This is a genomic window from Streptomyces sp. NPDC046712 (assembly GCF_040645695.1).
In the GTDB taxonomy this organism is placed as follows: domain Bacteria; phylum Actinomycetota; class Actinomycetes; order Streptomycetales; family Streptomycetaceae; genus Streptomyces.
In genome coordinates this window covers 1-57,402 of sequence record NZ_JBEYYW010000026.1, presented here as the reverse complement: position 1 = coordinate 57,402, position 57,402 = coordinate 1, and the positions used below count along the sequence as shown (strand labels likewise).

Genomic DNA, 57,402 nt, shown 5'->3' with positions numbered 1-57,402 from the left:
CCGCCGCTTTTCGGCAACGGCGACATCGGGAAGATCGCCGTCTGCGGCACGGTCAACGACCTCGCCGTGGTCGGTGCGAAGCCCGAGTACCTGACGCTGGCGATGATCCTGGAGACCGGTCTGCCGATCTCCACCCTGCACCGCGTCCTGGAGTCGATCCGGGACACCGCCAAGGAGGCCGGCGTCAAGATCGTCGCCGGTGACACCAAGGTCGTCGGCGTGGGCGAGGCGGACCAGATCTTCCTCAACACCACCGGCGTCGGTGTCTTCCACCGGGAGCCGCTGCGCATGACCTCGGTCCGCCCCGGCGACCGGATCATCCTCAGCGGCCCGATCGGCAACCACACCGTCCACCTGCTCTCCGTCCGCGAGGGCCTGGGCTTCGAGACCAACGTCCTGAGCGACTGCGCGCCGCTGAACGGGATGATCGCCGGCCTCGACGACCTGATCGAGCGCGGTGCGGTGCACTCCATGCGCGACGTCACGCGCGGCGGTCTCAACGCCGTCCTGCACGAGTACTCCTCGGCCGTCGGCCGGGTCGTCTCGGTCCAGGAGGAGGCGCTTCCGATCGAGTTCGCCACCCGCATGGCCTCGGACATGCTCGGCATCAACCCGATCAACGCGGCCAACGAGGGCTGCCTCGCCCTCTTCGTCGCCCCCGAGGCGGTGGACGAAGTCCTCGCCACGCTGCACGCCCACCCCTACGGCAAGCACGCCGTGGTCATCGGCGAGATCACCGACCGGGCCGAGCAGAGCGTCGAGATGACGGGCGCCGACGGCAAGGTCACCACGATCGAGGAACTGCAGGGCGCGGAACTCCCGCGTCTCTGCTGAGCGGAGCGGTCCAGTGCAGCAGATCACCGACACCGGGTCCGTGGAGAGCGTCCACGACTCCCGTCCGAGCCAGTGGCTGATCCGGGTCAACGGCGTGGTGCAGGGCGTGGGCTACCGGCCCTTCGTCCACACGCTCGCCCACCGACTCGGACTGACCGGCTGGGTGCTCAACGACAACCACGGTGTGCAGACTCTGGTGTGCGGACCGTCCGATGTGCTCGGCGCCTTTCACGAGGCGCTGAGCACCCAGGCCCCGCCCCTGGCGCGGGTCAACGAGGTGCGGATCGAGAGCCGCGACGACCTGGCACCGGCCGACGCGTACAGCGGCTTCGAGATCCGCGAGAGCGTACGCGACGGCCGGGCCGGCACCATCGTGGCGCCCGACTCGCACGTGTGCGACGCGTGCCTGGCGGAGGTACGGGACCCGGCGGACCGCCGGTACCGCTACCCCTTCACCAACTGCACGCACTGCGGCCCCCGTTACTCGCTGATCCAGCACCTGCCGTACGACCGCGAGCAGACCACCATGGCGGTCTTCCGGATGTGCGAGCGGTGCCGGACCGAGTACGAGGACCCCGCCGACCGGCGCTACCACGCCCAGCCGAACGCCTGCCCCGCCTGCGGGCCCCGGCTGACCCTGTCCTCGCCCGAGGGCGAGGTCGCCCAGGAGGACGAGGCGCTGACGGCGACGACGGAGGCGCTGGCCGCGGGCCGGATCGTGGCCGTCAAGAGCGTCGGCGGCTTCCACCTGGTCGCGGACGCCCGCAACGCGGAGGCCGTCGCCCTGCTGCGCCGCCGCAAGCGGCGCGACTCCAAGCCCTTCGCGCTGATGGTGGAGGACATCGCCTCGGCCGCCCGCTTCGTGGAGCTCGACGAGGGAGACGGCGAGCTGCTCGGCTCCCCGGCCCGCCCCGTCGTGCTGCTGCGCAAGGCCGCCGGGCTCGCGCTGCCGGAGTCGATCGCCCCGCGCAACCCCAACCTCGGGGTGATGCTGCCGTCCGCGCCGCTGCACCATCTGCTCCTCGAACGGCCCGGACTCGACGTCCTGGTGATGACGAGCGGCAACATCTCCGGCAGCCCCATCGCCTACCGCAACGAGGAGGCGCTGCGCGACCTCTTCGAGGTGGCCGACCTGGTCCTGCACCACGACCGGGACATCCACATCCGGGTCGACGACTCGGTGGTGCGCCGCTCGGTCCACCCCGAGCTCGCCGAGCCGCTCGTCAGCTTCGTCCGGCGGGCCCGCGGCTACGCCCCGTACCCCGTGCCCGTCGACGGCGAGCTGCCCCAGATCCTGGCGTACGGCGCGGAGCTCAAGACCACCGTGGCGCTCGGCTCGGGCCAGGAGGTCTACGTCAGCCAGCACATCGGCGACCTGAAGAACGACGAGACCTTCGCCTCGCACCGACAGACCGCCGCACACCTGGCCGAGCTGTACGAGTTGGAGCCGGCCGTCGTCGCGGTCGACATGCACCCCTCTTTCCGCTCCCGTGTCCTCGCCGACAGCGAAGCCTCGGGCGAGGTGTTCCCCGTCCAGCACCACCACGCCCACATGGCGTCCTGCATGGCGGAGAACCGGCTCGACGGCGCCACCCTCGGGGTCGTCTTCGACGGCACCGGCTACGGCGAGGACGGCACCATCTGGGGCGGCGAGTTCCTGCACGGCTCCTTCGCCTCCGTGGACCGCGCCGCCCATCTGCGGCCGATCCCGCTGCTCGGCGGGGACAAGGCCGTCACGGAGCCGATCCGTACCGGCTTCGCCCTCGCCCTCGACGCCTTCGACGACGACCCGGACGCCGCCCACGCGGCCTTCCCCGCCCTCGACGTCCTCGACGAGCAGGCCCGGCACGTCTACACCACGATGGTGCGGCGCTCCATCAACGCCCCGCTCGCCTCCAGCATGGGGCGCCTCTTCGACGGCGTCGCCGCACTGGCCGGCATCTGCTCCCACGCCGAGTACGAGGCACAGGGGCCGATCGAGCTGGAGGGCCTGCTGGGCCGGGACCTCACCCTGGCCGAGCCGTACGCCTTCGGCCGTACCGAACGGGACGGCGTGGTGGAGATCGACCCGCGCCCGGTGATCCGCGAGATCGCGGCGGACCTGGCGCGCGGCACGGCCGTGGAGACCGTCAGCCGCCGGTTCCACTCCTCCGTGGTCGCCATGGTGACCGAGCGGTGCGAGGAGATCCGCCGGACGCTCGGCACCAACCGGATCGTGCTCTCCGGCGGCGTGTTCCTCAATGAGTTCCTGCTGGTCAACTGCCTGGTCGAGCTGCGCAGAGCGGGATTCGACGCGTACGTCCACCAGCAGGTCCCGACAAACGACGGCGGTATCGCGCTCGGCCAGGTGATGGTCGCCGGCGCCCGCCTGCACGAGAGGACGACCCACCCGTGACCACCGATGGAAAGGACACGTCCGTGCCGTTCGAGAGCCCGACCCTCGGCGACGTCATGCGGCTGCTGGTGCGCAACGAGGAGCACGCGAACCGCACCCTCAGCATGGTCCCCTCCGAGACGGCCATGTCCGGCATAGCCAAGCTGCCGATGATGCTCGACGCGTACCACCGCTACTTCTTCAACGAGAGCGACAGGCCGGACGGCTGGCACTTCCGCGGCGCCCAGCACCTGCGCGACCTTGAGATGGGCCTCACCGTCCCGCTCCTGGAGGAGCTCGGCCGCGCCGACTACGTCACCGTCCGCCCGCTCAGCGGTCTGAACGCCATGACGCTGGCCCTGGCCACCCTCGGCGGCGAGCCCGGCTCCACCGTCGTCACCATCAGCCCGGACCTCGGCGGACACTACGCGACCCCGCAGGTCGCCGAACGGCTCGGCCTGCGTGTCGAGTTCCTGACCGGCGACGACCCGCACGCGCTCGACCTGGACCACGCCGCCGAACTCCTCGGCCGGGTCCGCCCGACGCTGCTCTACGTCGACCAGTCGCACTGCCTCTTCCCGCTGGACGTGGCGAGCCTGGTGGCCACCGTCCGCCGGGTGAGCCCCGAGACGCTGGTGCACGTCGACGCCAGCCACTGGCTCGGCCTGGTCCTCGCCGGTGTGTTCCGCAACCCGCTGGACGAGGGCGCGGACAGCTTCGGCGGCTCCACCCACAAGACGTTCCCCGGCCCGCAGAAGGCCGTGCTGCTGACGCGGAGCAAGGAGGTCGAGCGGCGCATCCGCGAGACCCAGGACTTCATGATCAGCAACCACCACTTCGCGGCGACCATCAGCCTCGGCATCTCCCTGCTCGAGTTCCGCGACTTCGGCGGCTTCGACTACGCCCGCGCCGTCGTCGCGAACACCCGCCGCTTCGGCGAACTGCTCACCGCACGCGGACTGACCGTGGTGGCCGCCGACCGCGGCTACTCGGCCGGCCACCAGCTGTGGCTCGACCCCGAGGCGGACGGCGTCCCCGCGAAGGTGGCCAGCGACCGGCTCTTCGCCGCCGGGCTGCGCGTCAACTTCATGGCCGGCCTGCCCGGCTTCACCGGACAGGGTGTCCGCATCGGTCTCAACGAGGCCACCTACCAGGGCCTTTCCGGCGACGACTTCACCGAACTGGCCGACGTCTTCGTGGCCGCCGTGCTCGACACGGCCCCGGCGGAGGAGCTCGCCCGGCGCGTTGCCGCGCTGCGCACCCGTACCCCGTACGGCGCCCCGCTCGCCGGAGACTCCCCGCTGCTCCAGGACGCCCTGGCGCTGTGCGCCTCGTCGCTGCGCACCCTCGCGCCGGACGCCGTGCCGGCCCCGGCCGCCGTCCCGGCCGGTGTCGGAGGCGGTACGCGATGAGCCGTCCCGTCATCGGCATCGCCGCGTACCAGGACAGGGCCCGCTGGGACATCTGGGACACGCAGGCCACCATGATCCAGCAGACCTATGTGCGGGGAATCAGCGCCAACGGCGGCCGCGCCGTCGTGCTGCCCCCCGACGACCTCGACGACGCCGTCCTCGACCGGCTCGACGGGCTGATGCTGCCCGGCGGCGCCGACATCGACCCCGAGCGCTACGGACAGCCCCGGCACCCCCGCACCGACCCGCCGGCGCTCGGCCGGGACGCCGGAGAGCTGCTCCTGCTGCGCGGCGCGCTGGAACGGGACCTGCCCGTCCTCGGCATCTGCCGGGGCCTGCAGCTGCTGACGCTGGTGTACGGCGGCACGCTCCACCAGCACCTGCCCGACGTGCTCGGCCACACCGGGCACCTCCCTGAGCCCGGTGTGTTCGGCGAGCACCCGGTGCGCTTCACCGAGGGCTCCCTCGCCGCCTCCGTCTACGGCGCCGAGGCCGTCGTCAACTCCCACCACCACCAGGGCGTCGCCGACCCCGGCACCCTGCGGGTCACCGGACTCAGCGACGACGGCATCGCCGAGGCGGTCGAGGACCCGGCCAAGCGGTTCGTCCTGGGCGTGCAGTGGCACCCCGAAGTCGCCCACGAGGACCACCTGTTCAGCAGGTTCGTGACGGCCTGCGCCGCCCCGGCCCTGCTGTGAACCCGGCCTGAGCCGCTCCGGCCCGATCCGCCCCTTTCCGACCGGCCCGCTGTCACGGCGTACGGCCGCAGCTACCCCAGGAGCACCACCGTGCACTCAGCGCTCCGTCCCCGCGGCGGGACATTCGTCGACATCCTGCGCGACCGCGCGGACGGGACACCGGACCGCACGGCCTTCGAGTTCCTCGCCGACACCGGCGAACTCGTCCTGAGCTACGCGGACATCGACCGCAGGGCCCGGACCGTGGCCGCCGCGCTCGCCGAGCGCGGACTCGCCGGTGAGCGCGCGCTGCTGCTGTACCCGCCGGGCGTCGACTACGTCGTGGGCTTCCTCGGCTGCCTGTACGCCGGCGTGGTCGCCGTCCCCGTCCACCTGCCCACCGGCCGCCACGGCGTGCCGATGGTCCTCGCCGCCGCCACCGACGCCGGGGCGGTCCTCGCGCTCAGCGACCGCGCCACGGCGACCGCGCTCGACACGCAGTACCCGGAGCTCTCCGCCACCGCCTTCCCCGCCTGGCTGATCACGGACGAGCTGCCCGCCGGCCTGGCCGACACCTGGGACGGGCGGGGTCCCCGACCGGAGGCGCTCGCGTTCCTCCAGTACACCTCCGGCTCGACCGGCCGCCCCAAGGGCGTGATGGTCCGCCACGACAACCTGGTGCACAACTCGGCCACCATCTCGCAGGCCGTCGACTCCGGCCCGGACAGCCGGGGCGTGAGCTGGCTGCCGCCGTACCACGACATGGGTCTGATCGGCGGCATCCTGCAGCCGCTGTACGCCGGTTTCCCCAGCGTTCTGATGGCCCCGATGACCTTCCTGCGCAAGCCACTGCTCTGGCTCGACGCGATCAGCCGCACCCGGGGCACCGTCTCCGCCGCCCCCGACTTCGCGTACCTCGAGTGCGTCCGGCGCATCGGTGAGGAGGACAGGGCAGCCCTCGACCTGTCCAGCTGGCGCCACGCGATGATGGGCGCCGAACCTGTACGGCCCTCCACCATGGAGAAGTTCGCCGCCGCCTTCGAGGTGTCCGGCTTCTCCGCCCGCGCCTTCCACCCCTGCTACGGCCTGGCCGAGACGACACTGTTCGCCACCGGCGGCCCGACCCGCGGCGGCGCCCCCCGCGTCCTCGAACTCGACCGCGCCGCCCTCGAACACGGCACCGCCGAACCCGCGGGCCCCGAGTCCGGACCCCGTCTCGCGCTGACCGGCTGCGGCACCCCGCAGGGCGAGGACCTGGTGCTCGTCGTCGCCGACGGCCGCGTCTGCCCGGACGGCGGGGTGGGCGAGGTGTGGATCAGCGGCCCGTCCGTCGCCGCCGGGTACTGGGAGCGTACGGAGGAGACCGCCCGTACCTTCCACGCGACGCTCGACAGCCACCCGGGGCGCACTTTCCTGCGCACCGGAGACCTCGCCTTCACGTCCGAGGGCGAGCTGTTCATCACCGGCCGCATCAAGGACCTGATGGTGGTCCGCGGCCGGAACCACTATCCGCAGGACGTCGAGCAGACCGCCGAGCGCGCCCACCCGATGCTCCAGCCGACCCGCTCCGCCGCCTTCTCCGTCGACGACGGCGGCGAGGAACAGGTCGTCCTGGTCCACGAGGTGGCGCGCGGATTCACCCCCGACGACGCCCCAGGCGTGCTGGCCGCCGTACGCGAGGCCGTGGCCGCCGAGCACGGCCTGGCGCCGCGCGACATCGCGCTCGTGCGCCTGGGCACCATCCCCCGCACCACCAGCGGCAAGATCCGCCGCTCCACCTGCCGGGAGCTATGGGCCTCGGACGGGCTCAAGCGGGTCGCCGCCCCCACGGCCCCGCAGCAGTCGGCCCCCCTCGCTCCTCCTTCGGCCGTCGCCGAAGCCGTCGCCGCCGTGCTGGGCACGCCCGCGGCGGAGCTCGACCGGGCGACCCCGCTCATCGCCCTCGGCCTGGACTCGCTGCGCGCGGTCCGGCTGGCCGCCGCCCTGCACCAGACGGCAGGCGCCGAGGTGCCCGTGGAGCGCCTGCTCGACGGCATCACCACCGCCGAACTGGAGGACCGCCTCGACGGATGGCGGGTGGCGCCCGCGCCGGAGACGGCCGGCGGTGCGCCCGACGGCGACGTGTCGGCCGACGGCGGTCTGCTGGTCGACGGCGGCGCCCCCGTGCGGGCCGGCCGCGCCCAGGAGTGGATGTGGCTGCTCGCCGAGATGGGCGCAGGCAGCGCGTACCACATCGCCGGTGGCGTCCGGCTGCGCGGACCGGTCTCGACCGACCTGCTCACCGGCTGCCTGAGCGCCCTCGTCGCCCGCCACCCCACCCTGCGGGCCGCCTTCCACACCACGCGGGACGGCACCCTGATGGTCTCGGCCCGCGCCGCGGAGCCGCTGGACGTCCCGGTCGTCGACGTGTCCGCGGAGGCCGGTCCGGCCGCCCGCGAGGCCGCCTGCCGGGCGGCGCTCGACGCCCTCGGCGAGGCCCCCTTCGACCTGGCCTCCGGCTCCCTGCTGCGCGGCGTCCTGGTGCGGCTCGCCGAGGACGAATGGTGCCTCGGCATCGTCGCGCACCACATCGCGGTCGACGGCTGGTCGCTCGGCGTGCTCCTGCGGGAGCTCGGCGCCGCCTACAAGGAGGCACTGGCCGGCCGCCCGCTGCCCGCGCCCGTCCCGTCCGTACGCCCCCACGTCCATGAGGAGTCGGAGCGCGCCGCGGCGGAGGCGTTCTGGTCCGGGGTCCTGGACGGCGCCGCCGCGCTGGAACTCCCGCTCGACGTTCCCCAGCCCAGCACCCAGTCCTGGCGGGGCGCCTCCCTGCCGTTCGAGGTCGGGGCCGAGCAGGCCGAGCGTCTGAGGACGTACGGCGCCGCCCGCAACGCGACCCCGTACATGGTGCTGCTCTCCGCCTTCGCGACCGTCCTGTCCCGCTGGACCGGCCAGCACGACGTGGTGGTGGGCACCCCGGCGGCCTGCCGCAACCGCCCCGGCACCGCCGACGCGCTCGGCCTCTTCGTCAACACCCTGCCCCTGCGCGTCGACCTGTCCGGCACCCCCACCTTCGGTGAACTGGTCGGGCGGGTACGGGAGCTGTGCCTGGCGGCCTATCCCCACCAGGACTTCCCCTACGACGAGATGGTGCGGATCGCCGGAGCCGAGCGGTCCGGCGGCCGGCCGCCGCTGGTGCGCGCCGCGCTCGCCCTCCAGAACACCCCGCTGACCGCCTGGCAGGCGGGCGAGGTCCACGCGGAGCCCTTCGAACTCCCCGCGCCCGGCGCGCAGTTCGAGATCTCTCTGCATCTGACCGAGCAGCCCGACGGACGGCTCACCGGACATGCCGTCTACGCCGCCGACCTGTTCGCCGAGGACACGGTCCGCCGGCTCCTCGACGGCTTCACCACGGTCCTCGACACCGCTCCCCGCAGGCCCGGCGCGGTCGCCGCCGACCTGCCGGTCCTGCCCGAGGCGGACCACCGGTGGATCGTGGACGAGCTGAGCGGTGCCGGCAGCCCTGAGGCGCCCGCAGCGCTGCTGCACCAGGCGTTCGAGCGGCAGGCCGACCGGGACCCCGCCGCGCTCGCCCTCGTCGCCGACGACGCCCGGCTCACCTACGGCGAACTGGAAGAGCGCGCCAACAGGATCGCCTGGCTGCTGCGCGACCTCGGCACCCGGCCGGACCAGGCCGTGGCCGTCTGCCTGCCGCGCGGTACGGAGCTGGTCGCCGCCCTGCTCGGCGTCCTGAAGTCCGGCGGCGGCTACCTGCCCCTGGACCCCGGCTACCCCGCCGCACGGCTCGCCGCCCAGCTGGAAGACGTACGGCCCGCCGTCCTGCTCACCACCGCCGAACTGGCCGCCGGTCCGCTCGCCGACGCGGTCGCGGCCGCGGCCCAGGGCGGTCCGGCCGTGATCCGGCTCGACGAGGGGGCGGCCGACGACCGCCCGACGATCCGCCCCGAGGCCGTGTCCGTACCCCGGAACATGGCGTACGTCCTGCACACCTCCGGCTCGACCGGCCGCCCCAAGGGCGTGGTGAACGAACACGCCGGCGTCGTCAACCGGATGGACTGGATGCAGCGCGCCCACCGGCTCGCACCGGGGGAGACCGTCCTGCAGAAGACCCCCGTGGGCTTCGACGTCTCCGGCTGGGAGCTGTGGTGGCCGCTCAGCGCCGGCGGCACGATGGTCCTCGCCCGCCCCGGCGGCCACCAGGACCCCACGTACCTCGCCGAACTGATCCAGCGGGAGTCCATCGCCACCTGCCACTTCGTGCCCTCCATGCTCCGCACCTTCCTGGAGGAGCCGGCCGCGCGGGAGTGCGCGGGTGTGCTGCGCCGGGTCGTCTGCAGCGGCGAGGAACTGCCGCCCGCCGTCGCCGCGCGCTTCCACGCCCTGCTCCCCGGGGTGGAGCTGCACAACCTGTACGGGCCGACCGAGGCCGCGATCGAGGTCACCGCGTACGCGGTGGAGCCCGGCGACACGGACCGGGTACGGCTGCCGATCGGCGGACCGGCGCCCGGGGTCCGGCTGTACGTGCTCGACGAGCGCGGCGCGCCGCTGCCCGTCGGCGTACCCGGCGAACTGCACATCGGCGGCGTCCAGGTGGCCCGCGGCTACCTCGGCCGGCCGGGACTGACCGCCGAGCGGTTCGTGCCGGACCCGTTCGCCACCGGCGGGCGGCTCTACCGGACCGGGGACCGCGCGCGCTGGTCCGCCGACGGCACCATCGACTTCCTGGGCCGCCTCGACGGGCAGGTGAAGATCCGGGGCCACCGGGTCGAGCCGGCCGAGGTGGAGGCCGTCCTCGGCGGCCATCCGGCGCTCGCCGAAGTCGCCGTGGTGGTACGGACGGTGGCGGACGAACCCGCCCTCGTCGGCTACCTCGTGGCCGCCGGCGACGAGGTCCCGACGGCCGAGCTGCGCGGGTACCTGGCGCAGCGGCTGCCCGCGGCGATGATCCCCTCTGCCTTCGTCTGGCTCGCCGAACTGCCCACCGGGGCCAACGGGAAGCTGGACCGCGGCCGGCTTCCCGAGCCCGGCGTCCACCGCGCGAGCGCGGCCGTCGCACCGAGGGACGCCTTCGAGCGCGAGGTGGCCCGGATCTGGTGCGAGGTGCTGGGGGTGCCCGAGGTGTCGGTGACCGACGACCTGTTCACGCTCGGCGGCCACTCGCTGCAGGCCACCCGGATCGTCGTGCGCGTCCGCGCCGCCTTCGGTCTGGAGCTGCCGCTGGCCGGACTCATCAGCGGTGAGCTGACCGTCGAGCGCATCGCCGACGAGGCGCGCACCGGCCGGATCGAGACGGCCGACGACGAGGAGATCGAGCGGGCGCTGGCGGAGCTGGCCTCGCTGACCGACGCGGAAGTCGCCGCGCTGCTGGCCGAGGGCTGATCCGTACGGCCGGGCGCCCTGCCGCGCCCGGCCTCCCGCCCCCTTCGCCCCCGCCTCCGTACCTTCGAGATCGAGAGAGAGAACCATGTCGTCCGTCCTCACCTACGACCTGTCCACCGCCGAGACCGACCAGCTGGAAGCGGTCGTCGCCCGGCTCCTGGAGACCGGTCTCGACCCCGCGGAGCCGTCCTTCAGCGACGAGCTGTGGCGGTTCGTGCCGGACGTGCCCGCCGGGCTGCGGGGCTTCCTCCACGGCTTCCGTACGCAGGAGCCCGCCGCCGCGTGCATGGTGCGGGGTCTCCCGGTGGACGACCGGGGTGTCGGCCCCACCCCGCTGCACTGGACCAAGGCCGCGGAGAGCACGTCGACCCGGCGCGAGGAGGCGTACCTCGCCCTGCTGACGGCCTGCCTCGGCGACGTCTTCGGCTGGTCGACGCTGCAGCGCGGCCGGCTCGTCCAGAACGTGCTGCCGATCCCCGGCGAGGAGGGGGAGCAGAGCGGGCACGGCAGCGACGTGCTCCTCGAGTGGCACACCGAGGACGGGTTCCACCCGTACCGCTGCGACTACCTGGGCCTGTTCGGTGTGCGGAACATCGACGAGGTGCCGACGACGCTGGCGTCCGTGCGGGACATCGAGCTGAGCGAGGAGCACCGGGCCGTGCTCCAGCAGAAGCGGTACTTCATCCTCCCGGACGACGAGCACCTGCGGCAGCTGCGGGCGATCGACCCGGACGCCCCGTCGCTCGCGAAGCTCCAGCAGATGCGTGACGAGCCCGAGGCGGTGGCCGTGCTGTTCGGCGCGCCGGAGGACCCGTACCTGCGCATCGACCCGTTCTTCATGCGCCACACGCCCGGCGACGAGGAGGGGCGGGCCGCGCTGGACGCGCTCGTCGACGCGCTGGACAAGGTGATGCAGGACGTCGTGGTCGGCGCGGGCTCGCTGCTCTTCGTGGACAACTACCTCGCGGTGCACGGCCGGCGTGCGTTCACCTCGCGCTACGACGGCACGGACCGCTGGCTGAAGAAGACGGTCTCCACCCGCGACCTCCGCAAGTCCCGCGACCTGCGAGGCAACGCCCAGGACCGCGTCTTCGCCTGACGCGGGAGCCGGGGCCCTGGGCGGTACGCCGCCCGGCCCGCCGCCGGGGCGCCCCCCCGGCGGCCCCCTGGCAGGACCCGGCCCCGCCCGGCGGTTCGGCCCGTCAAGGCCGAAGGGGCACGATCGGCCGCGGGGCCGGCCCGCGGGCCGTCGTCAGACGGTGTCCGCGGGGAGCCAGCCGCGGTGGGCCGCCAGGAGGCCCGCCTGGAAGCGGCTCTTGGCGCCCAGGAGTTCCATGACGTCGGCGGCGATCCGGCGCGCGGTGCGCGGTGAGACGCCGAGGCGCTTGGCGATGGCCTCGTCCGTGAGGCCCTGGCCGAGCAGGCGCAGCGCCTCGCGCTCCTGGGCGGTCAGCCCCCTGGCGTCCCGCGTCTTCGCCTTGCCCAGCGGCTCGCCCGACTCCCACACCCGGTCGAACAGCGCGCACAGCGCCGCCAGCGTGCCGTGGCCGCGCAGCACGACGGCGCTCGCGCCGGCGTCCTCACCGTCCACCGGGATGATGGCGATCGACCGGTCGATGATGATCATCCGGATGGGCAGGGAGGGAACGGTCCTGATCTGGCCGCCCGCCTCCGCGAGCCAGTCGGCGTAGGCGACGCTGGGCGGATTGTTGCGTATGGAGTCCAGATACAGCGTGCGCATCCGGACACCCCGGCCGAGCACCTCCTCGTCCAGCGGTTTGGACGCCTCCAGGGTGTCCGCGTCCTGCGCGCCGTCCGGGGCGAAGGACATCACCTCGGTGCTGATGTTCCGTGTCAGCCGGGCGATCTCCGCGCGTATATCGTCGATTCCGACGAGGAGTTGCTCTCCTGGCCGGGAGGCGATCGGCCGGTTCGCGTACTCGACGATCATCTTCTGCGCGAACGCCCTGGACTCGGCGATCCGCTGCTGCTGCGCGGCCAACTCCGCCTGCTGCCGGGCGAGCAGCGCCTCGAAGCTCACCTCGGGGCTGACGACCTGAAGGGCCGACGGGTCGTCGGACGGCGCCCGCAGCAATCCCAGTGCGCTCAGCTGGTCCAGCTTCGCGCGAAACTCATCGGCCGTCAGGCCGACACCCGATGCGATATCGGCGATCTCCCCCTGTGGGCGGAGCAGGAGTGTCCGGTACACCCGTTCCGCGATTTCATCGAGTCCGAACGTGGTCAGCATTCTGGAACCCCCCGCGTGGTTCTGCTCGAAATTCGCGTCACGATAGCACCCCCCTCTTTGAGCCCGGTGAACACCGACGGCGATCGGAACATGGCGCTCAAATGGGGCGCATCGGGCATCCGGAATGCGGCGCAGAGGTGCGTGCCCCGTGCATCTACGCGCCGCATTCCGGCCAATGCTGTCCGGATAACGGTTCTTCGAGTGGCCACGCCGGGACGCTTTCTGCCATGGCAGAAAGCGTCCCGGCCATTTCCATGGAGAGATGGTCCGCGCCTCTGCACAGTCGGAGGATGTACCTGATTCACGCCCACCTCGAACCACCACCGGGGGCGGCTCTACCCGCGGACGCCGACGTCCGCGTTCGCGCGCTCGCAAGGCCCGAGGAACGTGTGCGCCACGGCTCCCTGCACGCCGACGCCCGGCCCCATCCCGTCCTCGGCCTCTTCGTGGCGGCCTCCTCGCTCGAAGCCGCCGAGTCCGTCGCCCGGCGGGTGTGCGAGCGGGCCCTCGACCTCGACCCGGCGCTCCGCGGCGTCCGCCTGCTGCGCTGCGAAGCGCCTCTGGTCGCCCCCTACTACGAGGGTCTGATCGCGCCGCCCGCCCCTGGTTAGCCCGGAGGTGGACGCATTATGCAAAGGCCGCTTCGTGCCGCCTCAGACCGCTGACAAGGCCGCCGGGAGGCGGACAGGATGGTGATCACCGGCCGGGACGACGCCCGGTACGAGCCCACCCGGGCCGTGCCGGAGCCCCTGACCGGAACAGGCCACTTCCGTCCGCCCTCCCCAAGGAGCCACGCCATGTCGAAGAACCTCGCCGCCCGCCTCGCCGCCGTCGTCCTCACCGTGCTCGTCGCCTCCCCCGCGCTCACCGCCGCGGCCCAGGAGCCCACCGCCGCCGCGACCGCCGTCGTCGCCACCGAGGCCCCGGCCACCGCCACCACCGCCACCGCCACCGCCGAGGAGCGCACCCTCGGCTGGCAGTAGGAGAAAGGCACGGGAATTCGGACGGCCCGCGCCGGGGAATTCGGGATCGGCATCCAGAGCCATGCAAGAGACCGAAAGGCGCCCGCCTTGTCCGACGACGTCCGTGCCCTCGCATTCGATGCAACCGACCAGAAGAACGACAACACCGAGGAAAAGGTGGATCCGGTGACCGCGGAATCCCTTTTCGAGGCCCTGGACGGACCGTCCCCGCGCCTCACCGTGGTGGAGATACCGGGCGAGCGCTGGAGCGGCAAGACCTCCCTCCTGAGCCAGCTCACCCGCGACGCGGCCGCCCGCGGCTGGCGCACTGCCGCCGGCCACGCGACGACCACCCTCTCCGCCGTCCCGTACGGCATCTTCGTCGACGCCCTGGACGACCTCCTCGTCCGCTTCGACACCGATGCCCTGGCCGGCCCCGCCCGCCACCACATCGACCGGCTCGCCGGGATCTTCCCGGCGCTCACCGCCGCCGCACCCCCGCTCCCGGACACGCCGTCCGACCGCTACCACGCCCTGCGCGCCGTGCACGCGCTGCTCGAGGCGCTGGCCGCGGAACGGCCCCTGCTCATCACGCTCGACGACGCCCACCGGGCCGACGACGCCTCCCTCGACCTGCTCTCCCACCTCCTCGGCCATCCGCCCGCCGGGCGCATCGTGCTCGCGGTCGCCCACCGCCCCCGCCAGGGCGACGGCATGCTACGGAGCCTGCTCGCCGAGGCCGCCGCCCACGGCCGCCTGCGACGCACGCCCACCGAACCCCTGAGCGAGGAGCAGGCGCTCTCGCTGCTGCCCGACGACCTCAGCCGGGTCCACTGCGAGACCCTCCTCGCGGCGGCCGGCGGAAACCCCGGACTCCTGCGGGCGTTCGCCGCTCTACGCGCGGTGCCCGACCACTGCGGAAGCGCCGCCTTCCCGCTCCCGATCGAGGTCCTCACCGACTGCCTGCGCGACTTCCGCGGCCTCACGCCCGCCGGCTGGCTGGCGGCCCGGTCCGCCGCCGTGCTCGGCGAACCCTTCGACGTGGCGGCCCTGGGCCGCGTCTCCCAGCTTGAGGGCGCCGCCCTGCGCGCCGCGCTGGACGAACTGCTCCACGAGGACCTGGTCCACGGCACCGCACTCGCCCGCGGGCTGCGCTTCCGCAACCCGCTGCTGCGCGCCGCCGCCTACCAGTCCGCCGGCTCCGGCTGGCTCCAGGGCGCCCACGAACGGGCCACCGCCCTGCTCGCTCCGCGCGACAGCGCCTCCGTACCGCTCGCACGGCACCTGGAGCACAGCGCCGTCGAGGGCGACGCGGCCGGCGCGGGCGTCCTGCTGACCGCCGCCGCCGAGCGGCTGTGGCAGGACCCGGTCCAGGCCGCTGCCTGGACCCGTACCGCGATGGACCTGGACACGGACTCCGGCAGGACCCCGCGCGCCCGGCTGCTGCTCGGCCGCGCGCTCGCCCTGACCGGCCGCCTCCGCGAGGGCCTGGCCGCGCTCACCACCTCCGCCCCCGGCACCTCCGTCCCCGACACCTCCGCCGCCGCGCACCGCTGCCGCGCCCGTATCTGGCGGCTGCTCGGCGACAACCGCGCCGCCCTCGCCGAGCTGGAAGCCGCCTCCCGCCTCCCGGGCGCCCGCGAGGCGCGGGCACACGCCCGGCTCCTGGGCGAGCGGCTGGCCCACGCGCTCGAGACGGGCGAGGGACCCGCCGCCGACCGCGCGGTCGCGGAACCCCCGCTCGGGGAGCTGCCCGCCGCCGAACGCGGCCGCCTGCTCGCGCTGCTCGCCGCCACCTCCGTACGCACCGGGGCCATCGACCGGGCCCGGGAGTACGCCGACCGGGCGGCCCCGCTCCTCGACACGCTCCCCGACGGCGTGGCGGTCCGCCATCTCGACGGCCTGTACTGGCTCGCCGCCACCGAGTCCGCGCTCGGCCGGGCGGAGGCCGCCGCCCTGCACTTCGGCCGCAGTCTGCGCATCGCCGAGGCCCGCCGCCTCACCGGTGTCGTCCCACAACTGGCCATGGCCATGGCCCGCCTCCAGCTCGAAGCGGGCGACCTGGCCGGAGCCGTACGGCACGCGGCCTGCGCCGAGACCAACGCGGCCGCCGTCGACTCCCCGTACCTGCTCGGACTCGCCCTGGAACTCAAGTCCGAGGTGGCCTCCGCCGCCGTGCCCGGGCCCCGGACGCCGGCCTCGACCCCGGCCCCGAGCCCCACCCAGGCCGAGCCGGGCCTCGCCGCCCTCAGCAAGCGGGAGCTGGAGATCGCCGTCCTCGTCAGCGGCGGCCGCACCAACCAGCAGATCGCACGCGCCCTGGAACTGAGCCACAAGACCGTGGAGACCCACCTCGGCCGGATCTTCCGCAAGCTCGACGTCTCGTCCCGGGCCGAGGTCGCCGCCGTCGTCGGCCGCTCCGAGCGCAGGAGGCAGGCCCCGCACCCCACGGCCGCCCGCCCGGCCGCCCATCAGGAGAAGCCCCGACATTACAAAGCCTCCGTCCCCGGGTTGACTTACGAGCACCGGAGCCTGCAGCCCCAAGTCGCCTGGTGAACAGGGTGGGTGTGCCACCACCCCCGACGGCCCCGGTGTGCGGCGGCGCATCGGCCCGCCCGCGTCAACTGGCCCCAGTCGAGCGAGAGGGAACACCCATGTCCGACGAGCGCAGCGAGCAGCAGCCCGAGTACCGCGTCGTGCTCAACGACGAGCTCCAGTACTCCATCTGGCGTGCGGACGCCGAACCGCCCGCCGGCTGGCGGATCGAGGGCACGGCCGGCACCCGTGAGGAATGCCTGGCGCACATCGACGAGGTGTGGACCGACATGCGTCCGCTGAGCCTGCGCGAGGAGATGGCGGCGGCGGCCGGCTGACCGGCCCGCCGTCCCGCCCGGCTCCCGGGAGAGGCCAACACCCGGCCCCGGAGCCGACCGCGTCGCCCCGGAGCCGACCGCGTCGCCCGGGAGTCGTCCCACCCGGTCCCGGCGCGGTTCACCCGCTCCCGGCGCGGCCCGTGCCGCCCCGTCGTCATCGTCGTTCCACGGAGGATTTCCCTTGAGCACCCCGTTCTCGCCCGAGCAGCTGCGGCTCCTCGACAAGCTGCTGGATGAAGCCGGCGCCGGCCGGGCCGCGGACCGCATCCCGCGCCGCGACGGCGACCGGACCCGCGCCGAACTGTCCTTCGGACAGGAGCGTCTCTACGTCGTCGAGCGGATGCAGCCCGGCTCCGCCATGTACGTCGGCTCCGGTGCGCTGCGGCTGCGCGGCGACCTGGACGCCGAGGCGCTGCGGCGCTCCCTGGAGTTCCTGATCGACCGCCACGAGGTCCTGCGGACGGGCATCGAGGAGGACGGCGACCGCGTCGAGCAGGTCGTCCACCCGGCCGGCAGCTTCCCCGTGGACCTTCCGGTACGGGAGGTCACCGGCGACGGAGTGACGGCCGAGGTGACCCGGACCGCCTCCGAGGGCTTCGACCTCGCGAAGCCGCCCCTGCTGCGTGCCGCGCTCCTGAAGGTGACCGACGCGGAGGAGCCCGAGTGGGTCCTCGTGCTGTGCGTGCACCACATCGTGGTCGACGGTTGGTCGCTCGGCCTGCTGATGAGCGAACTGGGCGCCGCCTACGCCGCGCTGGCCGGCGGCGAGGAGCCCAAGCTGGCCGAACCCTCCCTCCAGTACGCCGACTTCGCCGTCTGGCAGCGCGAGCGGCAGCAGCAGGGCGTCCTCGACGAGCAGCTGGACTTCTGGCGCGAGGAGCTCGCGGACCTTCCCGCCAACGACGTACCGACCGACCGGCCCCGCCCTGCGGACCGCAGCTACGCGGGCGCCACCGCCCCGATCACCCTCCCCGCCGAGCTCGTGGCCCGGCTGCGGGGGCTCACCGACGAGACCCAGGCCACCCTCTTCGCGGCGCTGGTCGCCGCCTGGTCGACGGTGCTCGGCCGCTGGTCGGGCGACGAGGACGTGATCGTCGGCACCCCGATGGCGGGCCGCCGCCGCGCCGAACTCGAGGACGTCGTCGGATTCTTCGTCAACACCCTCCCGCTGCGCGTACGGCAGGAGCGGGGAGACACCTTCCGCGACCTGCTGCTGCGCACCCGTGACGTGTGCAACCGGGCGCAGGAGAACCAGGACGTGCCGTTCGAGCGGATCGTCCACGAGCTGAAGGCCGACCGCGACGTCTCCGGCCAGACCGCGCTCGCCCGCCACTGGCTCGCCCTGCACAACACCCCTCCGGTGGCCTTCTCCGCCCCCGGCCTCGACTGCCAGGTGCTGCCCGCCCTGGTCGGCACCGTGCGCTGCGACCTCTCCGTCCAGCTCGCACCGGACGGCGACGGCGGCCTCGCGGGCTGGCTGGAGTTCTCCACCGAGCTGTACGACCCGGCCACCGCGGCCCGCCTGGCCGCCGCCTTCGAGACCGTCCTCGCCGCCGCCACGGCCGAACCCGACCACCCGGTCGACGCCCTGCCCGTCCTCGGCGACGCCGAACTCGCCCAGGTCGTACGGGAGTTCAGCAACGCCGGCGACGAGGCGCTGACCGGCCCCGCGCTCCCGCAGTGGTTCGAGGCGCAGGTCGACGCCACCCCCGACGCCGTCGCGGTGGAGATCGACGCCACCGGCGAGAGCCTCAGCTACGCCGAGCTGGACCGTCGCGCCAACCAGGTGGCCCACCTGCTGGCCGATCGGGGCATCGGGCCCGAGGACCGGGTCGCGGTCTGCCTGCACCGCGGCGCCGAACTGCTCCCCGCCGTCCTCGGCGTGCTCAAGGCCGGTGCGGTCTACCTGCCGCTCGACCCCGACTACCCCAAGGCGCGGCTCGACCAGCTCGTCGAGGACGGCGCACCCGCCCTCGTCATCACCAGCGCCGACCTCGTCGGCCACTTCCCGGGGCAGCGCCGCCTCGACATCACCGGCAGCGAGGTGGCCCGCCGCCCCGCGCACCGCCCCGAACCCGCCCGTACGGCCCGGGACTCCGCCGCGTACGTCCTCTTCACCTCCGGCTCGACCGGCCGCCCCAAGGGTGTCGTGAACACCCACGGGGGCCTGCTCAACCGTCTGCACGGCATGCAGCGCGACTACCGGCTGGCCGCCGGCGACCGGGTGCTCCAGAAGACCCCGCTCGGCTTCGACGTGTCGCTGTGGGAGCTGCTGTGGCCGCTGGTCACCGGCGCCACCGTGGTCAGCGCCCGGCCCGGCGGCCACCGCGACGTCGAATACCTCCACGAGGTCCTCGACCGGCACCGGATCACCCTGTGCCACTTCGTGCCGTCCATGCTCGCGGCCTTCCTCGACGCCCCCGACGGCGGTCACGAGAACCTGCGCGTGCTGCTCAGCGGCGGCGAGGAGCTGCCGGCCGCCCTCGCCGGCCGGACCCTCGACCGCTACCCGAACGCCGAGCTGCACAACCAGTACGGCCCCACCGAGGCGGTCATCGACGTCACCGCCGGGCGGGTCGCCGGCGCGGCCGACACCCGGGTGCCGATCGGCCGACCCGTCCCGGGTGTGGAGCTGTACGTCCTCGACACCGCCGGCCGCCCCCAGCCGGTCGGCGTGCCGGGTCAGCTGTACATCGGCGGCGCGCAGACCGCACGCGGCTACCTGGGCCGCCCCGGCCAGACCGCGGCGAGCTTCGTTCCCCACCCCTTCGCCACCGGGCAGCGGCTGTACGCCACGGGCGACCTGGTCTGCTGGCGCGCGGACGGCACGATCGAGTTCCGCGGCCGCGCCGACAGCCAGGTGAAGATCCGCGGCAACCGCGTCGAGACCGGCGAGATCGAGGCCGTCCTGCGCGCCCATCCGGACCTCACCGGCGCGCTGGTCACCGCCCGCCCGGACGAGGACGGACAGCCGCAGCTCGTCGGATACGTCACCGGCGAGGCCCGTGTCCCCGCACTCCAGGAGTACCTGCGCGAGCGGCTCCCCGAGGCGATGGTGCCCGCCCACCTGATGGTCCTCGACGGCTGGCCGCTGGGCGACCACGGCAAGCTGGACCTGTCCGCGCTGCCCCGGCCGGACGGCACCCGCCAGGTCGGCGGCCCCGAGCACACCGCGCCGCGCACCCCCACCGAAGTGGCGATCACCGAGATCTGCGCGGAGCTTCTCAAGGTCGAGCGGCTCGGGGTGTACGACTCCTTCTTCGATCTGGGCGGCCACTCGCTGCTCGCGATCCGGGCGATCGCCCGGATCCGCTCGAACCTCGGAGTGGGTCTGCGCATCGGGCAGTTCCTGCAGGCACCGACGGTCGCCGCGCTCGCCGTCCTCGTGGACGAGCAGCTGCAGGCCCAGCGGGACGGCGAGCAGCAGGACGGCGCCAAGCCGCCCGCGGCGGCGCCCATCCCGCGCATCGACCGCAGCGCGTACCGAGGCTGACCGCGGCCGCGCCCCCACGATCCGACGGAGCCCGAACCCCATGACGTACCCGATGGCGGGCCGCCCCGCCGTTCGCGTCACCTCACCGCAGGAGCTGTGGCTGCGCAGCTTCCGGCCGGCCGCCGCGTCCGCGGCGGTCCGGCTGGTCTGCCTGCCGCACGCCGGCGGGTGGGCCAGCTTCTTCCGCCCCTGGACGGACCTGCTGCCCAGCGCCTACGACCACCGGGTGGTCCAGTACCCGGGCCGGGAGGGCCGGATGGCCGACCCGTACGTCACCGAGCTGCACGAGCTCGCCGACCAGGTCGCCGAGGCTCTGCTGCCGATGCGCGACCTGCCGCTGGTCCTCTTCGGCCACAGCATGGGCGCCTCGGTGGCCTACGAGGTGGCCCGACGCCTGCAGGAGGGCGGCCACCCGCCGCACCACCTCGTCGTCTCCGGTCACGGTGCCCCCGGCACCCGGCGGCCCGGCACCGTCCACACCCTGGACGACGCCGCGTTCCTGGCCCGGATCAGGGAGCTGGGCGGCATCGACGACGCCGTCCTCGACCACCCCGAGCTGCTCGAACTGGTCCTGGGCCCGCTGCGCAACGACTACCGGCTCATCGAGACGTACCGCCCCCGCGAACTGCCCGTCCTCTCCTGCCCGATCACCGCGGTGCGCGGCGACCGGGAGACCGGGCACAGCCCGGACCAGGCCCGCGCCTGGGGCGAGCTGACCGACGGCGACTTCGCCCTGCTCACCCAGCCCGGCGGCCACTTCTACCTCAAGGACCGGGCGGCCGAGCTGATCGCGGAGCTGCTTCCGCGCCTGGCCGTCCCCACCGATCTGGAGATCCCCTGATGACACAAGCGAACGACGCACCGGCCCAGGCGCAGGACGGCCAGGCCGCGCCCCAGGCGTGGGAGGACGGCCGGCCGCTGCCGGCCCTCGTCCGCGCGGCCGCGCCCGGCACGGACCTCGCCACGTGGATCCGCGCCAACCGGCCGCTCGTCGACGACCTCGCCGTGCGGGCCGGCGCGGTCCTCTTCCGCGACTTCGCGGTCACCGACTCCGCCGGGTTCCGCACCGTGATGGACGCCCTGTCCGACCGGGTCCTGGAGTACGGGGAGCGCTCCTCGCCCCGTACCGAGGTGTCGGACGGCATCTACACGTCCACCGAATACCCCGCCGACCAGCACATCCTGCTGCACAACGAGCAGTCCTACACGGACAACTGGCCGATGCGGATCGTCTTCTGCTGCGAGCGGCCCGCCGAGCGCGGCGGACGCACCCCGCTCGCCGACTCCCGGCGGGTGCTGGCCGCGCTGCGCCCCGAGACGGTCGAGAAGTTCGAGCGGCTCGGCGTCCAGTACGTGCGCAACTACATCCCCGGCATCAGCCTGTCCTGGCAGGAGGCCTTCCAGACCGAGGACCCCGAGCAGGTCGCCGCGTACTGCGCGAAGGCCGGGATCGCCGTCGAGTGGGTGGACGGCGGTCAGCTCCGCACCCGCCAGACCCGTCCCGCGATCCACACCCACCCGGTGTCCGGCGAGCGGACCTGGTTCAACCACGCGGTGTTCTTCCACATCACCTCGCTGCCCGAGGAGATCAGCACCGGTCTCCGTGAGGCGCTGGACGAGGAGGACCTGCCGTACAACACGTACTACGGCGACGGCACCCCGATCGAGGACGAGACGCTGGCCGAGCTGCGGGCCGCGTTCACGGCCGAGACCACGGGCTTCGACTGGGAGCGGGGCGACGTCCTGGTCGTGGAGAACATGATCACGGCGCACGCCCGGGAGCCCTTCGAGGGCGCCCGCCGCATCCTCGCCGCGATGTCCGACCCGGTCCGCGCGGACGCCGACGCCGGTGAGGAAGGGGCAGCGGCATGACGACCGACTTCGCCGCCGGGCGGGTGACGACCGCACCCGTGGACCCCGAGCCGTTCCTCCTGAAGGTCGAGGCGGCCGAGCCCGGCCTGCGCCTGGACCGGTGGATCTCCGCCAACCACGCCCGGCTGACCGACGAGCTGGAGCGCCACGGTGCCCTGCTCTTCCGGGGCTTCGCTCTGGACAGCCCGGAGGACTTCGGCGCCGCGGCCCGCGCGTTCTCGCCCGATCTGCTCGACTACCTGGAGCGGGCCGCGCCCCGCACCGAGATCGCCGACAAGGTCTTCACCTCGACCGAGCTCAGCGAGGACCAGTGGATCGCCTTCCACCACGAGATGTCGTACTCGCACAACTGGCCCGGCCGGCTGTACTTCTACGGCGACCGGCCCTCGGCGACGGGCGGCGCCACCCCCGTCGCCAGTGAGCGCGCCGTCTTCGCGAAGATCCCCGCCGAGCTGCGCGAACGCTTCCAGCGCCACGGCGTCAGCTATGTGCGCAACTACAGCCCCGACCTCGACATCCCGTGGCAGGTCGTCTTCCAGACCGAGGACCGGGCCGAGGTCGAGGCGTACTGCCGTGACTCGCGCACCGAGTTCGAGTGGATCGGCAGCGACGGACTGCGTACCCGGGCGGTCCGCCAGGCCGTCACCCGGCATCCGCGCACCGGCGAGACCGTGTGGTTCAACCACGCCCACCTCTGGCACATCTCCACTCTCCCCGCCGAGGTGGCGGGCTATCTGCTCGACGAGTACGGGCCGCAGGGCGTCCCCCGCAACGCGTTCTACGGCGACGGCTCGCCCATCGAGGACGAGGCGGTGGAGCTCATCGGCGAGCTCTACAAGGAGGCGGCCGTCTCCCTGCCCTGGGAGCGCGGCGACGTGCTGGTGGTCGACAACTTCCTCGCCACCCACGCCCGCGAGCCGTTCCGCGGTGACCGGCGCATCCTCGTCGCCATGTCCGACCTGCATGTGAACCAGGACATCCGGTGACCGGCCCCGGGGGGTGCGCGACCCCATGACGGCCACCGCGCCCGTCCTCCCGGCGGACTGGCCCGCCTCGCTGCCCGCCCCCGCGGACGGCGCGGCGGACCTGTGGATCCTGCGCGTCCCCGAGGAGGCGTCGGCGGCGCTGGACCTGTCGGTCCTCGACGAGCACGAGCGGCGCCGGGCGTCCTCCTTCGTCAAGGACCGGGACCGGCACCGCTACACGATGGCGCACCTCACGCTCCGCCGGCTCCTGGGCGCCTATCTGGGGGTGCCGGCGGAGGCGGTGCGCTTCCACTCGGAGCCCTGCCCCTGCTGCGGCGGCCCGCACGGCCGCCCGGCGGTGGCGCGGGCGGCCCGTACGCCGCTGCACTTCTCGCTGTCGCACGGCGGTGACCTGGTGCTGGTCGGGGTGGCCTCGGTGCCGATCGGCGTCGACGTGGAGGCGCTGCCCGAGCTGGAGGTCGTCGCCGAACTCGGCGCGGCTCTCCACCACGCGGAGACCCGCGAGGTGGAGGCGGCGTCGCCGGAGGACAGCCGCTCGGTCTTCGCCCGCCTCTGGGTCCGCAAGGAGGCCTATCTGAAGGGCATCGGCACCGGTCTCGGCCGGGACCTCGACCTGGACTACCTGGGCGAGGACCCGGCGGCGGGCGACGCTCCGCCCGGGTGGCGGATCGTCAACCTTCTCGACCTGCCCGACCACGCGGCCGCGGCCGCACTCCACACCCGGCGCACGGTCCCTCCCAGCATCCGCTGGCTCGACCCCTCGTCCCTCGGGACGGCACCGGAACCCCGTCCCGGACCCACGCATTGAACCGCCGCGGCCCCCACCCGGGGCCGCGGCGCCGCATCACCCAGGAGAAGCCCATGTCGACGGCCCAGGACCTGCCTGTGGACCTGCCCGCGGTGGCCGCCCCTTCCGGCGCAACCGCGCGGATACGGCGCCGCCTGGAGCGGCTGATCGGCACGCCGGCCACCGAGCTCAACAGCCTGCTGCCGCTGCGCAACGGCGACGAGATCTTCTCGGCGATGCTCGCGAGCATCCGATCCGCCCGCCGGACCGTCGACATGATGACCTTCGTGTACTGGCGGGGCGCCATCGCCCGGGAGTTCGCGGACGCGCTCGCGGAGCGGGCCCGGGCCGGCGTCCGGGTGCGGCTCCTCCTCGACGGCTTCGGCAGCCGGCTCATCGAGCAGGAGCTGCTGGACGGGATGGCGCGGGCCGGGGTCCATGTGGCCTGGTTCCGCAGGCCGTTGTGGCTGTCGCCGTTCAAGCAGAACCACCGCTGCCACCGCAAGGTCCTCGTCGTCGACGAGACGACCGCGTTCACCGGCGGGGTCGGGATCGCCGAGGAGTGGTCCGGCGACGCGCGCGACGAGGCCGAGTGGCGCGAGACGCACTTCCGGGTGCGCGGGCCCGCGGTCGACGGGATAGCGGCCGCGTTCGTCCAGAACTGGGCCGAGTGCCACGACACCCTCTTCGACGACCGTGACCGGTTCGTCGAGCACCGGCCGGAGGGCCGGTCCGTCGTCCAGGTCGTACGGGGCTCGGCGAGCGTCGGCTGGCAGGACGTCCGCACCCTGCTGCGGGTGGTCCTCGAATCCGCGGAGACCAGGATCCGGCTGACCACCGCCTACTTCGCCCCCGACGCGTACTTCGCCGAGCTGCTCAAGGCCGCCGCGCGACGCGGCGTCGAGGTGGAGATCCTGGTCCCGGGCCGGCACACCGACAAGCCCGTGTGCCGACTGGCCGGGCAGCGCCTGTACGAGGGCCTGCTCGACGCGGGGGTGCGGATCTGGGAGTACGGGCCGTCGATGATGCACGCCAAGGTGCTCACCATGGACGGCACGCTCTCCCTCGTCGGCTCGGCCAACTTCAACCGCCGTTCCCTCGACCACGACGAGGAGGTGGTGCTCGCGGTCCTGGACGAGGAGCTGACCGCCACCTTGGACGGCCACTTCGACCAGGACCGCGAGCTCAGCGAGTGCGTCGACCCCGTGACGTGGGCGGGTCGGTCGGCGCTGCAGCGGATGCGGGAGCACTCGGTGGCCCCGATCCGCCGCTTCCTGTGACGGCTATCGGTCGAGCTGGTTCGTGAGGATCCGCTCGGCGATGTTGTTCCGCATCGCCGCCGCCGCGGAGCTCTCCGGCTTCCGCTCGGCCTGGTCGCGGAAGCAGCCGAGGAACTCGTCCGCGATGCCCAGACGGGGGTGGAGCTCGAGCACCTCCGCCTTGAACGCGGCGGAGAAGTCGTCCATGTACCGGCCGGAGATGTCCAGGCTGGTGGAGCGCTCCAGCAGGAAGCCCTCCGGGTCCGCGTGCACGTCGACCTCGTCGAGCATGTGGGCGACGACCACCTCCACCAGCCGCTGCCGCCGGGCCACCGGCCAGCCGGCGCCGGCGCCGAAGACCCAGGCCACGTGTCCGCTGGCCTCGTCGAAGCCCACGGTGTGGCTGTCGAACTCCGGCATCAGGGCGATGTCGTGGAACATCGCGCCCACGTACAGCAGCTCGGGATCGAAGTCGATGCCCTGCTCCGTGCCGTACGCGGCCGCCCATATGTAGGCCCTGATCGAGTGGTTCAGCAGTGCCGGGGAGCAGTAGGCGGTGGCCACTTCCAGGGCGGTGGTGCAGGCCGCGGTGTCCGGCATCTTGATCGCGTCGAATGTCATGTCCGCGAGTATCGCCCGTGACGACCCCGACCCCCCGCCGGGCGGGCGACGGGGGAATCCCTGTCAGGAACTCCTGCCAGGGGGCCGGGACGGGCGGCCGGAACGGACGGCCGCACAGCGGCTCTTGCCTGGAGTGGACTCGAAGCAGTTGGCTTGGGTGTCATGAAGTACACGCAGCTCGGACGCACCGGACTCAAGGTCAGCCGACTCGTACTCGGCACGATGAACTTCGGTCCACAGACAGACGAACCGACCAGTCACGCCATCCTGGATGCCGCCCTCGACGCGGGTCTGAACTTCGTAGACACGGCCAACGTGTACGGATGGGGGGAGAACAAGGGCCGCACCGAGGAGATCATCGGCAGCTGGTTCGCCCAGGGCGGCGGCCGGCGCGAGAAGACGGTCCTGGCCACCAAGGTCTACGGCTCCATGTCACGCGAGGGCGAGACCTGGCCCAACGAGGACCGGCTGTCGGCGCTGAACATCCGGCGGGCCGTCGAGGCTTCCCTCAAGCGGCTCGGCACCGACTACATCGACCTGTACCAGTTCCACCACATCGACCGGCTCACTCCCTTCGAGGAGATCTGGCAGGCGATCGACGTCCTGGTCCAGCAGGGGAAGATCCTCTACGCGGGCTCGTCCAACTTCCCCGGCTACAAGATCGCTCAGGCCAACGAGATCGCCGCCCGGCGCGGGACGTTCGGGCTCGTCAGCGAGCAGTGCCTCTACAACCTCTACGAGCGCCGCGCCGAGATGGAGGTCATCCCGGCGGCCCAGGAGTACGGGCTCGGCGTCATCCCCTGGTCCCCGCTGCACGGCGGCCTGCTCGGCGGGGTCATCAAGAACGAGGCCACGGGCGGACGGCGCGCCTCGGGCCGTACCGCCGAGGCGCTGGCCGACACCGCGGTCCGCGCCCAGGTGCAGGCGTACGAGGACCTCCTCGACAAGCACGGCCTCGAGCCCGGCGAGACCGCCCTGGCGTGGCTGCTGACCAGGCCGGGGATCACGGGCCCGATCGTCGGCCCGCGCACGGCCGGGCAGCTGGAGTCCGCCCTGCGCGCCCTGGAGCTGGAGCTGAGCGACGAGGTCCTGGCCGCTCTGGACGAGATCTTCCCCGGCACGGGGCCCTCGCCGGAAGCCTTCGCCTGGTGATCGGGTAACACCTCGCGGACACGGCCGTCGCCCCTCCCGAGGGCGGCGGCCACCGCGTCACGCACCCGTCCGGGTCAGTCGCGGCCCGAGCGCGCCGGTGGCGAGAACTCGCCACCGCCGTCAGGTCCCGCCGAGCCAGCTCGTGGCGTCGAGCCGGTACGCCGTGTCCGCCGGTACGACGGTCCGCAGCGCGGTCTCCATGTCCCGTACGCGGTCGGCGCCGAGGGCCGTGCACCACTCCGCGTGCAGGTCGTCGAAGATCGCGGCCGAGCGGGCCAGGGCCTCGTGGCCGCGTGCGGTGAGGCGGACGAGTTTGCGGCGGGCGTCGGCCGGGTCGTCGGCGCGCTCGGCGTAGCCGACGGCGAGGAGGCGGTCGACGGTCTTGCCCGCGGCCTGCTTGGAGACGCCGAGGCGGCGTCCGATGTCGCTCGCGGTGGCGCCCTGGGGGCCGCCCGCGCCGATGGCCTGCATGGCGAAGCCGTGGGCGGGGCGCATGTCGGGGTGGCCCTGGCGGGCGAGTTCGGCGTGGAGCCGGTCGATGAGGGTGCGGAAGCCGGCGAAGAGGAGCAACGGCAGTTCGTACCCCGCGACGGATTCTCCCTTGCCAGGATCGACAACCTGGTTTACGTTTCTCTCATCGCCATGGTCAACCATGTTGTCGATTCTACTCTCTGCCCCAGGAGTCGCCTTGTTCACCGACCACACCGTAGAGACCGCCCCCGCCGCCTCCCGCCGCCCCATGGAGAACGTGACCGCCGCCTGGGGACACCTCCCGCAGGCCGTCGCCCGCATGGCCGAGTCCCCGCACGCGCTGGACGGCTTCCTGAAGATGAGCGCGCTCTTCGAGTCCACGACGCTCGACCCGCACTCCCGCGAGACCGTCATCCTGACCGTCGCCGAACGCAACCAGTGCCATCTCTGCATCGACCTGCACGAGACGAAGCTGGCGAAGCTCGGCCCGGCGGAGCAGCCCGAACGACTGGCGGCCGTACGGCAGTTCACCCATCAGGTCCTCGCCGCGTCGGGCGCGGTGAGCGACGCGGAACTCGAGCGCTTCCTCGCGCACGGCTACACGCGCCAGAACGCCCTGGAGGTCGTCCTGGGCATCGGCGCGTACACCCTGTCGACCCTGGCGAACCGGCTGACCCGCTCGGCCTGACAGGGGGTGCGGGCACCTGACAGGCGGCGCCGGGGGCTGTCAGGTCAACGTCCGTGGCCTGTCAGCTGGGTTCGGCATCGTCGGGGTCATCGAGAACGACACCTCGAACGACCGGATGGAGACCCCCAAGTGAACGCCGACCTCGCCGCCCTCATGCAGCTGCTCATCGCCCTGGCCTTCGTCAGCATCCCGCTGGTGCGCCACCGCTTCGGACCCGCCGCCACCAGCGCCGCCGAGAACGAGCTGAGCCGCCAGGGCATCCGCCCCGGGGTCCTGGCGGAGAACAACCTCCGGTTCGACGCCGGCGGCCACGAGACCTGGGCGCCCGTCACCGTCGCCGTGGTCATGGCGGCCGTCGCCGGGCTCAACCTCGCCGGACACGGCTGGGGCCAGATGGCCACCTGGATCTTCCAGTCGCTCGTCTTCCTGATGAACGTGCTGATCCTGCACAGCAACCTGACCGCCACCACCTCCGTCCAGGCCGCCTTCCGCCGCAAGGGCGACCCCGAGTTGGCGCGTGTCGACGTCCCGGCCTTCCTCACGGCCGCCGAGAACGCCTTCCCCGGCTGGGTGCGGATCCAGCAGAACATCCGCCACCTCATCGTCTTCGGCGGCTCCGCCCTCGCCCTCGTCGCGGTCTCCGTCTGACCCTCTGCGGCCCGAACGCACCGACCCGAAGATCGCGAAATGCTCCCCGTCGCGCGCCGGAATGACCCCGGCGCGCCCCGTTACCCGAAGTCAGGACCGCATCCCCGCCGCTGCACTCGGTGATGCTCACTGTGGTCGAGGACTACAGAGAGGCATCATGTGAGTGCAGCGGCGATCGCCGTCTATACGAGAACGGTGCGCGGGGTGGCGGCCGCGCTGCTCGCGGTGGCGCTCCAGGCGCCCGCTACGCCGGCGACGGCGACGCTTGCGAACCCCGAGAAGATCCCGACCGTGTTCCTCGGAGACGCCTCGATCGGCGGGTACGGCATCGCGCCGGTGGACCGGGGCGCGCTGCTGTGCGTACGGGCGGCGGAGAACCTGCCGGACGTGATCGAGGACCAACTCGCCGACCAGTCGATCCTGTTGGACATCACGGCTGACGTGTCGTGCGCGGACGCCGCGCTCCGTCATGTGTGGGAGGAGCAGGACCTCGGTGGCGGCGTGACGGCGGTGCCGCAGAAACGGGCGCTGACGAAGGAGACACGGCTGGTGGTCGTGGGCCTGGGGGCCGGGACGGTGGGTCTGGGGCAGGTCCTGAAGCAGTGCTCCGCGCGGCTGCGCGGCACGGAGGGAGGGCATCTGCCGGACCGGCCGGTGGACGCGAACTCGCCTGCGAAACAGTGTCGTTCGTACTTCTCGAAGGGCGCCGGCGCGGCCTGGCTGGAGACGCGGTTCGAGCGGACCGGCAAGGACCTCGACAAGCTGTTCTCCGAGATCGGCAGCGAGTCGCCGTCGGCGAAGACGGTTCTGGTGGGGTATCCCCGGCTGATCCCGAAGGACCGGACGCGCTGTCGTACCCCGCTGCCGGGCGGGGCCGGCAGCCCGCTCGGGGACGTGCCGGAGGAGGCGTGGGCCTTCCTCGACGAGAAGGTCCAGGCCCGGCTCAACACCCTGATGGCGGCGAAGTCGAAGCGGTACGGGGCGCACTTCGTCGATCTGTACGCGGCGACGGGCGCGGCGACGGTGTGCGACGGCTCGGACCGGGGGGTGGGCGGTCTGCTCGAACCCTCGCAGGTGACGCTCCTGCACCAGAGGCTGCCGTGGTACCTCCGGTCGAACGAGACGGGCCGGGACGCCGACGGCGACACGGTCGCCCAGTCGATCGCGGCGATGTACGGCAGGGGCCCGGCCTGACAGCGGCCCTAGGTGTATTGCCTCGTCAGGTGGGGGACGCGGCTTGCGGGTGGTTTGCCTGCGAGTGCGGTGTGTCCGCGGTGGTGATTGTAGGAGTGGAGCCAGCCGGCGAACACTTCGCGGCGTTCGATGTCTGACCGCTTGCCGGCCCAGGGCCTTGTGTCCGCCGCCGTCGGGGATGTTGCCCCGGTGCAAAGCAGGCGTCTCAGCTCTCGGCGGGGGCGGCGGGCTGGTCTGCTTGCCGGGAATCGGATCGCCGTCAACGGGGTTGGTGGGGGATGAGCCGTTACTGGAGGGGTCATGCGAGCGATTCAGGTGTACGAAGTGGGCGGTCCCGAGGTGCTGCAGGAGGCCAAGGTGGACCAGCCGCGGCCGGGTCCGGGCGAGGCGGTCGTGGAGGTCGCCGCATCCGGGGTCAACTTCCTCGACGTCTACCACCGCGAAGGCCGGTACAGTCTCCCGCTGCCCTTCACCCCGGGCGCTGAGGGCGCCGGCACGGTCGTCGAAGTTGGACCCGGCGTCGCTGACGTCGCAGTCGGGGACCGGGTCGGTTGGGTGGAGATTCCCGGCACGTATGCCGAGCGGGCCGTCGTGGACTCCTCCCGGCTGGTGCCGCTGCCCGACGATATCGGCTTCGAGACAGCCGCCGCCGTGCTCCTCCAAGGCATGACCGCGCACTATCTCGTCAAGGACGCCTACCCGGTTCAGGGGGGCGACACGGTGCTTGTGCATGCGGCTGCTGGTGGCATGGGTCTGCTTTTGACCCAGCTCATCACCCATCTCGGCGGCAGGGTGATCGGCACGACGTCGACCACGGCGAAGGCCGAGCTGGCGAAGCGTGCCGGGGCCGCTGAGGTGATCCTTTCCTCCGCAGTCGACGATCTCGCAGCCGAGGTGAGGCGGCTCAACGGCGGTCAGGGACTGCCGGTTGTCTTCGACGGCGTCGGCGCGCACACCTTCGATGCGAGCCTCGCCAGCCTGCGAACCCGCGGCCATCTCGTGCTCTTCGGCGCGGCAAGTGGTGCCGTGCCTCCGTTTGATCCGATTCGGCTCGCCCACGGCGGTTCGCTGACCCTGATCCGGCCCAGCCTCGGGGACTTCATCGCCGATCGGTCCGAACTGCTCCGACGGGCCGCCGATGTGTTCGAGTGGGTGCGCTCCAAGGCGCTTGAGGTCACCGTAACGGGCCGCTACGCATTGTCCGAGGCCGCCCAGGCCCACAGCGATCTGGAGGCTCGGCGTACCACCGGCAAGCTGCTCGTCATACCCGATGCGGCCGCTATTGGACGCCGCGAGGAGACGCAGAGCTGATCGCGGGTGACGAGGTCGGGGATCTTGGAGACTGAGATGTCGAGGGCTGGCCGACCGTCATCGCCAAGATCCCCGACAGCGTCAGGCACTCAGCAGGCCAAGATCAAGTTCTGGCGGGTTTCTGGCGTATCTGGGTCACACCCCTTCAAGATCCCTCAGTCGAGACCTGGCTCACCCGTCCACAACCTCCCGGGACAGAACACCTAGGGCTCGACCACCGCCGCGTACGGTCCGCCGATGCCCCACGCCTGGTGCATCGCCGCCGCGAACGCGCCCGCCAGCTTGTGCTCGCCCGTCGGTCCCGGATGCGTCCCGTCGTAGGTGTCCGTGTGGATGTCGTACGACTCCGGGACCGTCGCGAGCAGCAGGGGCGAGGCCGCCGTGTCCAGGTCGGCGACGGCCTTGGCGAGGAGTTCGTTGAAGCGCTCGCACTCGGCGGCGAACGGCGCGTCGTACTCGGCCCGCACGTTGGGGATGACCGGCATCACCACGGTCTTGACGTACGGGTTCGCCGCGCGGGCGGCGGCGACGAAGGCGCGCGTGTTCTCGGCGGTCTGGTCGCTGTTGGTGTAGAAGCCGAGGTCGATCAGGCCGAGGGAGACGAGCAGAACGTCCGCGCCGGCCGTGGTGACCGCCTCGCCGATCAGCGGCGCCATGTGCAGCCAGCCCTCGCCCCAGCCGGCGAGATGACGGCGGGCCGGCGCGGGGAAGCCCCTGTCGGCGTAGTCGTGCGAAAGGGGTGCGTCGGCGGCGGTGTCGTACAACTCGGTGCGCGGCCCGACGATCTCGTACCGCCCGGGCAGCACGGTCTCCAGGTGCTGCCACATGCGGTAGCGCCAGGTGTAGTCGCCGGCGCGTCCGATGGTCATGCTGTCGCCGACGAACATAAAACGCATGCTTCCATCATCGCGGAGCCCGCCCGGGGCCTGCGACGTGATCCCGACCACCCGCGCGGCCCGTGGCAGGCTTGGTCCATGCGATCGCTTCTGTGCGTCTCCGGTGCCGCCGCCCTGGTCCTGCTCACGGCGGCCGCCCCCGCAGGTGCCGCCGAGGGCGCGGACCAGGACTTCACGATCAAGGACGCCCGGGTCACCGAGTCCAGCGGTCTCGCGGCCAGTCAGGCGCACCCCGGCGTGTACTGGACGCACAACGACCAGGACGCGCCGCTGATCTACGGCATCGACTCCCGTACGGGCGAGACGGTCGCGACGCTCACCATGAAGGGCGTCGGCACACCCCGCGACATGGAGGCGATCTCCATCGGCCCCGACGGCGACATCTACGTCGGCGACATCGGCGACAACCGGGACGGGACCTGGGACCACGTCTGGATCTACCGCTTCCCCGAGCCGAAGCAGCTGAAGGACCAGACGGTCACGGCGAAGCAGTACGTCGTGAAGTACGCGGACGGGCCGCGCAACGCCGAGGCCCTGATGGTCCATCCGAAGACCGGCCGGGTCTACATCGCCAGCAAGAACGAGGACACCGGCGGGCTGTACGCGGGCCCGGAACGGCTCTCGTCCGGGGGGACGAACGTCTTCCGGCGCGTCGACGACGTGCCGTGGGTGACCGACGGGGCCTTCTCCCCGGACGGGAGCCGGCTCGTCCTGCGCGGCTACTTCACCGCGAAGGAGTACGCGTGGAAGGACGGCCGCCTCGGTGACGACGGCGCCGACCTGCGGGTGCCCTTCCAGGGGCAGTCGGAGTCGGTGACGTACACGAAGGACGGCTCCGCGGTGATGTTCGGCTCGGAGGGCCGCCACAGCGAGGTCGTCCGCGTGGACCGCCTCACGGCTTCTCGGCCGCCCTCGACGCCCGGCGCGTCACCGAAGGACCCGGACGCACCCGCCACCGCCGAGGACCGGGGGAACTTCACCCTCGGCGTGATCGTCCTCGGCACCGCGACCGCCCTCGTGATCGGTGGGAAGCGCCTCCTGCGCCGCGGCTGAGTCGCTGACCTGCGGCTCTTCTTCCCGCTTCGACCCCGTGCACCAGCGGGTCGAGACTGGAAGGACACGGACTCTGTCGTGGAGGAATCATGACGGCAACCACGCGCGAGAACACCCCCGTCGCCATGGAAGGCGGCGGCGTGGAGCTGCGTCTGACGGAATTCGGCGGTGACATGAGCGTCGCCTTCATCCACCTGCCCAAGGGCACCGACATGGCCCCGGCACTCCAGGGCCTCGAAGGCGGCATGTGCCAGTGCCCCCACTGGGGGTACCTGCTCAACGGTCGGATCAGGATGCGGACCCCCTCGGGAGAGGACATCTACGAGGCGGGGCAGGCCTACTACTGGGCTCCCGGCCACGCCCCCGAGGCCCTGGAGGACGTCGATGTCGTGGAGTTCTCGCCGACGGCCGATTTCAACGCGGTGATCGACCACGTGAAGGCGCAGATGGGGTGAGCTCGGCAAGTGGGGTGAACGGCGAAGGGCCCGGCATCGACCATGTCCGATGCCGGGCCCTTCGTACGCCCGTCTGCTACAGCTTCTCGATCACGTAGTCGATGCAGGCCGTCAGCGCCCGCACGTCCGCCGGGTCGATCGCCGGGAACATCGCGATCCGCAGCTGGTTGCGGCCCAGCTTGCGGTACGGCTCGGTGTCCACGATGCCGTTGGCGCGCAGCGCCTTGGCGACCGCCGCCGCGTCGACGTCCTCGGAGAAGTCGATGGTGCCGATGACCTGCGAACGCTTCGCCGGGTCCGTGACGAACGGCGTCGCGTACTTGGACTCCTCGGCCCAGCCGTACAGCGCCTGGGAGGACTCCTTCGTCCGGGCCACGGCCCAGTCCAGACCGCCCTGGCCGTTGATCCACTTCAGCTGCTCGTTGAGCAGGAAGAGGGTGGACAGCGCCGGGGTGTTGTACGTCTGGTTCTTCAGCGAGTTGTCGATCGCCGTCGGCAGGGAGAAGAACTCCGGGATGTGCCGGCCCGAGGCGTGGATCCGGGCGGCGCGCTCCAGCGCGGCCGGCGAGAAGGCCGCCAGCCACAGGCCGCCGTCCGCGGCGAAGGACTTCTGCGGGGCGAAGTAGTAGACGTCCGACTCGGTGATGTCGACCGGCAGGCCGCCCGCGCCGGAGGTCGCGTCGACCAGGACCAGCGCACCCTCGTCGGCGCCCGCGACCCGCTTGACCGGGGCCGCGACACCCGTGGAGGTCTCGTTGTGGGTGAACGCGTAGACGTCGACGCCCGCCTCGGCCTGCGGCTCCGGGTGGGTGCCCGGGTCGGAGGAGATCACGGTCGGCTCGGCCAGCCAGGGGGCCAGCTTCGCGGCCTTCGCGAACTTGGAGGAGAACTCGCCGAAGTTGAGGTGCTGCGACTTCGACTCGATGAGCCCGTGGGTCGCGATGTCCCAGAAGGCGGTGGAGCCGCCGTTGCCCAGGATCACCTCGTAACCCTCGGGCAGCGAGAAGAGGTCACGCACTCCGGCACGTACCTCGCCGACCAGGTTCTTGACCGGGGCCTGGCGGTGGGACGTGCCGAGGAGGGAGGTGCCGGTGGCGGCCAGGGCGTCCAGCGCCTCCGTACGCACCTTGGAGGGGCCCGCGCCGAAACGGCCGTCGGCGGGCTTGATGTCAGCGGGAATCTGGATCTCAGCCACGAGGCGGAGCGTATCCGGTCGGAAGGGCCACGGCGGAACGATGTCCGCCGGATGAGACGACAGGTGAGACATCCTGACCTCGTGCGAAAACACCACGAGCTGTCCCGGCTGGAGGCGGCGCTGCGTGCGGCGGTCGCCGGAGACGTCGACTTCGGCGCCACGGCCAGGGCCCTGATGACGATGGACGCCTCCAACTACCGCCGGGTTCCGGCGGGTGTGGTCGCCCCCCGGGACGCCACGGACGTGGCGGCGGCGCTGGAGGTGTGCCGCTCGTTCGGGGTGCCGGTCGTCGCCCGCGGCGCGGGCACGTCGATCGCCGGCCAGGCCACCGGGACGGGCGTCGTGCTCGACTTCACACGGCACATGCGCGCGATCGTCTCCGTGGACCGGGAGGCACGGACGGCCGTCGTCCAGCCGGGGGCGGTGCTCGACCGTTTGCGGGATGCCGTTCGCCCGTACGGGCTGACCTTCGGCCCCGATCCGTCCACGCACAGCCGCTGCACCCTCGGCGGCATGATCGGGAACAACGCGTGCGGGGCGCACTCGGTGGCCTGGGGCACGACCGCCGACAACGTGACCTCGATCGACGTCCTGACGTACGGCGGGGCGTCGCTCCGCCTCGGCCGGGACTGGCAGGGCGCGCCGGAGGGGCTGCGGGAGCTGGTCGGCCGCAATCTGGCGGCGCTGCGGACGGGCTACCCGGCCGGGCTGCCGCGGCGGATCTCCGGCTACGCGCTCGACGCGCTGCTGCCGGAGCGGGGCGCGGACGTGGCCCGCTCGTTCTGCGGCAGCGAGGGCACGCTGGGCGTGCTGACGGAGGCGACCGTACGGCTGGTGCCACTGCCCTCCGCACCGGTCCTCGCCGTCCTCGGGTACGCGGACGAGAGCGCGGCGGCCGACGCGGTGGCGGGGCTGCTGCCGCTCGGGCCGCTGACGGTGGAGGGGATGGCCGCCGATCTGGTGCGGGGCGAGGCGGGCCTGCCGCGCGGTGGCGCCTGGCTGTTCGTCGAGACGGACGGACTCGCCTCGGCGCAGGAGCTGGTCCGGGCGGCGGACGCGCTGGACTCCGTGCTGGTCACGGACCCGGCCGGGCAGCGGGCGCTCTGGCGGATCCGGGAGGACGCGGCCGGCACGGCGACCCGGATGCCGGACAGCACCGAGGCCTGGCCGGGGTGGGAGGACTGCGCGGTGCCGCCGGCACGGCTCGGGGCGTATCTGCGCGAGTTCCGCTCCCTCCTCGCGGAGCACGGGCTGCGGGGGACGCCGTACGGCCACTTCGGCGACGGCTGCATCCACGTCCGTATCGACTTCGATCTGTACACGGGGGCCGGGATCGGCCGCTTCCGGGAGTTCTCGGAGGCGGTGGCGGACCTGGTGGTCGCGCACGGGGGCTCGCTGTCGGGGGAGCACGGGGACGGGCAGGCGCGGGCGGAGCTGCTGTCGAAGATGTACGGCCCCGAGCTCGTGGCGCTGTTCGGCGAGGTCAAGGACGTGTGGGACCCGGACGGCGGACTGAACCCGGGGATGCTGGTGCGGCCGCGGCAGCTCGACGAGGGTCTGCGCTTCGCGGGGCTGCCCGTCGTCGTTCCCGAGGTGGCCCGCTGCGTCGGCGTCGCGAAGTGCCGGGTGGCGGCCCCGAGCTCCGGACCGGAGGTGATGTGCCCCTCGTACCGCGCGACGGGGGAGGAGCGGCACTCGACGCGCGGCAGGGCGCGGCTGCTGCACGAGATGGCGCTCGGCGAGGTGATCACGGACGGCTGGCGCTCGGAGGAGGTCATGGAGGCCCTCGACCTGTGTCTGTCGTGCAAGGGGTGCCGGAGCGACTGCCCGGTGGGCGTGGACATGGCCACGTACAAGGCGGAGTTCCTGGACCGCCACTACGCGGGCCGGCGTCGGCCGTGGTCGCACGTCACGATGGGCCGGCTGCCGCAGTGGCTGCGCGTGTTCGGCCCGGCGCTCAACCTCGCCCGCGCGCTGCCCTCCCGTCTCGCGGGCGTCACTCCGGAACGGGAGCTGCCGCGCGTCGCGTCCCGGACGTTCGTCTCCTGGTTCGGCACGCGCCTGGAGACGGCCTCCGACGTCCTGCTGTGGCCGGACACCTTCACCAACCATCTGGCCCCGCAGGTGGGCCGGTCGGCGGTACGGGTCCTGGAGGCGGCCGGCGTACGGGTGGGGCTGCCGCCGGGCCGGGTGTGCTGCGGGCTCACCTACGTCTCGACGGGGCAGCTGGACCGGGCGCGGAAGGTGATGGGCAGGACGCTGGACGTACTGGACGCGGTGCCCGGGCATCCGGTGGTCGTCCTCGAACCCTCCTGCGCCGCGACCCTGCGGACGGACCTCCCGGAGCTGCTCGCCGACGACCCGCGGGCGGCGCGTGTGGCCGCCTCCGTCCGCACCTTCGCCCAGGCCCTGGAGGAGTTCGCCCCGACGTGGGAACCGCCGCGTCTGGACCATCCGGCCGTCGGCCAGACCCACTGCCACCAGCACGCGATCCTCGGCGACGCCGCCGAACGCCGGTTGCGTGAACGGGCGGGTCTGACAGGTGACTTGAGTGGCGGCTGCTGCGGCCTGGCGGGCAACTTCGGCTTCGAACCGGGCCATTACGAGGTGTCGGTGGCCTGTGCGGAGGACCAGCTCCTGCCGGCGGTCCGGGCCGCGGACGAGAACGCCGTCCTCCTGGCGGACGGTTTCTCCTGCCGTACCCAGTTGGACCATCTGACGGGCCGCCGCGCCCGCCATCTGGCGGAGGTCCTCGCGGACGCGCTGGTGGCTAGGGGGAACGAGTGAACGTGCGGCGGTAGGTCCGGGGCGGTACGCCGCGGCGGCGCACGAACTGTTCGCGCAGGACGGCCGCGCTGCCGTAGCCGACCAGGCGGGCGATCTCCTCGACCGGGAGGTCGGTCGTCTCCAGGAGCTCCTCCGCCCGGCCGAGCCGCAGGCCGAGGACCCAGGCGTGGGGCGTGGTCCCGGTCGCGGCGGCGAAACGGCGGGCGAAGGAGCGGCGGCTCATCAGCGCGCGGCGGGCCAACTCGGCGACGGGCAGCGGCTCGTGGAGGTGTTCGCGGGCCCAGGCGAGCACGTCGGCGAGCCGTTCGTCCTCGCCGTCCTCGGGGACGGGCGCGGCGAAGTACTGGGCCTGGCCGCCGTCGCGGTGCGGGGGCAGGACGAGGTCCCGGGCCAGGGTGTTGGCGGCGGCGGCCCCGTACTCGCGGCGCAGCAGATGCATGCACAGGTCGAATCCGGCGGCGGCGCCCGCGCCCGTGAGGATGCGGCCCTCGTCGACGTAGAGGGCGTCCGGCTCGACGGTGACCGACGGATGGCGGCGCGCGAGCAGGTCGGCGAACCGCCAGTGGGTGGTGGCCCGCAGCCCGTCGAGCAGCCCGGCCGCGGCGAGCGCGAACGCGCCGACGCAGTGCGCCCCGACCAGCGCGCCACGCGCGTGGGCGGCGCGGAGCGCGTCGAGCACGGGGACGGGCGGCGGGGTGCGGAAGTCGGCCCAGGGGAGGGCGAGTACGAGATCGGCGGCGGCGAGCCGGTCGAGGCCGTGGGAGACGGTGAGCGGGACGCCGAGGTCGGTGGGGACCTGCCCGGGCTGGTCGGCGCAGAGCGCGAAGTCGAAGCGCGGGAGGCCCGCGGGGGGAGCGCCGAAGACCTCGGAGACGAGTCCGACGGCGAGCATGCCGACGCGGGGCGGGGTGTAGGCGGCGACGTTCAGGAACGGCGGCATGCGGGGGAGTGTGGCAGAAAACCCGCGATCGGTGGCAGGAGGGCCACTCGTCGACGGCCTCCGACCCGGCGAGGCTGGGGGACATGACAGACCAGCCGCGCGGCAACACCGCCACCTTCACCGTCCTGACCACCGGCTACACCCTCTCCACGGGCCCGGGGGTGGCCGCCACCGTCTCGTACGTCACCGACGGCGACCGGCATGTGATCGTCGACCCCGGCATGGTGGCGAGCCGTGACCGCATCCTCGGTCCGCTGGCCGAACTGGGCCTGGGCCCGGACGACATCACCGACGTCGTGCTCAGCCACCACCACCCGGACAACACCATGAACGTGGGCCTGTTCGGCCAGGCGCGCGTCCACGACCACAAGGCGGAGTACCGGCACGACCAGTGGACGGACCGGGACGCCGAGGGGCATGAACTCACCCCGTCCCTGCGCCTGATCCGCACCCCGGGCCACAGCCCCGAGGACATCACGCTCCTCGCCGGCACCGCCGACGGCGTGATCGCGTTCGTCGGCGACCTCTGGTGGCGCCCGGACGGCCCGACCGACGACCCGGTGTCCCCGGACCACGACCTCCACCGCGCCTCCCGCCTCCGCGTCCTGGCGTCGGCCGACGTGATCGTCCCGGGTCATGGGAGGCCGTTCGAGGCGGGGTCCGACGCGCCGCTGTAGGACGCGGCCGACCACGCGTTGGCGGGTCACGCGTTGGCGGACCACGCGTTGGCGGGTCACGCCTCCGTCACTCGCCCTCCGCGATCTCCCTCGCCAGTGCCACCAGCAGCGCCGTCGCCGGGTGGGGGGAGGCGTCGCGCCAGGCGAGGAGGACGTGGATAGGTGGGGCGTCCCGGAGGGGGCGGTAGGTGACGCCCGGGTGGGGGTGCATGGCCGCCGTCGAGGCCGAGGAGACGCCCACGCCGCGGCCCGCCGCGATCGCCGTCAGCCAGTCGTCGGTGTTGGCCACCGTGAGCGTGGTCGCCGGGCGGTGTGACGGGGGCCAGAGGTCGAGCGTCGTCGTGCCGGAGACGGTGTTGAGGACGACCGTTCCGTCCGCGAGGTCCGCCAGCGTCAGCGACGTACGCGAGGCGTGCTCGCTGTCCGCCGGGACCGCCGCGACCCGGTTCTCCGTCGCCAGTTCCTCCGTCGCCAGGCCCGGCGCCTCCACCGGCCCCCGCAGCAGTGCCGCGTCCACCTCGCCCCGGACGAGCCCGGCCGTGCGGTCGTCGATGCGCAGGAGTTCCAGCGGGGTGTCGGGGTGCTCGCGCTGCCAGCGCCGGAGCAGGGGAGTGGTGTACGGGCCGAACGCCGACCACGCGTGCCCGAGCCGCAGCGGCCGCCGGCGCAGTCGTTCCGGGTCCAGGGCCGCGTCGAAGGCCGCGACGGCCGCCGCCGCCCGGTCGTGGAAGGCGCGGCCCTCGGCGGTCAGCGCCACATGGTGGGTGGAGCGGTCGACGAGCCGGGTGCCGAGGTGTTTCTCCAGGGCGGCGAGCGTGCGGGAGACGGCGGGCTGGGTGAGGTGGAGCCGGGCCGCGGCCCTCGTCACGTTGCCCTCCTCGGCGATGGCGAGGAAGCAGCGGAGATGGCGCAGCTCGATGCTCGTGCGACTCATGCGCCCGGAGCATAACCGCAGCCCAATCGGCATTTCACGCGCCGCGCTCGGGCTCGTAGCGTGAGAGTGGGAGCCCGTTTGACGAGTGCAGTATTCTGGACTGAGAGTCCAATCTGATGAACTATGCGAGGGAGTGAGCCGGTGGACAGCCCGGTCAAGGACATCGTCGTCGGCGCACCGGTCGCCACCGGGACCGCCCCGGCCCGCACCCGCGCCACCCGCCTCGGTCCCGTCGCGCTCGTCGTCGCCGGCGGTCTGTCCGTGCAGTTCGGGTCCGCCGTCGCCGTCCTGCTCATGCCCCGCGCCGGCGCCCTCGGCGTCGTCACCCTGCGCCTCGTCCTCGCCGCCGCCGTCCTGCTGATCGTCTGCCGCCCCAGGGTCCGCGGCTACGGTCGCGCCGACTGGGGCACCGTCGTCGCCTTCGGTACCGCCATGGCGGGTATGAACATCCTGTTCTACCAAGCCGCGGACCGGATCCCGCTCGGCGCCGCGGTGACCCTGGAGGTCCTCGGCCCGCTGATCCTCTCGGTGATCGCCTCGCGCCGCCTGATGAACCTGCTCTGGGCGGGGCTCGCCCTCGGAGGTGTCGTCCTGCTCAGCGGCGGCGGCTTCGACCGGCTGGACCCGGTGGGCGCCGCCTTCGCGCTCGGCGCCGGCGCCATGTGGGCGACGTACATCGTCTTCAGCGCCCGCACCGGCCGGCGCTTCCCGCAGGCGGACGGCCTCGCGCTGGCGATGGCGTTCGGCGCCGTGCTCAGCCTGCCGTTCGGCATCGTCGAGGCGGGCGGCAAGCTGCTCGTGCCCTCCACGATCGGCCTCGGCCTCGCCGTCGCGCTGATGTCCTCCGTCCTCCCGTACACCCTCGAACTCCTCGCCCTGCGCCGCCTCCCCGCCCCCACCTTCGCCATCCTCATGAGCCTGGAACCGGCCATCGCCGCGACCGCCGGCTTCCTCGTCCTGAGCCAGGCCCTGTCCCTGACGGACGCGGCCGCGATCGCCCTGGTCATCGCGGCGAGCATGGGCGCGGTCCGCACCCAGGTGAAGCGGGCGGCCCTCCCGCCGTCCGGGTAGCCGGGCTCTGGCGTACATACGAGGCGGCCCCGCACCGTGAGTCCTGGGTGCCGGGCCGCTGGCTGACGACCACATCGGGGGACACCCGGACCTGATCCGGGGACACCCGGGACTGCGCCGCGCTCGCCGTGCCCGGCGTCTCCTTGCTGGTCAGGGGCGCTTCAGCTGCACCTTCCTCCGCGTTGTCGCGCCCTGCCAGACGACTCCGGCCGAACGGCCTACGGACCTACGGGGTGTACTGGCCGGCGTACTCCTCGGTCGGCGGGGTCGTGGTGATCACGTCGATGAGCACCCCGTCCGGCGCCCCGACGATGAAGTGCCGCTGACCGAAGTCCTCCGTGCGCAGCGGGAGCAGTTCGGGCAGCCCCGCCTCGCCGACCAGCCGACGGTGCTCCGCGTCCACGTCCGTCACCTCGAAGTTGAGCAGCAGGCCGCCCTGGGTGGGGGTGCGGTATCCCTCCGGGAGGGTCGGGTGGCTGTGGTCGAGCAGCGCGAGCTCGTACTGCGGTGCGTCGGGGCGGCGCAGGCTCACGTACCAGTCGGCCTCGAAGGTGACCGTGAAGCCGAGATGGCGGGTGTAGAAGTCGCGGGCCGCGGCGACGTCGCGGGTGCAGATCACGGGGTAGAAGCTGTCGAGCCCGGTTTTCATGACATGACCCCTCGTTGTGTGTGGATTTCGCATACCCAAGGTATGTGAACCGGGCGGTTAGCATACCCCGGGTATGCGAAATGGGAAGGGCGGTGTGTGACGGTGCCGGACGAGCGGGCGGCGGGCAGTCGGGCGGAGCAGCGGGCGGCGACCCGGCGGGCGCTGTTGGCCGAAGGGCGGCGGCGGTTCGCCGAGGACGGCTATCACGGCGTGGTCCTGACCGAGGTGGCCCAGGCCGTCGGGGTCACCAAGGGCGCCGCCTACCACCACTTCGACAGCAAGCTGGGGCTCTTCCGCGCCGTTGTCGCCGAGGTCCAGCGGGACCTGGGTGAACGGGTCGCGGCAGTCGCGGAGGAGTACACCGACCCCTGGGAGCAGCTGCGCGCCGGCTGCCGGGCCTTCCTGGCGGCCGGCTCCGACCCGGCCGTACGGCGGATCGTGCTGGTCGACGCGCCGACCGTGCTGGGGTGGGAGGAGTGGCGGGCTCTGGACGAGGAGTCCTCCGCCCGGCATCTGACGGAGGCCCTGACGGCCCTGATCGAGGCCGGGATCGTCGCCGAGCAGCCGGTCGAGCCGCTGGCGCGACTGCTGTCGGGGGCGATGAACGAGGCCGCGCTGTGGCTGGCCCGAAGCGGTACGCCCGAGGCGCTGGAGCTCACGGTGAGCGCCTTGGACGGCCTGCTGTCCGGCATCCGCCGACGGGATTCCTGAGCCCGGGCGGGATCGGGCCACCAGTGGCCGCCGACGGGTTTCCCGAGCCCGAGGCCGCGCCGGCGCTCGCGGCGCTGGTCGTCGGGGCGGTCTGGGTCGCCGGGTGGTCCGTCGCCACGGTCGGTGCGATGCGCCGAGCGCCGAGCGAACGGCCGAAAAACTAAAGCAAGCACGCTTGATTGTTTCCGGCTCCGCTGCCATGCTCCTCGGCACACGCCCGTGTCCCGAGGGGAGCGCACCGTGTCCGACCCTGCCGTCGTCCTCGACGATCTGCGCAGCGAGAGCGAGGAAGTCGACCTCCTCGTCAGGGAGTTGAGCGAGGACGCGTGGGCAGCGCCCACCCCCGCGCCCGGCTGGACGATCGCCCATCAGATCGCCCACCTCGCCTGGACCGACCGGGCGGCCCTGCTCGCCGCCACCGACCCCGACGCCTTCGCCGCCGAGGCCGAGAAGGCCCTCGCCGCGCCCGGCACCTTCGTCGACGAGGGCGCGCAGGAGGGCGCCGCGCTCCCGCCCGCCGAGCTGCTCGGACGGTGGCGCGTGGGCCGCGAACGGCTTCAGACGGCTCTGCGCGCGGCCCCGCCCGGCGCCCGTTTCCCCTGGTACGGGCCGCCCATGAGCGCCACCTCCATGGGCACCGCCCGGCTCATGGAGACCTGGGCGCACGGGCAGGACATCGCCGACGCCCTCGGGGTCGTCCGCGAGCCGACCGCCCGGCTGCGGCACGTGGCCTGGATCGGCATCCGGGCCCGCGACTACGCGTATCTCGTCCGGGGTGCCACCCCGCCGGCGGAGCCGTTCCGGGTCGAACTCACCGGCCCCGACGGCGAGGAGTGGCTGTACGGACCCCAGGACGCCGCCCAGCGGATCACCGGGCCCGCCGTCGACTTCTGCCTTCTCGTCACCCAGCGCGTCCACCGGAAGGACACCGCGCTCCGGGCCGAGGGCGAGGACGCCGACGCGTGGCTCGACATAGCCCAGGCATTCGCGGGCCCCGCGGGAAGCGGTCGCGCACCCAAGGGGGCCTGATGGACGTCCTCCGGATCGGCAACGCCTCCGGGTTCTACGGCGACCGCTTCGACGCCGTGCGCGAGATGCTCACCGAAGGCGAACTCGACGTCCTCACCGGCGACTACCTCGCCGAACTGACCATGCTCATCCTCGGCCGGGACCTCCTGAAGGACCCGAACGCCGGTTACGCCAAGACCTTCCTGCGGCAGATGGAGGAAGGGCTCGGCCTGGCCCACGAGCGCGGCGTCCGCATCGTCACCAACGCCGGCGGCCTCAACCCGGCCGGCCTCGCGGAGGCGCTCTCCGGCCTCGCGAGCAGGATCGGCCTGCCCACCCGTATCGCGTACGTCGAAGGCGACCGCCTCCCCGCCACCGACGGAGTCCTCACCGCCAACGCCTACCTCGGCGGCGCCGGCATCGCCGCCTGTCTCGCCGCCGGCGCCGACGTCGTGGTCACCGGCCGCGTCACCGACGCCGCCCTCGTCACCGGGCCGGCGCAGTGGAGGTTCGGCTGGCGGCCGGAGGACCCCGACCGGCACGACAAGCTGGCGGGCGCGGTCGTCGCCGGGCACGTCCTGGAGTGCGGCACCCAGGCCACCGGCGGCAACTACGCCTTCTTCCGCGAGCACGACCCGCGCGTCCTGCGCCGTCCCGGATTCCCGCTCGCCGAGATCCACGCCGACGGCAGCTCCGTCATCACCAAGCACCCCGGCACGGGCGGGGTCGTCGACCTCGGCACGGTCACCGCGCAGCTCCTGTACGAGACGTCCGGCGCGCGGTACGCGGGGCCCGACGCGACCGCCCGGCTCGACACCGTACGGCTCACCCAGGAGGGGCCCGACCGGGTGCGGATCGACGGCGTACGGGGCGAGGCCCCGCCGCCCACCCTCAAGGCGGGGCTCACCAGGATCGGCGGCTTCCGCAACGAGGTCGTCTTCGTCCTCACCGGCCTGGACATCGAGGCCAAGGCCCAACTCGTCAGGGACCAGGTCGAGGACGCCTTCGAACGCACCAAGTCCCGCCCCGCCGAGGTCCGTTGGGAGCTGGCGCGCACCGACCGCGCCGACGCCGCGACCGAGGAGACGGCGAGCGCGCTGCTCCGCCTCGTCGTCCGCGACCCCGCCCCCGAACCCGTGGGCCGCACCCTCAGCGGCGCCGCGATCGAACTCGCCCTCGCCAGCTACCCCGGCTTCCACGTCACCGCCCCGCCCGGCAAGGGCGCGCCCTACGGCGTCTTCGAGACCCGGCACATCCCGGCGTCCGACGTCCCGCACACAGCCGTCCTCCCCGACGGGAGCCGCGTCACCCTCCCCGTACCCGCGGACACCCGGGAGCTGGAGCCGGTCGACCCGCCCCCGCTGCCCGAGCCCCTGCCGGAAGGGCCGACACGACGCGTGCCGCTCGGTCTCGTCGCCGGCGCCCGCAGCGGCGACAAGGGAGGCGACGCGAACATCGGCGTCTGGGTCCGTACGGACGACGCCTGGCGCTGGCTTGTGCACACCCTCACGGTCGAGAAGGTCAGGGACCTCCTGCCGGAGACCGCCGGCCTGGACGTCGTACGCCACGTCCTGCCGAACCTGCGCGCGGTGAACTTCGTCGTCACCGGCCTCCTCGGCCAGGGCGTCGCCTCCCAGGCCCGCTTCGACCCCCAGGCCAAGGCCCTCGGCGAGTGGCTCCGCGCCCGCGACATCGACGTACCGGAGGAACTGCTGTGACCGTCCTCGCCTCCGCCCTCGACACGGGCGGACCCGACTACGCGGCCCACCGCGCCGCCATGCTCGACAAGCTCGCCGCCCTCGACAGCGAGCACGCCAAGGCGCTCGCCGGCGGAGGCGAGAAGTACACCGAACGGCACCGCGGGCGCGGCAAGCTGCTCGCCCGCGAGCGCATCGAGCTGCTCGTCGACCCGGACACGCCGTTCCTGGAGCTGTCCCCGCTCGCCGCCTGGGGGAGCGACTACCCGGTGGGCGCGTCGATCGTCACCGGCATCGGCGTCGTCGAGGGCGTCGAGTGCCTGATCACGGCCAACGACCCGACCGTCCGGGGCGGCGCCTCCAATCCGTGGACGCTTAAGAAGGCCCTGCGCGCCAACGAGATCGCGTACGCCAACCGGCTCCCCGTGATCTCGCTCGTCGAGTCCGGCGGAGCCGATCTGCCGTCCCAGAAGGAGATCTTCATCCCCGGCGGGGCGCTGTTCCGCGACCTCACCCGGCTCTCCGCCGCCGGCATCCCCACCATCGCGGTCGTCTTCGGCAACTCGACGGCCGGCGGTGCGTACGTCCCCGGCATGTCCGACCACACGGTGATGATCAAGGAGCGGTCGAAGGTCTTCCTCGGCGGTCCGCCGCTGGTGAAGATGGCGACGGGGGAGGAGAGCGACGACGAGTCGCTGGGCGGCGCCGAGATGCACGCCCGTACCTCCGGACTCGCCGACCACTACGCCGTGGACGAGGCCGACGCGCTGCGCCAGGCCCGGCGGATCGTCGCCCGGCTCAACCACCGCAAGGCGCACCCGGACCCGACAGTCCTCGCGGAGCCTCCGAAGTACGACGAGGACGAGCTGCTCGGGATCGTGCCGGGCGACCTGAAGACGCCGTTCGATCCGCGTGAGGTGATCGCCCGGGTCGTCGACGGCTCGGACTTCGACGAGTTCAAGCCGCTGTACGGGCCGAGTCTGGTGACCGGCTGGGCCACCCTGCACGGCTATCCCGTCGGCATCCTCGCCAACGCCCAGGGCGTGCTGTTCAGCGCGGAGTCGCAGAAGGCCGCGCAGTTCATCCAGCTCGCCAACCAGCGCGACATCCCGCTGGTCTTCCTGCACAACACCACCGGCTACATGGTCGGCAAGGAGTACGAGCAGGGCGGCATCATCAAGCACGGCGCGATGATGATCAACGCGGTGTCGAACTCGAAGGTCCCGCATCTCAGCGTGCTCATGGGGGCGAGTTACGGCGCCGGGCACTACGGCATGTGCGGCCGGGCCTACGACCCGCGCTTCCTCTTCGCCTGGCCGAGCGCCAAGTCGGCCGTGATGGGGCCCCAGCAGCTGGCCGGCGTCCTGTCGATCGTGGCGCGCGCCTCGGCGGCGGCGAAGGGGCTTCCGTACGACGACGAGGCCGACGCGGGGCTGCGCGCGATGGTCGAGGCGCAGATCGAGTCGGAGTCGCTGCCGATGTTCCTGTCCGGGCGGCTGTACGACGACGGCGTCATCGACCCCCGCGACACGCGCACGGTCCTCGGGCTCTGCCTGTCAGCGATCCACACGGCACCGGTCGAGGGCGCCCGCGGCGGCTTCGGCGTCTTCCGAATGTGAGGCCTCAACCCATGATCTCTACTGTCCTCGTCGCGAACCGGGGCGAGATCGCCTGCCGGGTGTTCCGTACGTGCCGGGAGCTGGGCATCGGGACGGTCGCCGTGTACTCGGACGCGGACGCCTCCGCCCTGCACGTACGGGAGGCGGACGCGGCCGTACGGCTGCCGGGGGCGACACCCGCCGAGACGTACCTGCGCGGCGATCTCGTGGTGAAGGCGGCGCTGGCTGCGGGCGCGGACGCGGTGCACCCGGGGTACGGCTTCCTGTCGGAGAACGCGGAGTTCGCGCGGGCGGTCACGGACGCCGGTCTGGTGTGGATCGGCCCTCCGCCTTCCGCGATCGAGGCGATGGCCTCCAAGACGCGGGCGAAGGAGCTCCTCGGGATCGCCCCGCTCCTGGCCGCCGACGTCACCGAGGCGGACCTGCCGGTCCTGGTGAAGGCGGCGGCGGGTGGCGGCGGCCGTGGCATGCGTGTCGTGCGGGCCCTCTCCGCGCTGGATTCCGAACTGGCGGCGGCCTCGGCGGAGGCGGCGAGCGCGTTCGGGGACGGCGAGGTGTTCGTCGAGCCGTACGTGGAGAACGGCCGGCACGTGGAGGTCCAGATCCTGGCGGACGGCCAGGGAACGGTCTGGGCGCTCGGCACCCGTGACTGCTCGCTCCAGCGCCGGCACCAGAAGGTCGTCGAGGAGGCGCCGGCACCGGGCCTGCCGCCCGAGCTCGTGGCCTCCCTGCACGCGACGGCCGTGGGGGCGGCGAAGGCGGTCGGGTACGTGGGCGCGGGCACGGTGGAGTTCCTGGTCGCGGACGGCCGGGCGCACTTCCTGGAGATGAACACCCGCCTCCAGGTGGAGCATCCGGTGACGGAGGAGGTGTACGGGGTCGACCTGGTCGCCCTCCAGCTCGCGGTGGCCGAGGGCACCCCGCTCCCCCCGGAGCCCCCGGCCCCGAGCGGCCACGCGATCGAGGCCCGCCTCTACGCGGAGGACCCGGGCGCGGGTTGGACCCCGCAGACGGGGGTGCTGCACGCGCTGGAGTTCCCGGCGGGCCTGCGGGTCGACACCGGTTACGTCTCCGGTGATGGCGTCGGGGTGCATTACGACGCCATGCTCGCCAAGGTCGTCGTCCACGCACCCACCCGTGCCGAGGCCGTCCGCAAGCTCGCGCACGCGCTCGACCGCGCCCGGGTCCACGGGCCCGTCACCAACCGGGGCCTGCTGGTCGCCTCGCTGCGGCACCCCGACTTCCAGGACACCGGACGGCTCGACACCGGCTTCTACGAGCGGAACCTCGACGCGCTGACGCAGGCGCCGCCCGGGGAGGCGTACGCCGCCGTCGCCGCCGCGCTCGCGGAGGCCGAGGGCAACCGGGGGCGGTTCGGGGGCGGGTGGCGGAACCTCGCCTCGCAGGACCAGGTCAAGGCGTACGGCGACCACGAGGTCCGCTACCGGCCCACCCGCGACGGGTACACCGTCACCGCCCCCGAGGGCATCCGCGTCGTGAGCGCCGCACCCGACCGCGTGCGGCTCGAAGTCGACGGGGTCGTACGGGACTTCGACGTCGCCCGGTACGGGGACCACGTCCACGTCGGACCCCACCGGCTCACCCCGCGGCCCCGTTTCGCCGACCCCCGCGAGCAGACCGCCCCCGGCTCTCTCCTCGCGCCCATGCCCGGCACCGTCGTCCGTCTCGCGGACGGCCTCGCCGTCGGCGACGAGGTCACCGCCGGGCAGCCGCTCCTCTGGCTGGAGGCCATGAAGATGGAGCACCGCGTCATCGCCCCCGCCTCCGGCACGCTCACCGCGCTGCACGCCGTCCCCGGCCGCCAGGTCGAGGTCGGCGCCCTGCTCGCCGTCGTACAGCCGGCCGTACAGACCGAAGCACAGGAGGAACAGACCGTATGAGCAGCGTCATCGAGTCCTCGGAACACACCGCCCTCCGCTCCGCCGTCGCCGCCCTCGGCCACCGTCACGGCCCCGGTTTCGACCGGGCCGCGCTCTGGGCCGAGGCCGGGAAGCTCGGTTACCTCGGGGTGAACCTGCCCGAGGAGTACGGCGGCGGGGGCGGCGGCATCGCCGAACTCTCCATCGTCCTGGAGGAGGCGGGCGCGGCCGGCGCGCCGCTGCTGATGATGATCGTCTCACCGGCGATCTGCGGCACGGTCATCGCCCGGTTCGGCACCGACGACCAGAAGCGGGAATGGCTGCCCGGCCTCGCCGACGGCAGCCGCACCATGGCGTTCGGCATCACCGAGCCCGACGCCGGTTCCAACTCCCACCGGATCACCACCACCGCCACGAGGACCGAGGCGGGCTGGGTGCTCAACGGGCGCAAGGTCTTCGTCTCCGGCGTCGACATCGCCGACGCCACCCTCATCGTCGGCCGCACCTCCGACGCCCGCACCGGCAACCTCAAGCCCTGTCTCTTCATCGTGCCCCGCGACGCCCCCGGCTTCGGCCGCCGCGCCATCGACATGGAACTCGCCGCCCAGGAGAAGCAGTTCGAGCTCGCCCTCGACGACGTCCACCTACCGGCCGATGCGCTGGTCGGCGACGAGGACGCCGGGCTGCTCCAGCTCTTCGCCGGGCTCAACCCCGAGCGGATCATGACTGCCGCATTCGCGATCGGCATGGGCCGCTACGCCCTCGACAAGGCCGTCGCCTACGCCAAGGAGCGCCAGGTCTGGAAGTCCCCGATCGGCGCCCACCAGGCCATCGCCCACCCCCTCGCCCAGGCCCACATCGAGCTGGAGCTGGCCCGGCTGATGATGCAGAAGGCCGCCCATCTCTACGACGCCGGTGACGACATCGGCGCGGGAGAGGCCGCCAACATGGCGAAGTACGCGGCCGGCGAGGCCTGTGTGAAGGCCGTCGACCAGTCCGTCCACACCCTCGGCGGCAACGGCCTCACCCGCGAGTTCGGCCTCGCCCGGCTCGTCACGGCCTCCCGCGTGGCGCGGATCGCCCCGGTCAGCCGGGAGATGGTCCTGAACTACGTGTCGACCCACTCCCTGGGGCTGCCCAAGTCGTACTGAACCCGCTCGCGGTCGTCGACGGCCTTCTCGGGCAGGACGGCGACCTCGTCGATCCACTGCCGGACGCGCGCCTCGAAGTCCACGTGGCCGACCTCGTGGTGGGCGGCCACGTAGCGCAGGGCGGGCGGCTTCTTCCACCAGTCCTTCTGGTGCTGGGCGGCCTTGCGGACGTAGATCTCGGCACCGACGGCGTTGGTGTGGAAGTGGACCTCCAGGTGCTGCGGGCGGTCCGGCCCGGTCACGGCCTGGGTGTCGACGAGGCGGAAGCCCTGCCGCATGTAGAGGATGTGCCGCTCGGTGCGCGGAATGAAGTCGTCGTCGATCTTCGCGCTGCCGCCGGAGTACCCCGCGGCGGCGAAGGCGTCGAGCACCGCCTCGTGCAGCGGCGTCGCGCCGATGCGCAGGGGGTCGCTGTCCGTCCGGTCCTCGATGCCGTCGGCGTCGACGAGGGTGTAGAGCGCCAGCCGTACGCCTTCGAGTCGCTTCTCGCGCACCTCGGACACCGGGCTCTCCCACCGCAACCGGAACCGGAGGGGCACGCGCCGCTCCCCGCCCTTCTCGATGGTGAAAAGGCTGGTTGCCCGGAAGTGCGCGAACGTGTCGCCCGAATCCGTGTCGACCTCGGCGCTCTTGCCGAGGGCGGGCGAGGCGTTGGCGACGAGCTTCACGTCGACCGCCCGGACGGACACGTCCCGGTCGGGGGCCCGCAGCACGATCTCCCCGCGCAGCAGCCCTCCCGGCTGCACCGCCTCGTCCGGTATGACGGTGTCGACCTCCAGCGGAATCCCGCTGACCGCACCGCCCTTGCCCAACAGTCGTTTGAACACCATGCGCGCAGGCTAACCGCCCGGATCCGCCAAGAACCATGCATGCATGCTTGCTTGTTTTCTGGGGTGCTGACAGGGTCTCCCCAAGTCGCACCCGTAGCAGCGATCCTGGCGATCACCTTCCACCTCTCCAGGGGGCCACGCATGGTGTTCCACAGCGAGTACGCGGATGTTCGGACCGTCTCCCTCCCCATCCACGAGGCGGTCCTCGGCCGGGCCGCCGAGTTCGGCGACACCCCCGCCCTGATCGACGGGGCCGGCGGGCTCACGCTCACGTACGCCCAGATCGACGGGTTCCACCGGCGGGTCGCCGCCGGCCTCGCCGAGGCCGGGGTCCGCAAGGGCGACGTCCTCGCCCTGCACAGCCCCAACACCGTGCTGTTCCCCGTCGCGTTCTACGCCGCCACCCGCGCCGGCGCTTCCGTCACCACCGTCCATCCGCTGTCCACGGCGGAGGAGTTCGCCAAGCAGCTCCGCGACTCCTCGGCCCGCTGGATCGTCACCGTCTCCCCGCTGCTCGCGACGGCCCGCGCGGCCGCCGAACTCGCGGGCGGCATCGAGGAGATCCTCCTCTGCGACACGGGCGACGACTGCCGCTCCCTCCAGTCCTTCCTGGCGTCCACCGCCCCCGAGCCGGCCGTGGAGTTCGACCCCGACGAGGACGTCGCCGCCCTGCCGTACTCCTCCGGCACCACCGGGGTCCCCAAGGGCGTGATGCTCACGCACACCTCGATCGCGACCAACCTGGCCCAGCTCGAACCCTTCATCCCGATGGGCCCGGGCGACCGCATCCTCGCCGTCCTGCCGTTCTTCCACATCTACGGGCTCACCGCACTGATGAACGCCCCGCTGCGGCAGGGCGCCACCGTCGTCGTCCTGCCCCGCTTCGAGCTCGACCAGTTCCTCGCGGCGATCCAGAACCACCGCATCAACGGCCTGTACGTGGCCCCGCCGATCGTCCTCGCGCTCGCCAAGCACCCGGCCGTCGCCGACTACGACCTGTCCTCCCTGGAGTACATCGTCAGCGCCGCCGCCCCGCTCGACGCCTCCCTCGCCGAGGCGTGCTCGGCCCGGCTGAAGCTGCCGCCGGTCCGCCAGGCGTACGGCATGACCGAGCTGTCCCCCGGCACCCACGTCGTCCCCCTCGACGCCGTCAACCCCCCGCCCGGCGCCGTCGGCAGGCTGCTCCCCTCCACCGAGATGCGGATCCTGTCCCTCGACGACCCGGCGCGGGACGCCGAGCCGGGCACCGAGGGCGAGGTCGCCATCCGGGGCCCGCAGGTCATGAAGGGCTACCTCGGCCGCCCCGACGCCACCGCCGCGATGATCGACGCCGACGGCTGGGTGCACACCGGCGACATCGGCCGGGTCGACGAGGACGGCTGGCTCTTCGTCGTCGACCGCGTCAAGGAACTCATCAAGTACAAGGGCTTCCAGGTCGCCCCCGCCGAACTCGAGGCGCTGCTGCTCACCCACGAGGGGATCGCCGACGCGGCCGTGATCGGCGTGAACGACGAGGACGGCGCCGAGATACCCAAGGCGTTCGTCGTCCGTCAGCCGAGCGCGGCGGACCTGAGCGGCGAGGACGTGATGACGTACGTGGCCGGGAAGGTCGCCCCGTACAAGAAGATCAGGCGTGTGGAGTTCATCGACGGGGTGCCGCGGGCAGCGTCGGGGAAGATCCTGCGCCGAGAGTTGAGGGACCGCGAATGAAGCTCGACCGTGGCATCGCCACCCTGACACTGGACTCCCCGGAGAACCGCAACGCCCTCTCGGCGGCCCTGGTCGCCGAGCTGGCGGAGGCGCTGGCGGAGTGCGGACAGGACCCGGCCGTACGGGCGGTGCTCCTCACCCACACCGGCTCGACGTTCAGCGCCGGCGCGGACCTGAAGGCACCGCCCAGCCCCTACGCCTTCGTGGCGCTGCTCCGGCAGATCGTGTCCCTGCCGAAGCCGGTCGTGGGGCTCGTGCGGGGCCATGTGCGGGCGGGCGGCCTGGGGCTGTTGGGGGCCTGCGACATCGTCGTGGCCTCGGAAGGCTCGGACTTCGCGCTGACCGAGGTACGGATCGGGGTCGCGCCCGCCGTCATCTCCCTGACGCTGCTGCCGAAGCTGGCGCAGCGGGCGGCGGAGCGGTACTACCTGACGGGGGAGCGGTTCGGGCTCGCGGAAGCTCGCGCCATGGGCCTGGTCACCGCGGGCGAAGAGTCCCTGGACGCGATCCTGGAAGGGCTGCGCAGGGGGTCCCCGCAGGGGCTGGCCGAGTCGAAGCGCCTGGTCACGGCTAAAGTCCTGGAGACCTTCGAGCGCGACGCGGAGGACCTGGTCCAGCGGTCGGCCTCGCTCTTCGCCTCCGCCGAGGCGCGCGAAGGGATGACGGCCTTCCTCGAACGACGGGACCCTGAATGGCGGCTCTGACCGGCCCGAAGCAGGACAGGAGCCGCGCCACCCGGCAGCGGCTCCTGGAGGCGGCGGTGTCCTGCCTGGCCGAACACGGCTGGGCGGGCTCCACCGTCTCCGCGGTGGCCGAGCGCGCCGGGGTGTCGCGCGGCGCCGCGCAGCACCACTTCCCGACCCGGGAGGACCTGTTCACGGCGGCCGTCGAGTACGTCGCCGAGGAACGCTCCCAGGCCCTGCGCGCGCTGCCGGCCCGCGACCGCCACGAGGCCGTCGCGGCCCTGGTCGGCCTCTTCACCGGCCCGCTCTTCCGCGCGGCCCTCCACCTCTGGGTGGCCGCGGCCCACGAGCCCCAGCTCCACGCCCGGGTCACCGAACTGGAGGCCCGTGTCGGCCGCGAGTCCCACCGCATCGCGGTGGAACTCCTCGCCGCGGACGAGTCCGTCCCCGGTGTACGGGAGACGGTGCAGGGCCTCCTCGACATGGCCCGCGGGCTGGGCCTCGCCACCCTCCTGACCGATGACGCGGCGCGCCGCGAACGGGTGGTGGCCCAGTGGTCGAAGCTCCTGGACGAGGCCCTCGGCTGAGCACTGCCGCGGTTGGGCCCGTGGCTCCGCCGCCCCGCGCTGCTCAGGCCTCCAGGACGGCGCGGGCCAGACCCATCCGGTCCCAGATCTCCAGGGTGCGCGGCTGGATGCCGACGGCCTTGGCGTACGGGAGGCGGGCCGGCAGCCGGTCGACGAGCCGGGCTCCGGGCCCGTTGTGACCGGCGCCACATCCATCCCGCGCGCCTCGCAGTACTCTGGTCGCATGCTTTCGCTCGTACGCCGCCGCCACGTGGACTTCCTCCGCGTCACGAGCATGGGCTGTCGGCGCTCCGCCTGACCTCGAAGCCCACCCTCACTTCAGGCACCCGCGCCCCCGCCCCACCCCTGGCGGCGAGCCCGGGCTCCCGTACACCCCGCGGACGCACACCATGACGCACACCTCGTACCCCTCGCAGCTCCCCATCGTCGACCTCGCCGCCGCCGACCGCGGCCCCCAGGACCGGCGACTCCTCCACGCGCAGCTCCACAGCGCCGCCCACGACGTCGGCTTCTTCCAGCTCGTCGGGCACGGCATCACCGAGGCGGAGACCCGGGCGCTCACCTCCGCCATGCGGGCCTTCTTCGCACTGCCCGAGGCCGACCGGATCGCCCTCGACACCACCAACTCGCCGCACTTCCGTGGCTACACCCGGATCGGCGACGAACGCACCGGCGGCTCCCGCGACTGGCGCGACCAGCTCGACATCGGCGCCGAGCGCCCCGCGCACGTCCCCGGCCCCGGCGAGGCGCCGTACTGGTGGCTCCAGGGACCGAACCAGTGGCCCGCCGCCCTCCCCGAGCTGCGCCTGGCCGCCCTGAACTGGGTCGAGCGCCTCAGCGCGGTCGCCGAGCGGCTGCTGCACGAGCTGCTCGCCTCGATCGGCGCGCCCGCCGACTTCTACGACGACGTCTTCGGCGACCGCGCCCACCCGCACCTCAAGCTGGTGCGCTATCCGGGAAGCGCGGGCGACGGCGCCGACCAGGGCGTGGGCGCCCACAAGGACTACGGCTTCCTGACCCTGCTCCTGCAGGACCACGTCGGCGGCCTCCAGGTCGAGCGCGAGGACGGCGCCTTCCACGACGTACCGCCGCTGCCCGGCGCGTTCGTCGTCAACCTCGGCGAACTCCTCGAAGTGGCGACGAACGGCTATCTGCTCGCCACCAACCACCGGGTGGTCTCCCCGCCCGGGGCGACGGAGCGCTACTCCGTCCCGTTCTTCTACAACCCGCGGCTCGACGCCCGGATCGCTCCGCTGCCGTTCCCGTACGCCTCGACGGCGCCCGGGATCACGACCGACCCGGCGAACCCGCTGTTCGCCGAGTACGGCCGCAACGAACTCAAGGGCAAGCTGCGCGCCCACCCGCTCGCCGCGGCCCGCCACCACGCGGACCTGCTGCTCGCGGAGGAGCGCCAGCTCACCGCAGCGGGCTGAGTCAGCCCGCGAACGCCGCCAGGTCGGCGTAGCCCGCGATCTCCTGCGGGTCGCGCCGGCCGGGGCCGATGTACCGCGCCGAGGGCCGCACCAGGCGTCCCGTGCGCTTCTGCTCCAGGATGTGCGCCGACCAGCCGGCCGTACGGGCGCAGCTGAACATCGACGTGAACATGTGCGCCGGAACCTCGGCGAAGTCCAGCACGATCGCCGCCCAGAACTCGACGTTCGTCGCGAGGACGCGGTCGGGGCGGCGGTTGTGCAGCTCCTCCAGGGCGGCCTTCTCCAGCGCCTCCGCGACCTCGAAGCGCGGCGCGGCGAGCTCCTTGGCCGTGCGGCGCAGGACGCGGGCCCGCGGGTCCTCGGCGCGGTAGACGCGGTGGCCGAAGCCCATCAGACGCTCGCCCTTGTCGAGGGCCTGCTTGACGTACGCGGTGGCGTCACCGGTCCGCTCGATCTCCTCGATCATGCCGAGGACGCGGGACGGGGCACCGCCGTGCAGGGGGCCGGACATGGCGCCCACGGCACCGGACAGGGCCGCGGCCACGTCCGCGCCGGTCGAGGCGATGACGCGCGCGGTGAACGTGGAGGCGTTCATGCCGTGCTCGGCGGCCGAGGTCCAGTAGGCGTCGACGGCCTTGACGTGCTTCGGGTCGGGCTCGCCGCGCCAGCGGATCATGAACCGCTCGACGACCGACTTCGCCTTGTCGATCTCGCTCTGCGGCACCATCGGCAGACCCTGGCCGCGCGCCGACTGGGCGACGTACGACAGGGCCATGACGGCGGCCCGGGCGAGGTCGTCGCGGGCCTGCTCGGCGGAGATGTCCAGGAGCGGTTTGAGGCCCCAGACCGGGGCGAGCATGGCGAGCGCGGACTGGACGTCGACGCGGATGTCACCGGAGTGCACCGGGATCGGGAACGGCTCGGCCGGCGGCAGACCGGGGTCGAACGCGCCGTCGACGAGCAGGCCCCACACGTTGCCGAACGAGACGTGGCCGACCAGATCCTCGATGTCGACGCCGCGGTACCGAAGAGCGCCGCCCTCCTTGTCCGGTTCGGCGATCTCCGTTTCGAACGCGACGACTCCCTCGAGTCCGGGTACGAAGTCGGACATCAGGCGGCTCCTCTATCGATGATCAATCATCCGGGGGTTGTGGTTGGCAGGGATGAACAGCTATCCAGCGAAAGAGTCTGTACGGTTCCGATGATGCGGGGAAGCGTGACATCCGGCACACTGCGCCGATCCGGCGAGGAAGGGTTAGCGGGCCGCTGCGCCGGGCAGACTGCGTCTCTGCGGCAGGATGGCCCCTGTGACTGACGCTCTCGATCCCGCCGACATGCGCGAGCAGTACCGCACCACGGAGCTGACTGTGGCCGACCTCGCCCCCGAACCGATCGAACAGTTCACGCGCTGGTTCAAGGAGACCGCCACGAACCCGGCGATCCACGAGCCGAACGCGATGGTCGTCTCGACCGCGACCCCCGACGGCCGCCCCTCCTCCCGCACGGTGCTCCTGAAGCACTACGACGAGGCCGGCTTCGTCTTCTACACCAACTACAACTCCCGCAAGGGCGGCGAGCTGGCGGCCAACCCGTACATCTCGCTCCTCTTCCCCTGGCACCCGCTGGCCCGCCAGGTCATCGTCACCGGCCGGGCGGTCCGCACCGGCCGGGAGGAGACCGTCGGGTACTTCCGCACCCGCCCGCACGGCTCCCAGCTGGGCGCCTGGGCCAGCCACCAGTCCTCGGTGATCGAGTCGCGCGAGGAGCTCCTCGCCCGGTACGAGGAGCTGGCCGCGCGCTACCCGGACGACGAGCAGGTACCGGTGCCGCCGGAGTGGGGCGGTTTCCGGGTCGTACCGGAGACGGTGGAGTTCTGGCAGGGGCACGAGAACCGACTGCACGACCGGCTGCGGTACGTACGGGTGGACTCGGGCGACGAGTGGCGCGTGGAGCGCCTGTCACCCTGACCCGGCTCACGCCGACAGCTTGGTCGGCGGGGCCCTCCTCGAACACCGCACCCTGACCGAACTCGCCCCGACGCTGCTGGGCCTGGCCGCGCTGAGCGTCTAGCGGTCGCGTGCGTGGCTGGTGTGCCGCGGCGGCGGGTCAGAGGCTGCGGGCGGTGATGTTGCCGTGGGCGGTGGTGGCGTGGATGTCGAGTGCGGTGGTGCCGTTGTTCTTGAGGGTGTTGTCGA

48 protein-coding genes and 1 pseudogene (1 of these 49 only partly in view) are annotated in these 57,402 nt (G+C 72.8%); 37 read left to right on the top strand and 12 right to left on the bottom strand.

Annotated elements, in window-relative coordinates:
• The 6 genes from hypE to gntD all read left to right on the top strand — a co-directional run.
• Positions 1-834: the 3' portion of a hydrogenase expression/formation protein HypE gene (hypE, locus tag ABZ939_RS28600; protein ID WP_361861179.1), read on the top strand. Its footprint begins 192 nt before the window's first position; the window shows 834 of its 1,026 coding nt (coding positions 193-1,026); its start codon lies beyond the left edge, outside the window; its stop codon occupies positions 832-834.
• 13 nt (positions 835-847) lie between these two features.
• Positions 848-3,229: a carbamoyltransferase HypF gene (gene hypF / locus ABZ939_RS28595; protein ID WP_361861176.1), complete on the top strand. Its 2,382-nt coding sequence runs from the start codon at positions 848-850 to the stop codon at positions 3,227-3,229.
• The gene (locus ABZ939_RS28590) at positions 3,226-4,620 is read left to right on the top strand and encodes a hypothetical protein (protein ID WP_361861173.1); all 1,395 of its coding nucleotides are present in this window, start codon (positions 3,226-3,228) and stop codon (positions 4,618-4,620) included. The genes hypF and ABZ939_RS28590 overlap by 4 nt, the downstream gene beginning before the upstream one ends.
• A complete protein-coding gene (locus tag ABZ939_RS28585; RefSeq protein ID WP_361861170.1) occupies positions 4,617-5,318 on the top strand; it encodes a gamma-glutamyl-gamma-aminobutyrate hydrolase family protein in 702 nt (233 codons plus the stop codon). Before ABZ939_RS28590 ends, ABZ939_RS28585 begins: the two co-directional genes overlap by 4 nt.
• 90 nt (positions 5,319-5,408) lie before the next feature.
• Entirely contained in the window at positions 5,409-10,676 is a 5,268-nt protein-coding gene (locus ABZ939_RS28580) for an amino acid adenylation domain-containing protein (RefSeq protein ID WP_361861167.1), read from the top strand.
• An 85-nt stretch (positions 10,677-10,761) separates the two neighbouring features.
• Positions 10,762-11,775 carry a guanitoxin biosynthesis L-enduracididine beta-hydroxylase GntD gene (gene gntD, locus ABZ939_RS28575; protein ID WP_361861164.1) on the top strand — a complete coding sequence of 338 codons (1,014 nt, stop codon included), beginning with the start codon at positions 10,762-10,764 and terminating at the stop codon, positions 11,773-11,775.
• Between the two features lie 153 nt (positions 11,776-11,928).
• Here gntD and ABZ939_RS28570 read toward each other — a convergent pair whose 3' ends face one another.
• Entirely contained in the window at positions 11,929-12,924 is a 996-nt protein-coding gene (locus tag ABZ939_RS28570) for a helix-turn-helix transcriptional regulator (protein WP_361861161.1), read from the bottom strand.
• A gap of 290 nt (positions 12,925-13,214) precedes the next feature.
• On the opposite strand from ABZ939_RS28570, the gene ABZ939_RS28565 reads away from it, so the two are divergent.
• The 10 genes from ABZ939_RS28565 (at position 13,215) to ABZ939_RS28520 (ending at position 25,177) form a co-directional block, all read left to right on the top strand.
• A complete protein-coding gene (locus tag ABZ939_RS28565; RefSeq protein ID WP_361861158.1) occupies positions 13,215-13,535 on the top strand; it encodes a hypothetical protein in 321 nt (106 codons plus the stop codon).
• A 186-nt stretch (positions 13,536-13,721) separates the two neighbouring features.
• Positions 13,722-13,907, top strand: a complete 186-nt coding sequence (locus ABZ939_RS28560; protein ID WP_361861155.1) for a hypothetical protein — start codon at positions 13,722-13,724, stop codon at positions 13,905-13,907.
• Positions 13,908-13,994: 87 nt separating this feature from the next.
• Positions 13,995-16,442: an AAA family ATPase gene (locus ABZ939_RS28555; RefSeq protein ID WP_361861152.1), complete on the top strand. Its 2,448-nt coding sequence runs from the start codon at positions 13,995-13,997 to the stop codon at positions 16,440-16,442.
• Between the two features lie 98 nt (positions 16,443-16,540).
• Positions 16,541-16,759, top strand: a complete 219-nt coding sequence (locus ABZ939_RS28550; protein ID WP_361861149.1) for an MbtH family NRPS accessory protein — start codon at positions 16,541-16,543, stop codon at positions 16,757-16,759.
• A gap of 181 nt (positions 16,760-16,940) precedes the next feature.
• A complete protein-coding gene (locus ABZ939_RS28545) occupies positions 16,941-20,252 on the top strand; it encodes an amino acid adenylation domain-containing protein (RefSeq protein WP_361861146.1) in 3,312 nt (1,103 codons plus the stop codon).
• 40 nt (positions 20,253-20,292) lie between these two features.
• Positions 20,293-21,093 (top strand): alpha/beta fold hydrolase, encoded by an 801-nt coding sequence (locus ABZ939_RS28540; protein WP_361861143.1) that lies wholly within the window; start codon positions 20,293-20,295, stop codon positions 21,091-21,093.
• A complete protein-coding gene (locus ABZ939_RS28535; protein ID WP_361861140.1) occupies positions 21,093-22,124 on the top strand; it encodes a TauD/TfdA family dioxygenase in 1,032 nt (343 codons plus the stop codon). The genes ABZ939_RS28540 and ABZ939_RS28535 overlap by 1 nt, the downstream gene beginning before the upstream one ends.
• Positions 22,121-23,110 carry a TauD/TfdA family dioxygenase gene (locus ABZ939_RS28530; protein WP_361861137.1) on the top strand — a complete coding sequence of 330 codons (990 nt, stop codon included), beginning with the start codon at positions 22,121-22,123 and terminating at the stop codon, positions 23,108-23,110. The genes ABZ939_RS28535 and ABZ939_RS28530 overlap by 4 nt, the downstream gene beginning before the upstream one ends.
• Before the next feature lie 25 nt (positions 23,111-23,135).
• On the top strand, positions 23,136-23,918 hold the full coding sequence (locus tag ABZ939_RS28525; protein WP_361861134.1) for a 4'-phosphopantetheinyl transferase superfamily protein: 783 nt from the start codon (positions 23,136-23,138) through the stop codon (positions 23,916-23,918).
• Between the two features lie 53 nt (positions 23,919-23,971).
• Entirely contained in the window at positions 23,972-25,177 is a 1,206-nt protein-coding gene (locus tag ABZ939_RS28520; protein WP_361861131.1) for a phospholipase D-like domain-containing protein, read from the top strand.
• Positions 25,178-25,180: 3 nt separating this feature from the next.
• On the opposite strand, the gene ABZ939_RS28515 is transcribed toward ABZ939_RS28520, so the two are convergent.
• Complete coding sequence (locus tag ABZ939_RS28515; protein ID WP_361861128.1) at positions 25,181-25,777, bottom strand: HD domain-containing protein; 597 nt, start codon at positions 25,775-25,777, stop codon at positions 25,181-25,183.
• A 162-nt stretch (positions 25,778-25,939) separates the two neighbouring features.
• On the opposite strand from ABZ939_RS28515, the gene ABZ939_RS28510 reads away from it, so the two are divergent.
• Positions 25,940-26,929: an aldo/keto reductase gene (locus tag ABZ939_RS28510; RefSeq protein ID WP_361861125.1), complete on the top strand. Its 990-nt coding sequence runs from the start codon at positions 25,940-25,942 to the stop codon at positions 26,927-26,929.
• 120 nt (positions 26,930-27,049) lie between these two features.
• Here the strand turns inward: ABZ939_RS28510 and ABZ939_RS28505 are convergent, their stop codons facing one another.
• Positions 27,050-27,583, bottom strand: a complete 534-nt coding sequence (locus ABZ939_RS28505; RefSeq protein WP_361861122.1) for a MarR family winged helix-turn-helix transcriptional regulator — start codon at positions 27,581-27,583, stop codon at positions 27,050-27,052.
• Positions 27,584-27,617: 34 nt separating this feature from the next.
• On the opposite strand from ABZ939_RS28505, the gene ABZ939_RS28500 reads away from it, so the two are divergent.
• From ABZ939_RS28500 to ABZ939_RS28490, 3 genes are all read left to right on the top strand, one after another.
• The gene (locus tag ABZ939_RS28500) at positions 27,618-28,088 is read left to right on the top strand and encodes a carboxymuconolactone decarboxylase (protein ID WP_361861119.1); all 471 of its coding nucleotides are present in this window, start codon (positions 27,618-27,620) and stop codon (positions 28,086-28,088) included.
• Positions 28,089-28,217: 129 nt separating this feature from the next.
• A complete protein-coding gene (locus ABZ939_RS28495) occupies positions 28,218-28,736 on the top strand; it encodes a hypothetical protein (RefSeq protein WP_361861116.1) in 519 nt (172 codons plus the stop codon).
• A 159-nt stretch (positions 28,737-28,895) separates the two neighbouring features.
• Entirely contained in the window at positions 28,896-29,930 is a 1,035-nt protein-coding gene (locus tag ABZ939_RS28490) for an SGNH/GDSL hydrolase family protein (RefSeq protein ID WP_361861113.1), read from the top strand.
• Between the two features lie 8 nt (positions 29,931-29,938).
• Here the strand turns inward: ABZ939_RS28490 and ABZ939_RS28485 are convergent.
• Positions 29,939-30,067, bottom strand: a pseudogene (locus tag ABZ939_RS28485) (IS481 family transposase); the annotation flags it as partial.
• A 163-nt stretch (positions 30,068-30,230) separates the two neighbouring features.
• On the opposite strand from ABZ939_RS28485, the gene ABZ939_RS28480 reads away from it, so the two are divergent.
• Entirely contained in the window at positions 30,231-31,241 is a 1,011-nt protein-coding gene (locus tag ABZ939_RS28480) for a quinone oxidoreductase (RefSeq protein ID WP_361861110.1), read from the top strand.
• 203 nt (positions 31,242-31,444) lie between these two features.
• Here the strand turns inward: ABZ939_RS28480 and ABZ939_RS28475 are convergent, their stop codons facing one another.
• Positions 31,445-32,137: a GDSL-type esterase/lipase family protein gene (locus tag ABZ939_RS28475; RefSeq protein ID WP_361861107.1), complete on the bottom strand. Its 693-nt coding sequence runs from the start codon at positions 32,135-32,137 to the stop codon at positions 31,445-31,447.
• Positions 32,138-32,215: 78 nt separating this feature from the next.
• Here ABZ939_RS28475 and ABZ939_RS28470 point away from each other — a divergent pair, with 78 nt between their 5' ends.
• Positions 32,216-33,190, top strand: coding sequence for a WD40 repeat domain-containing protein (locus ABZ939_RS28470; protein WP_361861104.1), 975 nt, complete (start codon positions 32,216-32,218; stop codon positions 33,188-33,190).
• Positions 33,191-33,279: 89 nt separating this feature from the next.
• Positions 33,280-33,645, top strand: coding sequence for a hypothetical protein (locus ABZ939_RS28465; RefSeq protein WP_361861101.1), 366 nt, complete (start codon positions 33,280-33,282; stop codon positions 33,643-33,645).
• 76 nt (positions 33,646-33,721) lie between these two features.
• Here the strand turns inward: ABZ939_RS28465 and serC are convergent, their stop codons facing one another.
• The gene (gene serC / locus ABZ939_RS28460) at positions 33,722-34,840 is read right to left on the bottom strand and encodes a phosphoserine transaminase (protein WP_361861098.1); all 1,119 of its coding nucleotides are present in this window, start codon (positions 34,838-34,840) and stop codon (positions 33,722-33,724) included.
• A gap of 51 nt (positions 34,841-34,891) precedes the next feature.
• Here serC and ABZ939_RS28455 point away from each other — a divergent pair, with 51 nt between their 5' ends.
• A complete protein-coding gene (locus ABZ939_RS28455; RefSeq protein WP_361861095.1) occupies positions 34,892-37,627 on the top strand; it encodes an FAD-binding and (Fe-S)-binding domain-containing protein in 2,736 nt (911 codons plus the stop codon).
• Here ABZ939_RS28455 and ABZ939_RS28450 read toward each other — a convergent pair.
• A complete protein-coding gene (locus tag ABZ939_RS28450; RefSeq protein WP_361861092.1) occupies positions 37,611-38,567 on the bottom strand; it encodes a helix-turn-helix domain-containing protein in 957 nt (318 codons plus the stop codon). The two genes, ABZ939_RS28455 and ABZ939_RS28450, sit on opposite strands and share 17 nt — an antisense overlap.
• A gap of 83 nt (positions 38,568-38,650) precedes the next feature.
• Between ABZ939_RS28450 and ABZ939_RS28445 the strand changes: the two genes are divergently transcribed.
• The gene (locus tag ABZ939_RS28445; RefSeq protein ID WP_361861089.1) at positions 38,651-39,244 is read left to right on the top strand and encodes an MBL fold metallo-hydrolase; all 594 of its coding nucleotides are present in this window, start codon (positions 38,651-38,653) and stop codon (positions 39,242-39,244) included.
• A gap of 67 nt (positions 39,245-39,311) precedes the next feature.
• Here the strand turns inward: ABZ939_RS28445 and ABZ939_RS28440 are convergent, their stop codons facing one another.
• Positions 39,312-40,211 carry a LysR family transcriptional regulator gene (locus ABZ939_RS28440; RefSeq protein WP_361861086.1) on the bottom strand — a complete coding sequence of 300 codons (900 nt, stop codon included), beginning with the start codon at positions 40,209-40,211 and terminating at the stop codon, positions 39,312-39,314.
• A gap of 129 nt (positions 40,212-40,340) precedes the next feature.
• Here ABZ939_RS28440 and ABZ939_RS28435 point away from each other — a divergent pair, with 129 nt between their 5' ends.
• Entirely contained in the window at positions 40,341-41,249 is a 909-nt protein-coding gene (locus ABZ939_RS28435) for an EamA family transporter (protein ID WP_361861321.1), read from the top strand.
• Between the two features lie 226 nt (positions 41,250-41,475).
• Here ABZ939_RS28435 and ABZ939_RS28430 read toward each other — a convergent pair whose 3' ends face one another.
• Complete coding sequence (locus ABZ939_RS28430; protein WP_361861083.1) at positions 41,476-41,898, bottom strand: VOC family protein; 423 nt, start codon at positions 41,896-41,898, stop codon at positions 41,476-41,478.
• A gap of 96 nt (positions 41,899-41,994) precedes the next feature.
• On the opposite strand from ABZ939_RS28430, the gene ABZ939_RS28425 reads away from it, so the two are divergent.
• From ABZ939_RS28425 to ABZ939_RS28400, 6 genes are all read left to right on the top strand, one after another.
• Positions 41,995-42,609 carry a TetR/AcrR family transcriptional regulator gene (locus ABZ939_RS28425; RefSeq protein ID WP_361861080.1) on the top strand — a complete coding sequence of 205 codons (615 nt, stop codon included), beginning with the start codon at positions 41,995-41,997 and terminating at the stop codon, positions 42,607-42,609.
• A gap of 240 nt (positions 42,610-42,849) precedes the next feature.
• Positions 42,850-43,638 carry a TIGR03084 family metal-binding protein gene (locus ABZ939_RS28420; RefSeq protein WP_361861078.1) on the top strand — a complete coding sequence of 263 codons (789 nt, stop codon included), beginning with the start codon at positions 42,850-42,852 and terminating at the stop codon, positions 43,636-43,638.
• A complete protein-coding gene (locus ABZ939_RS28415) occupies positions 43,638-45,335 on the top strand; it encodes an acyclic terpene utilization AtuA family protein (RefSeq protein ID WP_361861075.1) in 1,698 nt (565 codons plus the stop codon). The genes ABZ939_RS28420 and ABZ939_RS28415 overlap by 1 nt, the downstream gene beginning before the upstream one ends.
• Positions 45,332-46,933 (top strand): carboxyl transferase domain-containing protein, encoded by a 1,602-nt coding sequence (locus ABZ939_RS28410; protein ID WP_361861072.1) that lies wholly within the window; start codon positions 45,332-45,334, stop codon positions 46,931-46,933. The genes ABZ939_RS28415 and ABZ939_RS28410 overlap by 4 nt, the downstream gene beginning before the upstream one ends.
• Positions 46,934-46,944: 11 nt before the next feature.
• Complete coding sequence (locus ABZ939_RS28405) at positions 46,945-48,834, top strand: biotin carboxylase N-terminal domain-containing protein (protein WP_361861069.1); 1,890 nt, start codon at positions 46,945-46,947, stop codon at positions 48,832-48,834.
• Positions 48,831-49,964: an acyl-CoA dehydrogenase gene (locus tag ABZ939_RS28400; RefSeq protein WP_361861066.1), complete on the top strand. Its 1,134-nt coding sequence runs from the start codon at positions 48,831-48,833 to the stop codon at positions 49,962-49,964. Before ABZ939_RS28405 ends, ABZ939_RS28400 begins: the two co-directional genes overlap by 4 nt.
• Here the strand turns inward: ABZ939_RS28400 and ABZ939_RS28395 are convergent.
• Complete coding sequence (locus ABZ939_RS28395; protein WP_361861063.1) at positions 49,922-50,794, bottom strand: sporulation protein; 873 nt, start codon at positions 50,792-50,794, stop codon at positions 49,922-49,924. The genes ABZ939_RS28400 and ABZ939_RS28395 overlap by 43 nt on opposite strands.
• A gap of 141 nt (positions 50,795-50,935) precedes the next feature.
• Here ABZ939_RS28395 and ABZ939_RS28390 point away from each other — a divergent pair, with 141 nt between their 5' ends.
• Genes ABZ939_RS28390 through ABZ939_RS28380 form a run of 3 tightly spaced genes read left to right on the top strand, consistent with a single transcriptional unit; the run spans position 50,936 to position 53,774 of the window.
• Positions 50,936-52,504 carry a 4-coumarate--CoA ligase family protein gene (locus ABZ939_RS28390; RefSeq protein ID WP_361861060.1) on the top strand — a complete coding sequence of 523 codons (1,569 nt, stop codon included), beginning with the start codon at positions 50,936-50,938 and terminating at the stop codon, positions 52,502-52,504.
• Positions 52,501-53,208: an enoyl-CoA hydratase family protein gene (locus tag ABZ939_RS28385; RefSeq protein ID WP_361861057.1), complete on the top strand. Its 708-nt coding sequence runs from the start codon at positions 52,501-52,503 to the stop codon at positions 53,206-53,208. The genes ABZ939_RS28390 and ABZ939_RS28385 overlap by 4 nt, the downstream gene beginning before the upstream one ends.
• Positions 53,196-53,774, top strand: coding sequence for a TetR/AcrR family transcriptional regulator (locus ABZ939_RS28380; RefSeq protein ID WP_361861054.1), 579 nt, complete (start codon positions 53,196-53,198; stop codon positions 53,772-53,774). The genes ABZ939_RS28385 and ABZ939_RS28380 overlap by 13 nt, the downstream gene beginning before the upstream one ends.
• 43 nt (positions 53,775-53,817) lie before the next feature.
• Here ABZ939_RS28380 and ABZ939_RS28375 read toward each other — a convergent pair whose 3' ends face one another.
• The gene (locus ABZ939_RS28375; RefSeq protein WP_361861327.1) at positions 53,818-54,024 is read right to left on the bottom strand and encodes a hypothetical protein; all 207 of its coding nucleotides are present in this window, start codon (positions 54,022-54,024) and stop codon (positions 53,818-53,820) included.
• 139 nt (positions 54,025-54,163) lie between these two features.
• On the opposite strand from ABZ939_RS28375, the gene ABZ939_RS28370 reads away from it, so the two are divergent.
• Positions 54,164-55,207: a 2-oxoglutarate and iron-dependent oxygenase domain-containing protein gene (locus tag ABZ939_RS28370; RefSeq protein ID WP_361861051.1), complete on the top strand. Its 1,044-nt coding sequence runs from the start codon at positions 54,164-54,166 to the stop codon at positions 55,205-55,207.
• A gap of 1 nt (position 55,208) precedes the next feature.
• On the opposite strand, the gene ABZ939_RS28365 is transcribed toward ABZ939_RS28370, so the two are convergent.
• Positions 55,209-56,318 (bottom strand): citrate synthase 2, encoded by a 1,110-nt coding sequence (locus tag ABZ939_RS28365; protein ID WP_361861048.1) that lies wholly within the window; start codon positions 56,316-56,318, stop codon positions 55,209-55,211.
• Between the two features lie 196 nt (positions 56,319-56,514).
• On the opposite strand from ABZ939_RS28365, the gene pdxH reads away from it, so the two are divergent.
• Entirely contained in the window at positions 56,515-57,174 is a 660-nt protein-coding gene (pdxH, locus tag ABZ939_RS28360; protein ID WP_361861045.1) for a pyridoxamine 5'-phosphate oxidase, read from the top strand.
• Positions 57,175-57,402 lie beyond the last annotated feature (228 nt).

What these genes read in the sequence shown, in the direction of transcription:
- ABZ939_RS28585 (WP_361861170.1), top strand. Translation starts at nt 4,617, where the DNA reads ATGAGCCGTCCCGTCATCGGCATCGCCGCGTACCAGGACAGGGCCCGC.
- ABZ939_RS28505 (WP_361861122.1), bottom strand. Translation starts at nt 27,583, where the DNA reads ATGGTTGACCATGGCGATGAGAGAAACGTAAACCAGGTTGTCGATCCT.
- gntD (WP_361861164.1), top strand. Translation starts at nt 10,762, where the DNA reads ATGTCGTCCGTCCTCACCTACGACCTGTCCACCGCCGAGACCGACCAG.
- ABZ939_RS28390 (WP_361861060.1), top strand. Translation starts at nt 50,936, where the DNA reads ATGGTGTTCCACAGCGAGTACGCGGATGTTCGGACCGTCTCCCTCCCC.
- ABZ939_RS28475 (WP_361861107.1), bottom strand. Translation starts at nt 32,137, where the DNA reads ATGCGTTTTATGTTCGTCGGCGACAGCATGACCATCGGACGCGCCGGC.
- ABZ939_RS28450 (WP_361861092.1), bottom strand. Translation starts at nt 38,567, where the DNA reads ATGCCGCCGTTCCTGAACGTCGCCGCCTACACCCCGCCCCGCGTCGGC.
- ABZ939_RS28540 (WP_361861143.1), top strand. Translation starts at nt 20,293, where the DNA reads ATGACGTACCCGATGGCGGGCCGCCCCGCCGTTCGCGTCACCTCACCG.
- ABZ939_RS28395 (WP_361861063.1), bottom strand. Translation starts at nt 50,794, where the DNA reads ATGGTGTTCAAACGACTGTTGGGCAAGGGCGGTGCGGTCAGCGGGATT.
- ABZ939_RS28465 (WP_361861101.1), top strand. Translation starts at nt 33,280, where the DNA reads ATGACGGCAACCACGCGCGAGAACACCCCCGTCGCCATGGAAGGCGGC.
- ABZ939_RS28370 (WP_361861051.1), top strand. Translation starts at nt 54,164, where the DNA reads ATGACGCACACCTCGTACCCCTCGCAGCTCCCCATCGTCGACCTCGCC.
- ABZ939_RS28530 (WP_361861137.1), top strand. Translation starts at nt 22,121, where the DNA reads ATGACGACCGACTTCGCCGCCGGGCGGGTGACGACCGCACCCGTGGAC.
- ABZ939_RS28405 (WP_361861069.1), top strand. Translation starts at nt 46,945, where the DNA reads ATGATCTCTACTGTCCTCGTCGCGAACCGGGGCGAGATCGCCTGCCGG.
- ABZ939_RS28470 (WP_361861104.1), top strand. Translation starts at nt 32,216, where the DNA reads ATGCGATCGCTTCTGTGCGTCTCCGGTGCCGCCGCCCTGGTCCTGCTC.
- ABZ939_RS28515 (WP_361861128.1), bottom strand. Translation starts at nt 25,777, where the DNA reads ATGACATTCGACGCGATCAAGATGCCGGACACCGCGGCCTGCACCACC.
- ABZ939_RS28525 (WP_361861134.1), top strand. Translation starts at nt 23,136, where the DNA reads ATGACGGCCACCGCGCCCGTCCTCCCGGCGGACTGGCCCGCCTCGCTG.
- ABZ939_RS28455 (WP_361861095.1), top strand. Translation starts at nt 34,892, where the DNA reads ATGAGACGACAGGTGAGACATCCTGACCTCGTGCGAAAACACCACGAG.
- ABZ939_RS28430 (WP_361861083.1), bottom strand. Translation starts at nt 41,898, where the DNA reads ATGAAAACCGGGCTCGACAGCTTCTACCCCGTGATCTGCACCCGCGAC.
- ABZ939_RS28480 (WP_361861110.1), top strand. Translation starts at nt 30,231, where the DNA reads ATGCGAGCGATTCAGGTGTACGAAGTGGGCGGTCCCGAGGTGCTGCAG.
- ABZ939_RS28560 (WP_361861155.1), top strand. Translation starts at nt 13,722, where the DNA reads ATGTCGAAGAACCTCGCCGCCCGCCTCGCCGCCGTCGTCCTCACCGTG.
- ABZ939_RS28400 (WP_361861066.1), top strand. Translation starts at nt 48,831, where the DNA reads ATGAGCAGCGTCATCGAGTCCTCGGAACACACCGCCCTCCGCTCCGCC.
- ABZ939_RS28385 (WP_361861057.1), top strand. Translation starts at nt 52,501, where the DNA reads ATGAAGCTCGACCGTGGCATCGCCACCCTGACACTGGACTCCCCGGAG.
- ABZ939_RS28445 (WP_361861089.1), top strand. Translation starts at nt 38,651, where the DNA reads ATGACAGACCAGCCGCGCGGCAACACCGCCACCTTCACCGTCCTGACC.
- ABZ939_RS28510 (WP_361861125.1), top strand. Translation starts at nt 25,940, where the DNA reads ATGAAGTACACGCAGCTCGGACGCACCGGACTCAAGGTCAGCCGACTC.
- ABZ939_RS28535 (WP_361861140.1), top strand. Translation starts at nt 21,093, where the DNA reads ATGACACAAGCGAACGACGCACCGGCCCAGGCGCAGGACGGCCAGGCC.
- ABZ939_RS28520 (WP_361861131.1), top strand. Translation starts at nt 23,972, where the DNA reads ATGTCGACGGCCCAGGACCTGCCTGTGGACCTGCCCGCGGTGGCCGCC.
- ABZ939_RS28365 (WP_361861048.1), bottom strand. Translation starts at nt 56,318, where the DNA reads ATGTCCGACTTCGTACCCGGACTCGAGGGAGTCGTCGCGTTCGAAACG.
- ABZ939_RS28565 (WP_361861158.1), top strand. Translation starts at nt 13,215, where the DNA reads ATGTACCTGATTCACGCCCACCTCGAACCACCACCGGGGGCGGCTCTA.
- ABZ939_RS28550 (WP_361861149.1), top strand. Translation starts at nt 16,541, where the DNA reads ATGTCCGACGAGCGCAGCGAGCAGCAGCCCGAGTACCGCGTCGTGCTC.
- ABZ939_RS28440 (WP_361861086.1), bottom strand. Translation starts at nt 40,211, where the DNA reads ATGCCGATTGGGCTGCGGTTATGCTCCGGGCGCATGAGTCGCACGAGC.
- ABZ939_RS28380 (WP_361861054.1), top strand. Translation starts at nt 53,196, where the DNA reads ATGGCGGCTCTGACCGGCCCGAAGCAGGACAGGAGCCGCGCCACCCGG.
- ABZ939_RS28415 (WP_361861075.1), top strand. Translation starts at nt 43,638, where the DNA reads ATGGACGTCCTCCGGATCGGCAACGCCTCCGGGTTCTACGGCGACCGC.
- ABZ939_RS28570 (WP_361861161.1), bottom strand. Translation starts at nt 12,924, where the DNA reads ATGCTGACCACGTTCGGACTCGATGAAATCGCGGAACGGGTGTACCGG.